This is a genomic window from Paenibacillus terrae (assembly GCF_005217525.1).
GTDB lineage: Bacteria > Bacillota > Bacilli > Paenibacillales > Paenibacillaceae > Paenibacillus > Paenibacillus terrae_C.
On the sequence record NZ_PNXQ01000012.1, the window covers coordinates 499,936 to 547,196 of the forward strand.

The 47,261-nt window shown below is 47.0% G+C and carries 43 protein-coding genes, 3 tRNA genes, 1 pseudogene and 1 riboswitch; of the genes and pseudogenes, 28 read left to right on the forward strand and 19 right to left on the reverse strand.

Annotation, left to right across the window (positions count from 1 at the left end; all coding sequences use genetic code 11):
- The 8 genes and pseudogenes from C1I60_RS25600 to C1I60_RS12400 form a co-directional block, all read left to right on the forward strand.
- A pseudogene (locus tag C1I60_RS25600) lies at positions 1-574 on the forward strand (2-aminoethylphosphonate--pyruvate transaminase); the annotation flags it as partial.
- Positions 564-1,385, forward strand: coding sequence for a phosphonoacetaldehyde hydrolase (gene phnX / locus C1I60_RS12370; protein ID WP_137061973.1), 822 nt, complete (start codon positions 564-566; stop codon positions 1,383-1,385). The pseudogene C1I60_RS25600 and the gene phnX, both read left to right, overlap by 11 nt.
- Positions 1,366-2,745 (forward strand): aspartate aminotransferase family protein, encoded by a 1,380-nt coding sequence (locus tag C1I60_RS12375; protein ID WP_137061974.1) that lies wholly within the window; start codon positions 1,366-1,368, stop codon positions 2,743-2,745. The genes phnX and C1I60_RS12375 overlap by 20 nt, the downstream gene beginning before the upstream one ends.
- A gap of 128 nt (positions 2,746-2,873) precedes the next feature.
- Positions 2,874-4,241, forward strand: a complete 1,368-nt coding sequence (locus C1I60_RS12380; protein WP_170970788.1) for an extracellular solute-binding protein — start codon at positions 2,874-2,876, stop codon at positions 4,239-4,241.
- An 81-nt stretch (positions 4,242-4,322) separates the two neighbouring features.
- Positions 4,323-5,261, forward strand: a complete 939-nt coding sequence (locus C1I60_RS12385) for a carbohydrate ABC transporter permease (protein ID WP_137061976.1) — start codon at positions 4,323-4,325, stop codon at positions 5,259-5,261.
- A 10-nt stretch (positions 5,262-5,271) separates the two neighbouring features.
- The gene (locus C1I60_RS12390; protein ID WP_052646828.1) at positions 5,272-6,102 is read left to right on the forward strand and encodes a carbohydrate ABC transporter permease; all 831 of its coding nucleotides are present in this window, start codon (positions 5,272-5,274) and stop codon (positions 6,100-6,102) included.
- Positions 6,099-7,214 (forward strand): ABC transporter ATP-binding protein, encoded by a 1,116-nt coding sequence (locus C1I60_RS12395; RefSeq protein WP_137061977.1) that lies wholly within the window; start codon positions 6,099-6,101, stop codon positions 7,212-7,214. The genes C1I60_RS12390 and C1I60_RS12395 overlap by 4 nt, the downstream gene beginning before the upstream one ends.
- Before the next feature lie 24 nt (positions 7,215-7,238).
- Positions 7,239-8,042, forward strand: coding sequence for a histidinol-phosphatase HisJ family protein (locus C1I60_RS12400; RefSeq protein ID WP_137061978.1), 804 nt, complete (start codon positions 7,239-7,241; stop codon positions 8,040-8,042).
- Between the two features lie 173 nt (positions 8,043-8,215).
- Here the strand turns inward: C1I60_RS12400 and C1I60_RS12405 are convergent, their stop codons facing one another.
- The 6 genes from C1I60_RS12405 to C1I60_RS26315 form a co-directional block, all read right to left on the reverse strand.
- Positions 8,216-9,706: an oligosaccharide flippase family protein gene (locus tag C1I60_RS12405; RefSeq protein WP_252361691.1), complete on the reverse strand. Its 1,491-nt coding sequence runs from the start codon at positions 9,704-9,706 to the stop codon at positions 8,216-8,218.
- 88 nt (positions 9,707-9,794) lie between these two features.
- On the reverse strand, positions 9,795-10,919 hold the full coding sequence (locus C1I60_RS12410) for an amidase domain-containing protein (RefSeq protein WP_137061979.1): 1,125 nt from the start codon (positions 10,917-10,919) through the stop codon (positions 9,795-9,797).
- A 2-nt stretch (positions 10,920-10,921) separates the two neighbouring features.
- Positions 10,922-11,629, reverse strand: a complete 708-nt coding sequence (locus C1I60_RS12415; RefSeq protein ID WP_252361692.1) for a class F sortase — start codon at positions 11,627-11,629, stop codon at positions 10,922-10,924.
- Positions 11,630-11,679: 50 nt separating this feature from the next.
- The gene (locus tag C1I60_RS12420; RefSeq protein ID WP_137061980.1) at positions 11,680-11,988 is read right to left on the reverse strand and encodes a hypothetical protein; all 309 of its coding nucleotides are present in this window, start codon (positions 11,986-11,988) and stop codon (positions 11,680-11,682) included.
- A gap of 113 nt (positions 11,989-12,101) precedes the next feature.
- Positions 12,102-12,893: a polysaccharide deacetylase family protein gene (locus tag C1I60_RS12425; RefSeq protein ID WP_137061981.1), complete on the reverse strand. Its 792-nt coding sequence runs from the start codon at positions 12,891-12,893 to the stop codon at positions 12,102-12,104.
- Positions 12,894-13,114: 221 nt separating this feature from the next.
- Complete coding sequence (locus C1I60_RS26315) at positions 13,115-13,435, reverse strand: hypothetical protein (protein WP_137061982.1); 321 nt, start codon at positions 13,433-13,435, stop codon at positions 13,115-13,117.
- A 190-nt stretch (positions 13,436-13,625) separates the two neighbouring features.
- Here C1I60_RS26315 and C1I60_RS12435 point away from each other — a divergent pair, with 190 nt between their 5' ends.
- The 6 genes from C1I60_RS12435 (at position 13,626) to C1I60_RS12460 (ending at position 20,352) form a co-directional block, all read left to right on the forward strand.
- The gene (locus C1I60_RS12435) at positions 13,626-14,591 is read left to right on the forward strand and encodes a carbohydrate ABC transporter permease (protein ID WP_137061983.1); all 966 of its coding nucleotides are present in this window, start codon (positions 13,626-13,628) and stop codon (positions 14,589-14,591) included.
- Complete coding sequence (locus C1I60_RS12440) at positions 14,588-15,409, forward strand: carbohydrate ABC transporter permease (protein WP_137061984.1); 822 nt, start codon at positions 14,588-14,590, stop codon at positions 15,407-15,409. Before C1I60_RS12435 ends, C1I60_RS12440 begins: the two co-directional genes overlap by 4 nt.
- Before the next feature lie 108 nt (positions 15,410-15,517).
- Positions 15,518-16,885 carry an ABC transporter substrate-binding protein gene (locus tag C1I60_RS12445; RefSeq protein WP_137061985.1) on the forward strand — a complete coding sequence of 456 codons (1,368 nt, stop codon included), beginning with the start codon at positions 15,518-15,520 and terminating at the stop codon, positions 16,883-16,885.
- Between the two features lie 269 nt (positions 16,886-17,154).
- On the forward strand, positions 17,155-17,739 hold the full coding sequence (locus tag C1I60_RS12450) for a TetR/AcrR family transcriptional regulator (protein ID WP_137061986.1): 585 nt from the start codon (positions 17,155-17,157) through the stop codon (positions 17,737-17,739).
- 23 nt (positions 17,740-17,762) lie between these two features.
- Positions 17,763-19,127: an HlyD family secretion protein gene (locus tag C1I60_RS12455; RefSeq protein ID WP_137061987.1), complete on the forward strand. Its 1,365-nt coding sequence runs from the start codon at positions 17,763-17,765 to the stop codon at positions 19,125-19,127.
- Position 19,128: 1 nt separating this feature from the next.
- Positions 19,129-20,352, forward strand: a complete 1,224-nt coding sequence (locus C1I60_RS12460) for an ABC transporter permease (RefSeq protein ID WP_137061988.1) — start codon at positions 19,129-19,131, stop codon at positions 20,350-20,352.
- A gap of 89 nt (positions 20,353-20,441) precedes the next feature.
- Here the strand turns inward: C1I60_RS12460 and C1I60_RS24475 are convergent, their stop codons facing one another.
- The 3 genes from C1I60_RS24475 to C1I60_RS12470 are packed head-to-tail and all read right to left on the reverse strand — an operon-like array spanning position 20,442 to position 23,667.
- Entirely contained in the window at positions 20,442-20,585 is a 144-nt protein-coding gene (locus tag C1I60_RS24475) for a hypothetical protein (protein WP_170970790.1), read from the reverse strand.
- 3 nt (positions 20,586-20,588) lie between these two features.
- On the reverse strand, positions 20,589-22,469 hold the full coding sequence (locus tag C1I60_RS12465; RefSeq protein WP_137061989.1) for a glycine betaine ABC transporter substrate-binding protein: 1,881 nt from the start codon (positions 22,467-22,469) through the stop codon (positions 20,589-20,591).
- Positions 22,444-23,667, reverse strand: coding sequence for a quaternary amine ABC transporter ATP-binding protein (locus C1I60_RS12470; RefSeq protein WP_137061990.1), 1,224 nt, complete (start codon positions 23,665-23,667; stop codon positions 22,444-22,446). Before C1I60_RS12470 ends, C1I60_RS12465 begins: the two co-directional genes overlap by 26 nt.
- Before the next feature lie 516 nt (positions 23,668-24,183).
- Between C1I60_RS12470 and C1I60_RS12475 the strand changes: the two genes are divergently transcribed.
- A complete protein-coding gene (locus tag C1I60_RS12475; protein WP_137061991.1) occupies positions 24,184-24,747 on the forward strand; it encodes a GbsR/MarR family transcriptional regulator in 564 nt (187 codons plus the stop codon).
- A gap of 155 nt (positions 24,748-24,902) precedes the next feature.
- Positions 24,903-26,390, forward strand: a complete 1,488-nt coding sequence (locus C1I60_RS12480; RefSeq protein ID WP_137061992.1) for a carboxylesterase/lipase family protein — start codon at positions 24,903-24,905, stop codon at positions 26,388-26,390.
- 118 nt (positions 26,391-26,508) lie between these two features.
- Here C1I60_RS12480 and C1I60_RS12485 read toward each other — a convergent pair whose 3' ends face one another.
- The 6 genes from C1I60_RS12485 to C1I60_RS12510 all read right to left on the reverse strand — a co-directional run bounded on the left by C1I60_RS12485 (position 26,509) and on the right by C1I60_RS12510 (position 33,560).
- Positions 26,509-28,551, reverse strand: a complete 2,043-nt coding sequence (locus C1I60_RS12485) for a methyl-accepting chemotaxis protein (protein WP_137061993.1) — start codon at positions 28,549-28,551, stop codon at positions 26,509-26,511.
- A 238-nt stretch (positions 28,552-28,789) separates the two neighbouring features.
- Positions 28,790-29,740, reverse strand: a complete 951-nt coding sequence (locus C1I60_RS12490) for a DMT family transporter (protein WP_137061994.1) — start codon at positions 29,738-29,740, stop codon at positions 28,790-28,792.
- A gap of 170 nt (positions 29,741-29,910) precedes the next feature.
- A riboswitch (FMN riboswitch) is annotated at positions 29,911-30,055 on the reverse strand.
- 122 nt (positions 30,056-30,177) lie between these two features.
- Positions 30,178-30,873, reverse strand: coding sequence for an ABC transporter permease (locus tag C1I60_RS12495; protein ID WP_137061995.1), 696 nt, complete (start codon positions 30,871-30,873; stop codon positions 30,178-30,180).
- Positions 30,866-31,789: an ABC transporter ATP-binding protein gene (locus C1I60_RS12500; protein ID WP_137061996.1), complete on the reverse strand. Its 924-nt coding sequence runs from the start codon at positions 31,787-31,789 to the stop codon at positions 30,866-30,868. The genes C1I60_RS12495 and C1I60_RS12500 overlap by 8 nt, the downstream gene beginning before the upstream one ends.
- A 117-nt stretch (positions 31,790-31,906) precedes the next feature.
- Positions 31,907-32,851, reverse strand: a complete 945-nt coding sequence (locus C1I60_RS12505; RefSeq protein ID WP_137061997.1) for a sensor histidine kinase — start codon at positions 32,849-32,851, stop codon at positions 31,907-31,909.
- Position 32,852: 1 nt separating this feature from the next.
- Positions 32,853-33,560 (reverse strand): response regulator transcription factor, encoded by a 708-nt coding sequence (locus C1I60_RS12510; RefSeq protein WP_137061998.1) that lies wholly within the window; start codon positions 33,558-33,560, stop codon positions 32,853-32,855.
- 338 nt (positions 33,561-33,898) lie between these two features.
- On the opposite strand from C1I60_RS12510, the gene C1I60_RS12515 reads away from it, so the two are divergent.
- On the forward strand, positions 33,899-34,411 hold the full coding sequence (locus C1I60_RS12515; protein ID WP_137061999.1) for a DUF6933 domain-containing protein: 513 nt from the start codon (positions 33,899-33,901) through the stop codon (positions 34,409-34,411).
- Between the two features lie 423 nt (positions 34,412-34,834).
- Positions 34,835-36,466, forward strand: a complete 1,632-nt coding sequence (locus tag C1I60_RS12520; RefSeq protein ID WP_137062000.1) for a formate--tetrahydrofolate ligase — start codon at positions 34,835-34,837, stop codon at positions 36,464-36,466.
- Positions 36,467-36,514: 48 nt separating this feature from the next.
- On the opposite strand, the gene C1I60_RS12525 is transcribed toward C1I60_RS12520, so the two are convergent.
- Positions 36,515-36,850 (reverse strand): Crp/Fnr family transcriptional regulator, encoded by a 336-nt coding sequence (locus C1I60_RS12525; RefSeq protein WP_137062001.1) that lies wholly within the window; start codon positions 36,848-36,850, stop codon positions 36,515-36,517.
- A gap of 117 nt (positions 36,851-36,967) precedes the next feature.
- Between C1I60_RS12525 and C1I60_RS12530 the strand changes: the two genes are divergently transcribed.
- The 6 genes from C1I60_RS12530 (at position 36,968) to C1I60_RS12555 (ending at position 43,935) form a co-directional block, all read left to right on the forward strand.
- A complete protein-coding gene (locus C1I60_RS12530) occupies positions 36,968-37,720 on the forward strand; it encodes an HAD-IIB family hydrolase (protein WP_137062002.1) in 753 nt (250 codons plus the stop codon).
- A 98-nt stretch (positions 37,721-37,818) separates the two neighbouring features.
- Positions 37,819-39,141 carry an outer membrane lipoprotein-sorting protein gene (locus tag C1I60_RS12535; protein WP_137062003.1) on the forward strand — a complete coding sequence of 441 codons (1,323 nt, stop codon included), beginning with the start codon at positions 37,819-37,821 and terminating at the stop codon, positions 39,139-39,141.
- A 261-nt stretch (positions 39,142-39,402) separates the two neighbouring features.
- The gene (gene alr, locus C1I60_RS12540; protein ID WP_137062265.1) at positions 39,403-40,599 is read left to right on the forward strand and encodes an alanine racemase; all 1,197 of its coding nucleotides are present in this window, start codon (positions 39,403-39,405) and stop codon (positions 40,597-40,599) included.
- A 294-nt stretch (positions 40,600-40,893) separates the two neighbouring features.
- The gene (locus tag C1I60_RS12545) at positions 40,894-41,175 is read left to right on the forward strand and encodes a CopG family ribbon-helix-helix protein (RefSeq protein WP_007429334.1); all 282 of its coding nucleotides are present in this window, start codon (positions 40,894-40,896) and stop codon (positions 41,173-41,175) included.
- A 6-nt stretch (positions 41,176-41,181) separates the two neighbouring features.
- Positions 41,182-41,532 (forward strand): type II toxin-antitoxin system PemK/MazF family toxin, encoded by a 351-nt coding sequence (locus C1I60_RS12550; RefSeq protein ID WP_007429335.1) that lies wholly within the window; start codon positions 41,182-41,184, stop codon positions 41,530-41,532.
- A 180-nt stretch (positions 41,533-41,712) separates the two neighbouring features.
- A complete protein-coding gene (locus C1I60_RS12555) occupies positions 41,713-43,935 on the forward strand; it encodes a Tex family protein (protein ID WP_137062004.1) in 2,223 nt (740 codons plus the stop codon).
- A 103-nt stretch (positions 43,936-44,038) separates the two neighbouring features.
- On the opposite strand, the gene cmpA is transcribed toward C1I60_RS12555, so the two are convergent.
- Positions 44,039-44,173, reverse strand: coding sequence for a cortex morphogenetic protein CmpA (gene cmpA / locus C1I60_RS12560; RefSeq protein ID WP_007429337.1), 135 nt, complete (start codon positions 44,171-44,173; stop codon positions 44,039-44,041).
- A gap of 161 nt (positions 44,174-44,334) precedes the next feature.
- On the opposite strand from cmpA, the gene C1I60_RS12565 reads away from it, so the two are divergent.
- The 3 genes from C1I60_RS12565 to C1I60_RS12575 all read left to right on the forward strand — a co-directional run bounded on the left by C1I60_RS12565 (position 44,335) and on the right by C1I60_RS12575 (position 45,057).
- The gene (locus C1I60_RS12565; protein ID WP_137062005.1) at positions 44,335-44,847 is read left to right on the forward strand and encodes a SprT family protein; all 513 of its coding nucleotides are present in this window, start codon (positions 44,335-44,337) and stop codon (positions 44,845-44,847) included.
- A 44-nt stretch (positions 44,848-44,891) separates the two neighbouring features.
- Positions 44,892-44,967 (forward strand) — tRNA-Asn (locus tag C1I60_RS12570).
- Position 44,968: 1 nt separating this feature from the next.
- Positions 44,969-45,057, forward strand: a tRNA-Ser gene (locus C1I60_RS12575).
- Between the two features lie 130 nt (positions 45,058-45,187).
- On the opposite strand, the gene C1I60_RS12580 is transcribed toward C1I60_RS12575, so the two are convergent.
- Positions 45,188-46,060, reverse strand: a complete 873-nt coding sequence (locus tag C1I60_RS12580) for a Cof-type HAD-IIB family hydrolase (protein WP_137062006.1) — start codon at positions 46,058-46,060, stop codon at positions 45,188-45,190.
- Between the two features lie 47 nt (positions 46,061-46,107).
- Positions 46,108-46,866: a DeoR/GlpR family DNA-binding transcription regulator gene (locus C1I60_RS12585; protein WP_137062007.1), complete on the reverse strand. Its 759-nt coding sequence runs from the start codon at positions 46,864-46,866 to the stop codon at positions 46,108-46,110.
- Positions 46,867-47,110: 244 nt separating this feature from the next.
- Here C1I60_RS12585 and C1I60_RS12590 point away from each other — a divergent pair.
- Positions 47,111-47,182 (forward strand) — tRNA-Glu (locus C1I60_RS12590).
- Positions 47,183-47,261: the final 79 nt, after the last annotated feature.

Genomic DNA, 47,261 nt, shown 5'->3' on the forward strand with positions numbered 1-47,261 from the left:
CGAGGAGTTGCAAATCGACTTTATAATAAGCAGTTCAAATAAATGCATTCAGGGCGTTCCAGGCTTTAGCTTTATTCTATGTAAAAGGGATGAGCTCATAAAATGCAAAGGAAGAGCGCGGTCGTTATCGCTTGATTTGTATGACCAGTGGGAGACGATGGAGAAGGATACTGGCAAATGGCGCTTTACTTCGCCAACGCATGTCGTGCACGCGTTTGCGCAGGCGCTAAAGGAGCTAGATGAAGAGGGCGGCGTGGAAGCCCGTCATACGCGATATCGGACCAACCAGCAAATCGTCTTGGAAGGGTTGACTCAAGCTGGCTTTACGGCCTACTTGCCAAGGGAGCTACAGTCTCCCATTATTACAACCTTCTTGTATCCAACACATATCCCTTTTGCATTTGAACATTTTTATAACTTCTTGAAGTCGGCTGGTTTTGTCATTTACCCTGGCAAATTAACAGATGCTAATGTATTTCGAATCGGGAATATAGGGGATGTGCATGCCAAGGATATGGAGCGATTAAGTGAGCAAATATTACGTTATGTTGGAGTGACCAAATATGAAAATTGAAGGCATTATTTTAGATTGGGCAGGGACGACAGTTGATTATGGCTGCTTTGCACCAGTGCAGGTATTTATGGATATTTTCAAGGAAATGGGCATCCCATTAACAATGGAAGAGGTTCGGGTTCCAATGGGGCAACTGAAGCGGGAACATATTCGATCGTTGCTACAAATGCCAAGAATAAAAGCTTCTTTTCAGGTGAAATTTGGCCGTAGTTATACGGAGGCGGATATTGACGAGCTGCATGATCGATTTGAACCTAGACTGCTGTCTATTCTCCCGCAATATGGAAAGCCAAATCCACATGTTGTAGAGACTGTACATCAATTGAGACAGCAAGGCTTAAAAATTGGAGCAACGACAGGCTATACTTCGACTATGCTTTCCATAGTGGTGAAAGCAGCGAAGAAATATGGCTATGAACCCGATCATTGGGTAACTCCTGACCAAGTTATGGATAAAGGCAGACCTTATCCGTATATGATCTATGAGAATATGAAACAGCTTGGCCTGTGTCATCATGCTCAAGTGGTTAAGGTCGGAGATACGATTTCTGACATTCAAGAGGCGAATAGTGCTGGTGTATGGGCGATTGGCATTGTGAAAGGCAGCTCTATGCTTGGTCTTACGGAAGCTGAGGTAGAGCATTTGTCTCCAGAGGAAGAACGTCAGATTATTGCTGGTGTGCGTAAGAACTATATGGAAGCAGGAGCGCATGGCGTTATTGATGACATATCCCAATTGCCTCTAATGATTGAGCAAATCAATGAACGATTGATGAATAAGGAGCTGCCTTATGCCAATCCGCATCAATAGTCGTATAGAAGGAGATATCAATGGAACGGATGAACGTCAAGCTTGGCAAGATGAGCATCTAAGTGAAGAGACGCTTGCTGTCTTGGACCAGGATAGCAAGCTCTTTCTTCATCAGTCGATGTCCACGCCATGTTTAAATGCCATTGTAAGTGCAGAGGGAATATACATTGAGGATGTGGATGGACGCAGAGTAATGGACTTTCATGGAAATAGCGTTCATCAGGTGGGTTACAAAAATGAGCATGTAATGAATGCCATCATTAAACAGATGCAGCAGCTGCCATTTCTGCCCCGCCGTTATACGAGCCAGGTTGCGATTGATCTTGCACAGAAGCTGACCGAGCTTGCACCGGGAGATTTGAACAAGGTGCTCTTTGCACCCGGAGGTACAAGTGCTATTGGAATAGCACTAAAGCTTGCACGCAGAGCAACTGGTAAGCACAAAACCATTTCGACGTGGGATTCCTTTCATGGCGCAAGCCTGGATGCAATATCGGTTGGTGGCGAAGCTGTATTCAGGAGTGGGATTGGACCGTTGATGACTGGAACAGAGCATATGATGCCTTATAACAGCTATCGTTCAATCTTTGGTGAAGGAGAAACGGCTGCTGCCAAAAATCTGGACTACCTATCCTATATGTTGGAACGAGAAGTTGATGTGTGCGCTGTCATGCTTGAGCCTATTCGAAGCACGGATGTACAGATTCCTAGCGTTGCCTATATGCAACGGCTTCGTCAAATCTGCGATGATTATGGCGTGTTGCTCATATTGGATGAAATACCGACGGCATTAGGTCGTACAGGCAAAATGTTCGTTCACGAGCATTATGATATTGTTCCAGATATCGTTGTCATTGGTAAAGGTTTTGGAGGCGGGATTTTTCCGATGGCGGGCATCGTGGCGAGAGAGCATTTGGATATTGCGGGCGATATTTCACTTGGACATTATACCCATGAGAAAAGCGCTGTAGGCTGTGCGGCAGCTTTGGCTACCATTGAATACATCGAAAAGGAAAACCTGCTTGACCATGCGCAAAGTATGGAGCAATGGCTGCTTTTTCATCTTGGGGAGTTGCAGAAGAAGTATGCCGTAATAGGTGATGTTCGGGTTAAAGGCATGCTTGCGGCAATAGAACTCGTATCTGATCGCGAGACAAAAGAGAAGGAAGTGACAGGCGCTGAGAAAGTTCTCTATGAATGCTTGTCCCGAGGACTAAGCTTCAAGGTATCCAGCGGAAATGTCATTACGCTTGTCCCCCCACTAATTACCAGTATTACACAAATGGAGGAAGCTATTTTGATTTTGGATCAATCGCTGGAGCAAGTGTTCACAAAAGGAAAACAGATTAATAACTCTTAAAACAACATAAATACAATTAAAAATAAAATAAAACAAATAATTGATGTGTAATTGATACGGTTTTTACAATTCTCCGTTATAGTTTAGTTATGCCAGTGATAGCTGGAAAACGAGGAGGGTTTAGAAGCATGAAGAGGCTTGCACTTGGATTAGTTAGTATAATTACAAGTATTACATTGTTAGCGGGATGTAGTACAGGCTCAAATTCTGGTTCGGTTACAGAGTCTTCTAGCAATGATGGGAATATGAAAGAGGTCGTGATCTCCGTTCGCGAGAACACATGGGGAGCGCGTAAGGACAATTTTATAGAAGCAGAAAAGCGTTTGAACGAAGAATTGAAGTCGAAAAATGTGCAGATCAAAATAGACTGGTGGCCTGGCGTTGGCGATGATGAGCTGATTTTGCAAGCGCAAGCCAAAAAAGTAGCAGATGTGTTTATTAACTCCAGCGTAGATATTGGGTGGCAGTTGAACGCCGGTCTAATCCGCGATGTGGATTGGGTTGGGACATCAGATGTGTTCAAAAACATGCCAAAATCCTACGATAACATTATGAAGTACCAAAACCACTATTATGGCGTTATTCAGGATATGGACGCTTCTCCCGTATTCATTAGTCGAAAGGCACTGGAAGGCTTGGGCTGGACAGACGCGCAAATCGATGAGCTGAAGGCTCGCGTTGATGCCGGCAGTTTTACATTCGGTGAGCTTGTTGATCTTGCAGATGCGGCTGTTAAGCAAAAGCGTGTTAAGGTAGGCTTTGGAGTTGAGGATACCCGATTTGAGGGCTGGAATTATACATTCGGCAACTTCAATTATAATGCGGAACAGAACAAGATGGTGCTGTCGCCAAATACGCAGAAGGTCTATGAGTTTTGGTATGACGCACTTCAGCGCGGCGTAGTCACGGAGGGGATTGCTGATATTGATACGGACAAGGCTGCGGAGTTGTTCATTAAAGGCCAGTTATTCGCTGAATTTGCCCGTACTGAATTTTATCAAGTCATGCGTAAGCAACTTGGCATGGATGATGACTTGGCTGGCTATGAAAAATGGTTTAAGGAAAATGCCATCTGGATTCCGGTACCGTCAGTTCAGCAGGGAGGAAAGCCTGTATCCTATAGCAATCCCGCGATGATCTATGTAGGAGCTAATGTGGATGATGAAAAGATGCCTTATGTTCAAAGGCTGATTGAGCATGTGCTGGATGCAGATTTGCAGATTAATCATACGCTTAAGAGCGGCAAGCTGCCTGTAACGGCGGCAGCACAGGAGGATCCGCGCTTCCAAAAAATGAGCTTCTACAAAGATCATGCTTATTTAATCAATTTTACGAAAACTCGCCCGGCTCAAATGGATTATGCGGTCTATATGAAATCTTTTACGCTTGGAATTGATGCTATTCTGACAAAAGGTCAAACAGCATCTCAAGCCTATGAGCTATTCAAAAAGGATGTACAACAAAATGTACCAGCGGACAGTCTCATTGTAGAATAACGATGATACAGAAAAGGTGCTCTGCTTGCATGAGCACCTTTTCTGTATATTTTCTTTATAGGAAGCAGGTGCAGATTCATTATGGAGATCCCAGTGGCTTTGGCCAAGACGGCTTACAAGAAGCCTTTTACCAAGAAAGTGTACCCATATTTATTCATTATGCCCTTTGCTCTTCTGGTGCTAGTCTTTTTTATTCTTCCGGCTATTGCGACCATTATCATGTCCTTCACGGATTTGAATGCATCAATGAAAATCAACTTTGTTGGTTTGGACAATTTCAAGCGAATATTTTCCGATTACAGCATGCCTCAAATTTTATGGAACACCTTCATATTTGCAGTTATTACGCTCGTGTTCTCTTTGTTCTTTGGTTTATTTATATCGATTGCGACCCAGTACTTCTTAAAAGGTAAATTTACGGCAGTCATTTATCGTGTCCTATGGTTAATTCCGAGCATCATTCCTGCTGTTGTATATGTTACGTTCTGGAAATATTTATTTGATCCTACGGATGAGGGGTTTATCAATAAGGTTCTGCTCTTATTCCAGCCAGATGGCGATCCCATTTCGTGGTTTACGAAAATCGCTATGGCTGTCGTGATCATTGCTACCATTGTATCTACAACTTCAGGCGGCATGATTCTGTTATCGGCTGCAATTAGCTCCATACCTGAAGATTTGTATAAGGCTGCCAAAGTAGATGGAGCAAGTGAAAAATCGGTCATCACTAAAATTATCCTTCCTTCATTAAAATGGCCGCTAATGTATATTACGATATCCGACCTTATCGGTTTTGTGTCCTCCTATTTCTTCATCTTACTACTGACCAATGGCGGGCCTATGCGAGATACGACAACGTTATCTTTATATGCGTATCAGCAGGCCTTTAATTTAAAATATTATGGCTACGGTGCCGCTCTTTCTCTTGTGGTAGTTCTGATCTCGCTTATTTTGACACTATGGCTGCTGAGGCTGTTTGATTTCGATGAAATGATCAAGCCATCACGCATTGAAGATTAGGAGGGCCAAGATGTCGACAACTACTGTAAAAAAGCTGCTCGTGCACACATATCTGCTGTTATTCACCATGCCTATCGTTGGAATGATTATATGGTATTTTCTCTCGGCAACCTTTAATAGCACGACGGGCCAATTCTCACTGGAGAACTTCAATTTTGTCAAAGAACCTGTCGAGTATGCGGGGGTAAACCTACCGGCGATTTGGCCTATTGTTCTAAATACATTAGTCTATTCGTTTCTTATTGTGGTGATTGAAATTTTTATTGCCGTACCTGCCGCATATGCATTCTCCAGGCTTGATTTCAAAGGAAAGCTGGGCGCAATGAAGTTCCTGTTCCTGATGCGCTCATTTCCAGGCATTACGCTCATTATCGCTACCTTTTTCATCCTTGTTCAAATGAATCTGGTGAACACGTACTTAGGCGTTATTCTTGTTGCGATATCAGGATCATTGCCAGGCAGAGTGTATATTATGAAAGGTTTCTTCGACGAGGTACCGTGGGATTTGGAATGGGCGGCTATGGTCGATGGATGTACGAGATTTAGAGCCCTCATGAAGGTGCTCGTTCCGTATGTATTGCCAGGCATCGGGGCGATTGCAGTGTTCGCCTTCTTAGGCGCCTACGGCGAATGGTTTCTATTCAAGCTTTTCATATTTGATGACAATATGCTGACGCTGGCTGGCTATCTGTCTCGTCTGGTAACGAAGGAAAATGTCATTATGAACTATGGATTGATCACGGCGATTGGTTTGTTTTACACGATTCCGCTAGTTGTGTTCTATATCTTTACTCAAAAAGTATTCCTGAAGGTCAATTTGGGAGGAGCAAAGCAGGTATGATTTCTCTTGTAAATATCGTAAAAAACTATGATGGTAAGCAAAACGAAAGCCGTGCAGTTGACGGGTTGAATCTTGAAATTGAAAAAGGTGAATTTGTTGCGCTGCTAGGTCCTTCAGGCTGCGGGAAAACGACTACACTTATGATGCTGGCTGGGTTACTGAAGCCAACTTCCGGGGAAATTTATTTTAAGGATAAGCTTGTCAATCATGTGGATCCGAAGGATCGCAATATTGGTATGGTGTTCCAGTCCTATGCGCTTTATCCTCATTTGACGGTTCGTGACAACATCGCGTTTCCGCTTCGCGAGCGGAAAATGTCTAAGAAGGATGCGTACGAGCGTGCTCTGCAAACGAGTAAAATTTTGCAAATCGATCATCTGCTCGATCGCAAGCCTTCGCAGCTATCAGGCGGCCAGCAGCAGCGTGTCGCCATGGCGCGAGCATTGTCCAAGGACCCGGAAATTTTACTACTGGATGAGCCGATGTCCAATTTGGATGCGCGATTAAAATTGGATGTACGAGATGAAATTCGGAAAATCCAACGCAAATTAGGAGTAACGACGATTATTGTCACGCATGACCAAGAGGAAGCTTTAGCCATCTCTGATCGGGTAGCTATTCTGAACGGCGGAAAAATTCAGCAATACGCACCCCCGAATGAACTATTCCATCATCCGTCTAACCTGTTCGTCGCAAGCTTTCTAGGCAATCCGCCTATGAATTTGATTGACGGAACAGTGGAGCTGAGAGAGAACCGGCAGTGGGTGAAGACGAAACTGTTCGAATTGGAGATCCCTCCGGCGCGCAGGATTGAGGAGCAGCACATAGGGAAAGCGGTTAAGCTGGGCGTACGTCCTCATGATTTGTTCATTCCGGAGCAGCCCCATGAAGCATCTATTATGCTAGAAATTGATCTTATTGAGCATTTAGGTAATGGGCAATTGGTTAAAATGACGGATCCAGCTGGACAGTCCGATATTATGATTCGTTTACTGACCGATAACGAGAAACTGCTAAAGGAGCGCGAGACGGTCTGGATCGGCATTAGGCCAAATAAATTCCATCTTTTCGATATGACAGACGAAGGGCGTAATCTTTTGCAGTTTCAATAGAAATAGAAATAGAAGGAGTAAAGGATGACAATACCCAATCTCTTAATCGATCAGCATGTGCATTCCTCCTATTCGCCTGACTCCAACTCAACGCTGGAGGAGCTTGTGCGATATGCGCTCGCACTGGGGAAGCCTGCTATCGTTACGACAGACCATTTAGAGTATGATTGCAAATATTTCAAGCAGGATGTTCATATTGATTGGAAGAGCTACCATAGAGAAGTGGAAGAGCTATTACTGTGTTATCCTATAGAGATTCGCAAAGGCATCGAGGTTGGCTTTCGAAGCGACTATAAAGACGTCATAAACGAATATTTGGCTCAGCGCGAGTTTGACGTCATTTTGCTTTCTGCGCATAATGATGGTTACCTTGATTTTTCCGAAAAGGCTTATCATGATCTGCCTATGCAGAAAAGGCTTAAACACTATTTTATGCAGGTAAGAGAGGCTGTCGACCAGATGGATAATTATGATATCGTTGCCCATTTGGATTATGTTACGAGATATACGACTTATCCAGTTGATGAAGAAGATATTGTGGCTTGCAAACCTGTTTTGTATGATATTTTGAAGCTAATCATCGAGAAGGGAAAGGTGCTTGAGCTGAATACGACAGGACTATATCGACAAGGCTGGATTCACCCTCATACGTATATTCTCGACATGTATGTGAATTTAGGCGGCAGAGCGGTATCCATTGGTTCGGATGCACATCAAGTAGGGGATGTTGAGCAAGGCTTTGTGGAAGCGATAGAGCTGCTGCATGGCCTAGGCATTCAAGAGGTTGTGCAATTTAAGAGAAGAGCGCCGTATTTGGTGTCCATATAGTAATGACAACCACTGTCAATGTTAATGGCAGTGGTTGTTGTTAGGATGGACAGAAGAAAGAGCATAAACCGAATTTAATTGATGGCCTGAAAGAAGTGAAGGTGTGCAAGTGTAAAGGATTCAAAAATCCTGTAATTGGGTTACTGTGGAAAGGGGCTAAGGGGAGGCCTTCCCTACTCTTCGAAAACACTCTTTAATCGTACTTTCAAGTACAGAGTACACCAGAAGCAGTAATGTAATACCTCCACAATCATATGAACTGTTTCTGGCAAACCCAATGAGGATAACGCTTTGGAACACAGCGTACCAACGATAAGAATGGCTTCAAAAACGAAAATGTCCACCAACAGCACCAAGGCTGTACGGGATTTGGCTCGTTGGAAGAGCTTTAGCGTTTTGAAATTCCAGCCTGTAGCGATCAGCTCCAGTGTTATGATTCCCAGGGACATGCCGGTATACCCGAGCTCGGGAATAGCAAGTATGGAGTAAAGAAGGATGAAATTAGAAAGTACACCTGCGCAAAGACCAATAAAGGGAGTTTTCTTTCGATTTTGTGCCCATAACACGCTGGTTGTGATTTCCCGCAATCCGACGAGTAGGGGTAACATAGCCAACGATTTAATGGGGATTTCGGCATTTTGTATACCAAAAACAAACAGGGAGATTTCTGAGGCATATTCAAAAATGAAAAAACCTGAGGCTAATCCCCAGACCCATGCTACCTGAATGGCGGTATGGCTTTTTTTGTAGAATGAGTTATATTTCTTATTTTGCCAGTCTGCGGTTATTTTCATCGTGAGCGTATGTGTTAATGCACCTGTAATCAAAGTAGGCATATAAGCGACGACCAGGGCGATACCCGTGACAATACCGAACATCTCCGCTGCTTCTTTGGAAGAAACCCCGGCAACCTGTAATCGTTGGGGGATAATGATCGCATCCATAAAGTCGGAAGCAGGGATAAGCAAGCGTGTAAGCGCAATAGCAAAGGAAGCTTGTACCACTAAAGGTAAATCTGCTCGACTTGATGGGGGGGATAAAGCTACAGAGGGACGGTTGTACATGAAAAAAGCAGTAAGCACAGCAAAGGCTAACAACGCGCCTGTAAAAGTTCCCAGTACCGCTCCGCCTACAGCAAACTCGATGCCGGATTGAATAAATAGTGGCACTAGCCACATTAAAGTACCGATCCTGGCGGTTTGTTCTATGATTTCCGAAAGGGCAATTGTGGTGTATCTTTCAAGCCCTTGCAAATATCCGCGCAGCAAACTTAGCAAGGGAACGGCCAATATAGCAGGGGAGAGGCAGCGAATTACAAAATCGAGCTGTGGATAGCCGAGCAAATTAGCGATCGGCTTTGATAGCCAAAAGGTTAAGATACTGCATGCCAATCCTGTGAGAATCAGGAATACAGAAAAAATTTTGAACAACCGCCAGCCTCTTGCTGTATGCTTAGCTGTAAACATACCCAAAGCTGTTGGCAATCCCCCTGAAATAATCATCAGTATTAGGCTATAGAAGGAATAGGCTAGCTGATACAGGCCCATTCCTTCAGCTCCAACAAGTCGCGTCATAAATACTTTTCCAACCAAACCGATGGCTTTTACGACAATCATCGCATTAGCCCTCACCATGGTCTGTTTTAATATAAGAGGTAATTTCAAATCATTTTCCACCCCAATTAGAAGCTGTCCATTTTATTCCTATGACAGCAACCTCCGGGATATGAACAAGTCTTAAGGGTCATGATGCTTAATCTTGTATATGAATCAACAAATATTTGGTATTTTTATCCCACCCCAAGTCGAAGGGGACTCTAAAACGGTCTGCGGTGTGGGAGTTGACTAAGGGATAGCCACTCTGATCAAATCCGACTACAACCGAGAAGTGGTCTACGTCTCCTTGTAATACGTAAGCAATTAAATCACCTGGAAGCAACTGGGGCTTGTTAAGATGCTGCTGTCGTTTATTGACCGATTGGACAATATCGGAGAAGCTTCCTTGTTCTATAATCCTTCCATAGCCGGAGCGTATCAGAAAATTTTTAAATGCGTCCGTTTGAACCCAGGCTTGGCTTCCACCGTTGCGATACAAGTAATGCCACCCTGATCTCATAGGCAGGCCTCCGCCTTCCTCCTTGTCTCCGATAACTTGGGAGGAGAAGTTGGTGCAATCGCCGCCTTTGGAGTTATAATCCAGGTATTTTTGATTATATCGCTGACCATTACCTGCTCCCCATGTCGTCCCTGCATATTTGTTCGCATAGTCAACGGCGCGGGCCCTGTTGTATTTATGATTAACCCTTTCTGGTGTTACCGGATCTTTATGGGGAGTAAAAAATAAGTCGGATTGTTCAATCTTCTTTGAATTTTCTTCCAGAGGATCTGAATACCATTCACGTTCCACGTACCAACGATTATCTTTTTTTCTCAGTGTAATGCCATGACGTGTTCCAATTCCAAAATCATGCCGACCGGGATAGCTATCGATATACTCATAACTCAATTTCAAGGATTGAACAAGTGACACCTTTGCCGTATCACCCAACACCTCGGCACGGGCTATCCGAATGGAGCTTTCCGCATTCACGAATTTCATTTTACGATGCTTGGCCCATTCTTGAATATATTCCGCTCTGTTCATTTCATGAAGGTACGCGTAGTTGCTTCGTTTATCTGTTAACAAGTAATGGTCCTCGATATGCGTTTTATCCTGATCCATCAACAACCGGGTACGGTCATCAAACAGTTCTTGAAGAAAGGGGATAACGTTATCTTGTTTAGCTGGTTCGGCTTGTGCACGAAATAAAGAAAAGCTGTAAGCGGGGATCAATATTAAGATCATGCACAGCAGTTGCAATTTTGCCATCCTAAGCACATTTATTCATTCTCCTTGAAAATGGTTGAATTGATTTTGGAAGCGTCCTTGTCTTGAACGGTAAGATTCTCACATGCTGAATTCATGTGTGCCAATTTGGTGTAAACTACCAACCTTCCCTCGTGTTCTTTCCTGCTTCGGCTATAGCGCCCTGCACAGGTAATCAAGTTCAAACGGTGCTCTTCTGTCGAGCCAAAAATGGTCTGAATCGGTGCTTCGGAGGTTAAGTAAAATTTTACGGACTCGACAACAAACTGAATCTTACAGCCGTCAGCGCCAGTCACATACACAAAATCCCCTTTTTTCAGTTTTTTAAGAGGATAAAAAACCGCCGGTCCCGTGTATGTATCAACATGTCCGTCCATAATTGCATTACCTGCCGCTCCTGGCAGTACACCGGTAGATAAATAGCCTACTCGATCCGTGTTACCCGGAACGCCCATTTGACCATTTTCTAAATAGGTTACCGGTTCTATAATCGAATGAATTCGAACCGCAGGAATATCGATTTTATGTGGAACAATCCCTGGAAAAGGTTTATTTTTAACTTGTAAGGGCTTCGTCGTTTTAATTTGTTGAATTTCAGGCTTAGCCGGGGTGTGGCTGGAGTTAGCATGGGAGCTACCTTGAGGTTCAGCCGAAGATGAACAGCTCGTACTACCCAGCAAAATCAATAGCACAATAATACGAATAATCCACTTATTGTTCATATGAAGAAAGAGAGAGGGCCTACAAGCTAACCCTCTCCTTTTAACCCTCCCTAATTCATTTGCTCGCTTGCGCCACCAAATCCGGTTTTTGGTAATTTAGTAGCCTTTGCTTTCATACTTTTCGCATGAATGCTTTTTCCTCCGATCATTTTGGCAGGAGCAGCCTCACGTGCATGCAGCTTGTGAACTTTCTCATGTTTGCTCTTGGCATGCAGCTTGTGTTCATGTTTTGCATGAGCCTTAACCTTATGCTGGTGCATTTTGTGTTCATGCTTTTCCGTTGCGGGTGCTGCAGATACCATCGATCCTACTGACAGAAGTACAGCCAGGGATGCTACAGTCAATATTGCTTTTTTCATTGTATTGCCTCCTTTGGATAATTGGTAATTCATCAATATAGTTTCCGTACGAAGAAGGTTTTATGTAGCCAATGATTTCAAAGGAAAGGATTGGCTTGGAATTTTTCGACTCTTCACTTATTGACCTCAATCAGTCCTTCGGGAGTCCTACGATTGGCGAGCAGTTCGGATACGGTGACAAAGGTAAACCCTCTTTTTTTCAGCTCAGGTAAAATGATTTTGAGGGCTTCAACGGTTTGTGTACTTTTATATACATAATCGTGCATGAGGACGATGTCGCCGTTGCGGGCATTACGAAGCACCTTATTGACGATTCGGTGTACACCGGGCTTTCGCCAATCCAGGGTGTCCTGATGCCAGGACCATAAAATCATTTTCTGTCCTTTTTCTTTGGATAGATTCACGAGTGTGTCGGTGTATGAACCGCCGGGTGGACGAAAAAGATGGGTTCCTGAGCCGGTGGCTTGAACGATGCTCGCCTGGCCCTGGTCTATCTCGGAAAGAGCCTTTTTACGGGAAATATGCTGAAAGGATGGATGATGGAACGTATGGTTTCCAATCTCATGGCCTTCTCTCCGTTCCCGCTTCACAATGTCAGGGAGTTTTACTACGCGGCTGCCAACGACAAAAAAAGTCGCCTTGGCGTCATATTGCTTGAGCAAATCCAGAATGGCGGGTGTTTTGCTTTCATCCGGTCCGTCGTCGAATGTGAGGGCAATCACCTTGCGATGAGTAGGAACCTCCCAAATAATGTCCCCTCGTTCTTCATAGTAGGCTCTTCCCTTTGTAGGAGCAGGGGAGACGTACGATGCGGCTTGTGCAGTATTGGTATAGGGTGTGGGGCATAGGGTGGCACAGAACAAGGAAACAGCGATACTTGCAGACAGTACTCGGTTATATTTCATCAGGCTTCTTCTCCGTTCTGACGTTTTCTCACATTAGCTTGCCAAGATGGAACGTATACCATTCCTCGTCTCCGAAAATTACCTTCTACAAATAAATTCACTCCTGTTCCTGTCCAAAATGTAAAATAAAAACGTAAAACCTCCAGCTTCGTAATATGCCGAAGGTTCGGCTGTTCACGAAGCTGGAGGTTTTTTTGTTTAGAGACGAAATGGATCGTGCATTAGCTCAGCAGTGTTACCACCAGCAGATTGTACAGCACCAGCGGCAGAATGACGTCTCTGTAGGCGTAGGAACGATAGGGGGTGGGGGTGCCTGGGGAGGGCGTGTGGTGCGGCTGAGGAACGCTCAAATACAAGTGATCCGCGTCGATGTGGACAATCCTACCTTCATACACATGATGATCCATGGTTTGAATCCGGACGGTGTGATTGACGTAAGGATCCAACTGGTGATGCAGATGATCGCGGACTCTTTTGAGTTCTGTCTGAAATTCCGGTCTGGCCTGATATAAGGTTTGCGGATTGACAGTGTTGTACGGCATTCGCCTCTGACCTCCATACTCATAGAATGATGTATCGTATGCAGAAGCCTATGCCATTGTGCGGGTACCCTGAGACAGGTTTTACAAAGGGTTGAAACATTAACATTCTGCTCCAGCCCGCTTGATGTTCCCATTACATCAAAACGATACACTTACTGAGGTTGGTTTGAAAAGAAAGGGGCGCTCCGTTTTGGGTGAGCTTAACAAATCTATGGGACTCGGAACGAGGAGCCAGCAACAGACTTCGTCTAAGGCCCGCGTACGTACGGGTTCGCTAAAAATTCAGAGACTGCGCGAAAACGCGCTGGCGTATACGTTTTTGGCTCCATCGCTCATTTTGTTTGCTGTATTTATGTTTTACCCGATGATCAAGTCGGTTTATCTCAGCTTGCACTCCACAGATCCCGCAGGAAATGTTGCAGCTTATGTTGGGTTAGACAACTTTGCTACGCTTTTCAGCTCGGGTCAATTCCTGCAAGGAATCAAGGTTACGCTCCTGTTTGCACTGCTGACGGTGCCTGTAGGCATTTTACTGGCGCTGGTGCTGGCTGCACTCACACATAGCAAGCTGCGGGGGATGCGTATCTTCCAGTTCGCTTTTTCGCTGCCGATGGTGCTGTCGGTCGGCTCATCTGCGGTCATTTGGAAATTTCTTTTTCATCCGACGCTGGGGATGTTTAACTACGTGCTTTCCCTACTACATATCAATCCGGTTCCGTGGCTGACCAGCCCGGATTGGGCATTGTTCTCCGTAGCGATCATGACCATCTGGATGAATCTAGGTTTTAATTACATTATTTTATCAAGCGGACTTCAAGGGATTCCAGATGACATGTATGAGAGTGCCAAAATGGACGGGGCAGGCCCGCTGGTGACGTTCTGGCGTATTTCCATGCCGCTGCTGTCGCCAACGATCTTCTTTGTAACTGTAGTATCCATCATTGGAGCTTTCCAGTCTTTTGCTCAAATTAACATTTTGACCAAGGGCGGTCCGGTGAACAGTACGAATGTGTTCGTGTATTCCATTTATCAGGAAGCCTTCGTTAATTTCCGATTCGGAACGGGCAGCGCACAGGCGATTGTACTGTTTATCGTTATCCTGCTGCTTACGATGATCCAGTTCAAATGGGTGGAAAGAAAGGTGCATTACCAATGAAACGACATCTTAATTCAACACTCGTGTATGTGTTGCTTACGATTGCGGCTGCTTTGATTTTATATCCGGTCATTTATACGTTTTTTATGGCTGTCATGTCGCCGGAGGAAGCGAGCGCCTATCCGCCGAGCTTTTTCCCGCATTCCTTTCATATGGCCAATTTTACCGACGTATTTGAAATCGTTCCGATTGCAGCGTTCATCGGCAACACCTTTCTCATTTCAGGCTTAACCATGATCGGTCAGTTGATTACAGCCAGCTTGGCGGCCTATGCCTTTGCCAAAATGGAATTCAAGGGGAAGAACTTCATTTTCAGCATGTTTGTCGCAACGATGATGATTCCTTGGGAAGTGACCATTATTCCAAACTACCTGACCGTACGTAGCTGGAATTGGCTTGATACTTATCAAGGGCTGACGGTTCCGTTTCTGGCAACGGCATTCGGAACGTTCCTGCTGCGACAATTTTTTCTCCAGCTTCCCAAGGAATTGTTCGAGGCGGCTCGTATGGACGGGTGTGGACATGTTCGTTACTTCCTGTTCCATGTGCTTCCGCTATCGCGTCCGGCGCTCGGAACACTGGCTGTATATTCGTTCCTGAACATGTACAATTCGTACCTGTGGCCGTTGTTGATCACGAATAGCGAGAATATGCGTACGGTACAGATCGGAATTTCCATGCTCGAATTTCAGGAATCCACCTCATGGAACCTCGTGTTCGCGGGTACAGCAATGGTCATTTTACCGTCTCTGCTTCTGCTGATCTTTGGCCTGAAGCAGTTGGTACGCGGAATGGCAGCGGGTGCACTTAAAGGTTGATGCTGGAATAAATTTCCTTTCGGCAAGTAGCAACATCTGCGCAAGCAGCCTATATAAAGCTTGATCAATATTCATGAATCATTTAACCAAAGGGAGAGAAGAGAGATTATGAGATTTTTTCGTCTGAAAAGTGCTTTGACCTTGCTCATTCTGACTGCAATGGTTGTTGCAGCAGGTTGTAGCAATAACACGGCGGATGAGAAGCCAAGCAACGGTAGCGATGCGGGAGCAGCAGCAGGTTCTCCAGTGAAGCTGACGTGGTGGCATTCTATGTCCGGTAACGGCGAAAAAGCGATCAAGCAAATCGCCGCTGATTTTAACGCCAGCCACAAGGACATTCAGGTAGAGCCAGTATACCAAGGCAAATATGATGACAGCTTGAACAAGCTGAAAGCGTCGCTTGGCTCCAACAGCGGCCCGGACATCATTCAGGTGTATGAAATCGGAAGCAAATTCATGATCGACTCCAAGATGATCACTCCTGTACAACAATTTATTGATGCAGACAAGTTCGATCTGTCGCAGCTTGAGCCGAATATTACACGGTATTACACCATTGACGGTAAACTGAATGCAATGCCATTCAATACGTCGAATCCGATCTTGTACTATAACAAGGATGCCTTTAAGGCGGCGGGACTTGATCCGGCTAATCCTCCGAAAACCTATGATGAATTCGAGAAGGCTGCCAAAGCCTTGAGCAAGGACGGAAAATCCGGTGCATCCATCGCCATCTATGGCTGGTTTATGGAGCAGTTGTTTGCTAATCAGAATGCGGATTATGTGAATAATGGCAACGGACGCAATCAGGCGGCAACGGAATCGCTGCTGAATTCGGATGCAGGTGTGAAAACCCTGACTTGGTGGAAGAAAATGATCGACGAAAAGGTTGTATCCAATCTGGGACGTAACTCCGATGATACTGCCAAAGCTTTTTCCGCAGGGCAAATTGCCATGACACTGGATTCCACCGCTTCACTGCGTAATATTGTGGAGCAGGTTGGCGATAAATTCGAGGTAGGCACTGGCTTTCTGCCAAGAGCGAACGAAGCGAAAGAAGGCGGCGTGGTTGTAGGCGGCGCGAGCTTGTACATCATGAACAACAAGCCTGAAGCCCAGCAAAAGGCAGCATGGGAGTTCATTAAATTCGTAGCTTCCCCGGCTGTACAGGCACAATGGAGTGTGAATACGGGGTACTTCCCGATCACCAAAGCAGCTTATGACGAGCAGGTTCTCAAGGACAATATGGTGAAATACCCGCAATTCCAAACCGCTGTTGACCAATTGCACGCATCGGCGCAATCGATGGCTACACAAGGCGCAGTGATGGGCGTATTCCCGGAAGCGCGTCAAATCGTAGAGGGCGCAATTGAGGCCGTCTTGAGCGGACAGCAGCAGCCAAAACAGGCATTGGATCAAGCCGCACAAGAGATTACAGGCAAAATTGCGCAATACAATCAAACGGTAAAAAAATAATCGTCCTTCCCTTAAAACCGCCTGGTAAACTTAATACGCGCCCCCTTTACCAGCCGGTTTTATAAAATAACAGACCGAATAAGTGACCCCCTCACTTGTTCGGTCTGTTTTTTGTATGTCCGCATCCTCCTGTTTTTAGAACGTCCGTTTAGACGGACTGTCTAAAATTGTTTATTTTGTACATTTCCTATTGCTGGATAACTAAAAGTGGGCTTATAATGAATACATAATTTTTGTACTGGACGGTCAGTTCAAAAAAAGGAGGAAACATGAAAAACCAGACGAAGGAAATTATTTTTAATGGTGCGCTCAAGGCTTTTTCCGAGCGTGGCTTCAATGAAACCAATATGGAGGAAATCGCCAAGGTATGCGGTATTGCTAAAGGGACTCTGTATTACAACTTCAAAAATAAACAAGATCTGTACATTTATATTTTGAAGATGGGGATGGAGCGCTTTGTTCAGGATATCCGTGAAGCGATGGCTCAGGTTCCTATGGATCAGGTAGAACTTAGGGTTCTTAAGCTGATCCAAGTACATATTGATTTTATTGGGAGAGAGCCAGACTTTTGCCGTCTATTGGTTAGTAAGGGATGGGTTTCGCAGGAACAGCATTTTAATATCAGGCAGGTATTGGCTGACTATTTTGATTTTATGGAAGCGGAGATTGATTCCGGTAAGCTTTACGGGAAAATTTCGAGTAAGCTGGATGCGAAAACGACGGCAAACTGCTTATTTGGTATTTACATTTTTGCACCGATGCGGTCGATGGTTTGGGGCGAAACCATGAATCTGCAGGAGGTTCGCGAAAGTATTGAAGTATTTGTATGTAACGCGCTGGGTATGCAACATTAATAGACAGATGGAGTGATGAGAACATGAAAGCTAAAAAATATACGATCTATGCCGTACTTATCGTTTTAATTGCTGTAGGAATTTATGCTTTGACTGCTTTTCAAAAGGGTGGCAGCAGCTTGTCTGCGGATGAGTCTTCTTCCATTCCGACAGCTTATGTAGAATCAGACACGCTCAATGCCAGCTTTAAGTTGGCGGGACGTATTGATCAGATGCTTGTGAATGAGGGCGACAAGGTGAAAAAAGGACAGGTGTTAGCACATCTGGAAAGTCGTGAGCTGGAGGACAAGGTGAAACAGGCACAGGCGGCATTGCTGGCAGCCCAGAGTAATGTGTCCAAAGCGAAGGCTGGCGTATTGCAGGCCCAAGCGGGGGTGGGGCAGGCACAGGCTACCGTGAGTGCAGCTCAGGCCAAAAAGAGCCAGGGCACCGCAGCAGTCGGCGTGACTGCACAGTCTTCATCCAGCCAGATCGAACAGGCACAAGCGGCTTCGGCTGCCGCAAAAGCGAAGCTGGATGCCCTCAAGAGCGGCGCAAGACCGCAAGAGCTGGAGCAAGCACAAGTGAGTGTGAAGGCTGCCAAGGAAACGCTGGATTTGACCACTAAAAATCTGGAGCGTGCCAAAAAGCTTCAAGAAGCCGGGGCAGCAACCCAAGCCTCACTGGATCAAGCGACGCTAGACCATCAACAGGCGGAAGCCAAGTACAATTCAGCATCTCAGCAACTGAATATGGTACGCGAGGGAAGCCGCAAGGAAGAAATTACGGCGGCTGAAGCACAATACCGTCAGGCATTGGCTGCGGTGAAGGAAGCACAGGCAGGAGCGGGCAAGGTTACTTTACAGCAGGAGGATGTCAAAGCCGCACAGGCTTCGGTAGAACAGGCGCAATCCGCTGTGAAGGCGGCGCAATCCACGGTAGAGCAGGCACAGTCGGCGGTTGCAGGTGCCAACGCACAAGTAGCTCAGGCGGAAGCTGCCCTTCAGGAAGCTCAGACCTACTTGAGCTACACCACGCTACGTGCATCTGAGGATGGCATTGTAAAATCCAAATCGCTCAGCTTGGGCGAAATGGCCAGTGCAGGCTTCCCGGTCTATACGATTGAAACTTCGACGCAGCGTTGGGCTAAATTCTATGTGCCGGAAACGTCCTTGAATGGTCTCCAGGCAGGGGACACTGTGCAAGTTAAACTGCTGTCGGGCGGCAAGGAGCTGAAAGGTAAAGTTATTTTGCTGGAATCGGCTGCCGACTTTGCTATTCAAAAACCGAGTCAAAGCTCCGGTGATAAGGATGTACGTTCCTTTGGCGTTAAAGTAGCATTGCCCGATCTTGCGGCTTCGGTTCCGACAGGCTCCACGGTTCTGTTTACAGGCAAAGGGGCGCAGTAATATGCAGGATCAACAGGAAAGACTTCGTATCCGCGATGTGTTTCGTGAAGAATGGCTGAGCATCTTCCGGGATCGACGCTTTATGGCTATTCTGCTGATTACGCCGATTGTGTATACCATCTTGTTCGGCTTCCTGTATTCTCATCAGCGGATTACCGAGATGCCTGTCACGGTGTATGACGGAGACAATTCGCAGCTCAGTCGTCAGATCATTCAGGCATTCGATGCGACAGATTCATTTGCCGTTACACGGCAGGCCTCCAATCAGGAGGATGTTGTCCGTCAGGTAGAAACCGGGGAAGCCAAGGTAGGCATCGTCATTCCGGACAATTTTACCACCCGGCTTAAGCATGGGGAGAACCCGCCTGTGCTGACCCTGATAGACGGCAGTAACATGATGTATTCCAACAGCGCAAGCCGGATCGCAAATCAGGTCATCAGTAGCGTGAGCGCCGGGGTTTCGGTCAATTCCATGAAGCAAAAGGGAATGAACGCTGATCAGGCGGCGTCAACGCTGAGTACCATCCCGTTCCGGTCCAGAGTGCTGTTCAACCCGGTATATGATTACAAGCTATTCATGCCTCTCGGGGTCATTTCTGCGGCTCTCCAGCAGTGTTTGCTGCTCGGTATTGCTTTGTCCTGTACGCGGGATAAGGAGGCAGGGACTTGGGGGAGATTTGCCGCATGGAAAAATACCCCTTGGCGACTCGCTATTGCCAAGCTGACACCGTATTATGTGGCGGGAGCTTTCAATGTGCTGACTGTATTCAGTATTAGCGCCCTAAGCTTTGATATTCCGTTCAGGGGGCAGGTGCTGCCGCTGATTCTGGTGTCGCTGGCCTTTAACTTTGCCTTGTGCGGTTTAGGGTTCCTGTTCAGTCTCTTTTCCAAGACCAGAGTGGATGCGACCCAGACCCTCATGCTGATTGCCGTTCCTTCCTTTATGCTGTCAGGCTACACGTGGCCGCTGGAAGCGATGCCCGGCTTCTTGCGGGGGGTTGCCGAAATATTGCCACTGACGTATTTTCTGGATGCTGTACGGAATATCACCCTCAAAGGACTGGATATCACGTTCGTCTTCAAGGATACGATTGCTTTGGGCGTAATAGGCTGTGTGAGTCTGCTGGTGTCCTTCGCAATCTATCCGCTATTCTTTAGACAGCGTCAGACGGCAGACCAACATAATGATGTATCTTCTCAAGAGGGAGTTACACTAAAAGGATAAAAGGCTAAGAGTAACTTAATACGCATATTAAAAAGCAGATCAGGTTTTTTACTCCTGATCTGCTTTTTGTTTTTAAGTGCTATATCGTATTAGCCTAATTTGTGTTTCAATACATATTTCAATACATTCGTACTGGCAGGCGCATCCTGTTTCAAGCCTTTGCGGGCAATCGTATGAATTTCTTTCTTATCACCAAGCAGCCCCTGAGCTTTTAGCAGCCTCCAGTCAGACAAGTCTTATTCCTTCATAGCTTTGGCAGTCAGCTTCATGAGACCGGCACCGGGGTCGGTACCTACAATACGGTAGCCTACCTCCTTGCCAAAGTCCCCAGCAGCGGCAGAAGCCGGAGCGGCTCCGTTGCCTTGCAAATCCGTAATAGATTTGACATTCATATAAGCTGGAACGACCAACCCCGTTTTGACACCCGTCATATTAGCGCCCAGATCATCAAGCTTATCCTTGTATTTAGCCCAGTAATCCGCATGTGTCAGTGGCAGCCATGCCGCTGGAGAAGCATCCACATCACCACTGGCGACACCCGTCCACATTGGACCTGCTTCAACTTGCAACGCGGTTACTTTGTAGCCCAATTTGTTTTCCAAAATATATTTCAGCAAATTCGTGCTGGCAATTTCAGAATCCCAAGCCACATAACTGAGCTTGAAGGTGTCACCATTAACAGGCTGTAGTCCTTGGGTCCATTCCTGCACCTTATCGGCATGCTTCTCAGCCCAATCCTTGGCAGCTTGCTCAGGACTGATTCCGCCTTGAATAGCAACCATCATTTCACCCATATCTTCCGGTGTCCATTTGAACCGTTTCAGAAACTCGTAAGCGATAGGGGCGTCCTGTTGCAGCCCTTTACGGGCAATCGTATGAATACCCTCGGCCTCGCCATAAGATTTTTTAGGATCTTCCAAATATTTGAGATCATACTTATTGAACATCCAGTGCGGCGTCCAACCTGTAATAATGATCGGTTTTTTCGCTTTTATGGCTTTGTCCAGTGTTGCGGTCATGGCTGCACCGGAACCTTCTACCAGCTTCCAGTCGGACAAATTGTAGTCCTTTAACGCCTTGGCAGTTGATTTCATAATCCCTGCCCCGGCATCAATTCCGATAATCTTGTATCCGACTTCTTCGCCAACCGGGTTGGCAGCAGCGTTTCCTTTGCCAGATGCAGAAGGATTCGATCCAACCAAATATTGCGATGCGCCAGCGATCAGAATGACAGCCGTAACCGCAGCGGTAATCCATACCTTCTGCTTGGTGGATACGCGGCTTTTGCCTCTTTTCGCTGGTTTGAACAGGTTCTGCGTGAAGCGGTCAAGCACGATAGCCAGAACAACGACAGCCAATCCGGCTTCAAAACCTTTACCAATTTGCAGCTGTGTCACGGCACGGTATACAACGGCACCGATTCCTTCTGCACCGATCATGGAAGCAATAACGACCATAGACAGTGAGAGCATAATTGTCTGGTTAATACCAGCCATCAAGGTTGGCATCGCCAGCGGAAGCTGTACTTTGAATAGCTTTTGCGCCGAGGTTGAACCGAATGCATCAGAGGCTTCGACCAATTCACCCGACACTTGCATAATCCCTAAATTCGTCATACGAATGGTTGGCGGGATTGCGAAAATAACAGATGCGATAACGCCTGGTACAACACCAAGGCTGAAAAAGGTAACCGCAGGCAGCAAATATACGAACGCAGGCATCGTCTGCATGAAATCAAGCAAAGGCGTAATAATGCGTGACGCCGTTTTGCTGTATGCACACCAGATTCCGATTGGAATCCCGATGACAATGGATACGAGTGCGGACGTAATGACCAGTCCGAGCGTATTCATCGTTTCGCTCCAATAGCCCAGGTTGTCAATCAGCAGGAAGCCGATGACGGTAAACAGCGTAAGCTGAACCCGACCGATCATAAACGCGATAATCCCGATGATCACGATGAACACCAGAGGGTGCGGAAGCATGAACAGGCCAGAGAAAAAGCCTACAACAGCTTCAATTACAGAAGAAATAACATTAAACAATCCGGCCAGATGAATACCCATCCAGTCTACAATGGTTTGAATCCACTCAGCGATTGGCAGTTTCGGTATCAAGGGCATTCACCTCCTTCATGGTGGTTACATCTCCACCAAGTGCGCCCAGCAAAGCTCCACGGACGATAACACCTAATAGCTTCTGTTTGTCATCGACCACAGCCAGAGGGACCTTGGACGAGCTTGTAATTTCGAACAAGTCATTAATGACGGTTTCAGCAGCAACCTGCGGTCCGTCTGTCATGAGAATATCTTCAATTTTCAAATTATTGCGAAGCGCATGGACAGCATCTTCAGCATTGATAACGCCCAAAAGTTTCTTGGTACGATCAATGACGAATAGATTGGAAATCCCCCGTTCCCGCATCAATTCGAGAGCAACACGTGGACCGCGATCCATTGTGATCGTTTCTGGACGAAGCATAACATGGGCAGCCGTCAATACCTTGGACAAATCCACATCCTCGACGAAGCGGGCTACATAAGAGTTAGCCGGTTGGATCATAATTTCTTCCGGTGTACCGATCTGCACGACCGATCCGTCCCGCATCAATGCAATCCGGTCACCGATCCGCAGCGCTTCATCCAGGTCATGGGTGATAAACACAATCGTTTTCTTCATTTTATCTTGAAGCTCCAGCAGCTCATCCTGCATGTCACGGCGAATGAGGGGGTCCAGTGCGCTGAATGCTTCATCCATGAGAAGCACTTCAGGGTCATTAGCCAACGCACGTGCCAGACCGACACGCTGCTGCATACCGCCACTCAGTTCATCGGGCATTTTATCGCCCCAGTTTTTAAGACCAACCAGTTCCAGCGCTTGCTGTGCTTTTTCCTTACGTTTCGTTTTTTCTACCTTTTGTATTTCAAGGCCGTATTCTACATTTTCCAATACAGTCCGATGTGGGAACAGGGCGAATTTTTGAAAAACCATGCTGATGGTTTTACGGCGAACTTCGCGGAGTTGTTCTTTGTTCATCTTACGGAGATCCTTGCCGTGAACCAGAATTTCACCGGAGGTAGGCTCAATCAAGCGATTTAGCATTCGCACTAAAGTGGACTTGCCACTGCCCGAAAGACCCATAATAACGAAAATTTCACCTTGCTTAATTTCCATGTTGGCCTTATTAACACCAACGGTAATTTGTTTTTCTTTGGCCAGCCTTTCCTTGCCCCAGCCTTGCTCCAGGAGCGGAACACCTTGCTCTGCGTGAGGACCAAAGAGTTTGCTGACATTTTTGACTTCCAAAATCGTCATACATACACCTCTTCTTTCTATACTTTGCTTGGTATTAACCCCATATTGCATTAAGGATCGAGTATAAAAATCAATATTTTGAACATCCTGAACGGTTAATGACAAAATTAATTGTAACAGAAGCATTGCTTACATTTCAAACAAAAAAACTGTTCGTAAAGTACGTACGGAAAAAACTGTACATACTTTCCTTTCATATGCTCCTTCGTTCTTTAGAATGCTCAAACAACCGAAACTTTACAACCGATAGCTCTTTTTTTAAAATAGACAATGAAATATAACCATAAGCAAAAGATTTATGTATATCCATAATTTTAAAAGTTTACTATCATTAGCAATTTTGCGAATTATGATTTTGAACGACCCATGCTGTTGTAATATAGACAGAAGCATTGTTCTTGAAACATTTCATTTTCAATTGAAAGATTTCATGCGTTGCGTCAAAGCCAACGGTTACGGGTAAAAGTCGTTCATACATTTTTAGGAGAATTGCTCTAAAATTAGGGGGTTGCAAGCATGAGCTTGTACCAGTTAGGTGATGAGCAGCAGGCTTCGCTGCAAAAAATTCGCAAACGTGTCATAGAAGCTATAGGTAAAAATATGGACTTGTATGGGATCACCTTGTCAGCGGGGCATTTGTACGGTTTGCTTTTTTTTGCGGATAAACCGATGACGCTGGACGAAATGGGCCGTGAAATGGAAATGAGCAAAACGAGCATGAGTACCGGTGTCCGAACGTTGTTGGATCTGAAAATGGTCAACAAGGTGTGGGGCAAAGGCTCGCGTAAGGATTTGTATGAAGTGGAATATGACTGGCATCAAACGTTCACAGATTTCTTTGCTATTAAATGGAGAAAAGCGGTTGAAACGAATTTGCTGGTGCTGCGCAAGGCCATTGAGGAGCTGGACAGATTGCTGGAGCAGGGCGGGGAATATGAGGAGTTTAAGGCTGTTCTCCAGCAGGATCGTTTGAAAATGAAGCAGGCTGTTGCCTATTACAAGTGGCTGGACCGACTGATTGATTCGATGGAAAACGAAGAAATATATAAGCTGATCCCGAAGGAAGAGGTTCGTGATTAATCGCTTATCCTCTTTTCTTTCCATAAAAATGCCGGAGCGTAAAAAGCGTTCCCGGCGTTTTTTTGTGTTTGGCTTTGTAAACTTTGGATCTGTTTTGTTCGATTTTGGTTTGGCCCTGCACAAAGGGTATAATAGAGTAAAAGGAGGCTACATATATGGAGAGGGAGAGTATTACAGTACATACCCGCCTGGGTCAGCTTCGTGGAGAAACGGTGAATGGATATCATGTATGGAAAGGCATCCCATATGCACAGCCTCCTGTGGGAAAACTGCGTTTTCACGCGCCTCAGCCTTTGAGGCCTTGGGAAGAGGTACGGGATGCGACAAGCTTTGGGCCGATCTGTCCGCAGCCTAAGCCATCTGCTGAGAGTATGACCGGGAATCTGGTTGAACCGCCTGAGCAGTCGGAGGATTGCTTGTACCTGAACGTCTGGACGCCTGCTTCGGAGGCACCTGCAAAGGGACGACCCGTGATGGTGTGGATTCACGGCGGAGCCTTTGTAACCGGGTCGGGAATTATTCCATTATATGATGGGGCACGGATGGCGGAAAATGGCGATGTTGTCGTCGTTACGCTCAATTATCGACTCGGGCCGTTGGGCTTTTTGCACCTGACTCCACGGGGAGGCGGACTGACCTCTAATGCGGGGCTGCTGGATCAGATTGCTGCTTTGGAATGGGTCAGGGACCATATCGCCGCATTTGGCGGTAACCCGAACGAGGTGACGGTGTTCGGTGAATCAGCGGGAGCTATGAGCATTGCTGCGTTATTGGCTATGCCGGCCGCAGAGGGCCTGTTCCAGCGTGCTATTTTACAGAGCGGAGCATCGCAGGTGCTGCCGACTTCACAGGCGGAGCAAGTCACGGCTGCATATCTCCAGCAGTTGGGGGTGGACACCCTGCATCCGGAACGATTGTTTACACTGCCGACGGAGGCGCTCATGCTTGCCATGGCCAAGACGCATGAAATGATCGGCCCGGGACTGGCAATGCTCTATCAACCTGTTGTGGACGGGGTGACCTTGCCTGACGTACCTTTATCTGCGATTGCCAAAGGATCAGCTAAGCAGGTATCCGTTCTGATCGGAACCAATTTGCACGAGGGTGCCTACTTTATTCGCAAGGAATCCCATCTGATGAACAAGTCAATGGCGAGTCAGGCATTGGAAATGATGACGGGCATGCCAGATGTTGGCGAGTTGATGGAACCTTTTCCTGTTACGATTGAGGGGCAAGCGCAGATGCTGACCGATCTGTTTTTCTGGCGGCCTGCGCTGGCCCTGGCGGTTGCACAAGCCGTGTATGCCCCGGTGTGGATGTACCGTTTTGACTGGACGCTGCCGGGGCATTCTGTATTCGGACAAGCGGTTCATGGCGCGGAAATTGCATTTGTTTTTGATAATCTGGAGCTGCTGGGCAAGCTCGGATTAGACGTTCATTCGCCTATGCGGACACTGGCTCACAATATGCAGCAGGCATGGGTTGCTTTTGCACGGGATGGAAAGCCTGTGCTGCCGGAAGAGGAGTGGCCCATGTACGACAGGGAAACGCGGGCTACGGCCATTTTTTATCAGGACATCTCGGTGCAGCATGACCCGAAAGGGGAAAGACGCCGTCGGTTGACCGGACAAATGAGCATCTGAGCCAAGGACAAGGATTGGGATACCACCCAACAGCTAACATACTAAAAGCCTTCGCCCGTATTTTTGTATACGGACGAAGGCCTTTTTAGACTGAACAGATACAGATGTATCGCAGGAACTAAATCTTGAAACGCTTCACCAGCTCTTGCAAATCCTGCGCCATATTGGACAGCTCCTGAGAGGAAGAAGCGATTTCTTCCATCGCCGCCATTTGCTCCTGTACGGCTGCGGAAGTCGTCTGTGAGCTATCCGCCGAATTGCGGGACAGGCTTGCCAGATGGGTAACAGTTGCCGAAACTTCCTCTGTACTGGCCGAAATTTGTTCAGCGGCTGCGGACACGCTTTGGATCTGTTCCACAATATGAGATGTGGAGCGTTCAATATTCGTGAAGGCACCTTCTGCATCTTGGCTAATACGCAGCCCCTCACCCACCTGGTTACGGACATTACCGTTCATCGTAGCCGTGGAGCGCTGGATCAAATCCAGCATCTGTGTAATGATCTGGCTGATGGAATCTGCGCTTTCCTTGGATTGCTCCGACAGCTTACGGACCTCCACGGCTACCACAGCGAATCCACGCCCGGCTTCGCCTGCTCTGGAGGCTTCAATCGACGCGTTCAGCGACAGCAGGTTGGTCTGCTTGGCAATGGCAGCAATCGCGCTATTCATCTGCTTCGCATCGTCAGAGAGCTGTGACAGCTCATCCATCAGGCTGGCGGTTTGGGTCACAGCTTCCAGAATACGGTCCATCTGTGTGCGTACGCTGCCGATCATTTGGCTGCCTTTGGCTACGTCATGCTCAGTCTGTCCTGCCGAATCTACAATGGAGCTTGCCGATTCCGCAATGGTGCTGACACCCTTGGCCATTTCCTCAACGGCATTGGCTGTTTGTTCGGATGCCTCTGCACTGGTGGTCGCATTTTCTGCGGATTCCATAACTGTTTCCGCTACATGCTGCACGGATTCCGTCGTTTGCTCTGTACTTTCCTTAATCATCAGAGAAGAGGATGCGAGTCGTGATGACGTCTGGTTGACCTCGGAAACCATCGTATGCAGTGCATGTGTCATCTGGTCAAAATTTTGCGCCAGCTCACTGAATTCATCCTTGCCGGACAGATTGACCCGTGCGGTGAGGTTACCGTCACGGACGATACGTGTTCCTGCTTGGAGCTTTCGCAGCGGGATCAGGAAAGAGCGAATCATCAGGATAATAACAACAGCAGCAGCCAGCACGGATATAGCGATAACGATCAGGCTTTGTTTCAAAATGGGAGCTACCGAATCGCTAAAATCCTCCTGATCTGCCAAGGCGATAATGTTCCATCCCGTGAGAGGATCAACAAGTGTAAATGCTTGCATATCTCTGTTCATAAATCGAATTTCTTTCGTTGCGGATGCTAATTGAACTTCCCCTTCTTTTAGCTTGTTAATAACGGGGAGTCCCTCAATGGAGTCTCCCGGTTTTTTTCCCGTATTCTTAAAAGCTACTCCTGCACCCGTTACAACTGTACTGTTCTCATCAACCACAAACAGTCCGCCACGATTGCCGATCGTAATATTTTTTAAGCTTTGGCTTAGTCTTTCCAGACTCAAGTTCATTGCTATAGCTCCTTGACCATCTGGTAAGGTTCTGGACAGCATGACCACTAAATTACCTGAGGAAACACTGACTGCCGGATTGTTAATGTAAGTTTCCCCTTTTAACTTCATCGCATTTGTATACCATTGTTGATCACGGGGATCATAATCCGTTGATTCTTTCTTTGGTGAACGGACATATTCCCCTTTGGTATTACCGAGAATTACCGTATCCAGCTCAGGATGAGCTTTCAGGATCACATCAAATTTAGCCTGAATTTCTTCATTCTTGGAGATCAGGGTATTGGATTGAACTTCAGTAGTTAATACTTCTAAATCTTTTATTAAAGGTGTTACATATTGATTAATGTTGCTGCGAAATAAAAACAGGTTAAAATCAATTGAACTTGCCATTTGCTGGCGAAGCTGTGTTTCGGCACTCTGATACGAAAAGTACCCAATTAGAATACTTGGAATCAATAGGACTGCCAAAAAAGATACAATCAATTTTGTCCGCATTAAATAAAACTGTTCGAGAAGCCTGCTCCACCATGGAACTGTTTGTTTTGCTTTATTAGTCATAGTTGTTACTCCTCTGTGTCTAATGATCACTACATTGTTTTATTCGACAAAAAACGATAAATTTTATAGATGTAATCTCTGGGAAACGAGGAATAGTTGCATGTTTAGGACGTTTTTATCTAAAAATAGTTCTAAAGTAGTATATTGAATATTAATACTTATACATAAAAAGCCAAATCGGAGATGCAAAAGCATCTTCTCGATTTGGCTTGGGTGAGGGATAAAATGGACATTGAACCTATTCGTTTTTTTGCTGACGAGAAATCATAAAGAGTGTAATCCAGATAAGCATAAAGCCAGTCAATTGCGCTACCGTAACGATCTGCTGGAAAGCGATCCAGTTAATTACAACGCCGACCATCGGGAAGCTTAGTTCTGCCATCGTGGCATAAGACGCCTTGGTCGTACTGAGGCCCTTGTAATACAGTAACAGGCTGAGAAGACCGGGGAGCAGCGCCTGCAGCAACAGGTTGATAATCACGGCTGCGCCCGCCCATGTGCCAGCAGGCATATTCCAAGGTGCATGCTCCACAGAGGTGAGAACGATCAGCAGAGGTAGAGCCATCATGAAGCGCAGGGAGGTCACCGTCTCATATTTCATCGAACGAAGCAAGTAGCTTCCCATCACTGTCGAACCGCCCCACAGGACCGCAGCTCCAAGTGCAAGCAGGCTGCCGACGTGGACGAAATCATGAACATGTCCAAAAGGGAGCGACCAGCCGAAGGTAAGAAGATACGTCCCAAACAGAGCCACGACAATTAATATTCCAAAATTACGCGGCAGCATTTCCTTCAATATAATGCGGGCCAGAATAATAGCGACCAACGGTTGAAGCTTTTGGAGCAGTAGCACAGCGTTAAGATCACCGTTGCTGAGTGCCATTGTGAAAATCACGCTGGCTAGAGCCGAGCCGCCCCACGAGACGAACAAAATAGCCAAAATCTGACGAAGCCGTACCGCTTTAAGCTCCTCGCGATGCTTCCACAGCACTGGTGCCAGGGCGATAAAGAGCAGCACATGCTCCATCAGCACAATTTGTGTAGAGGTAAATGATTTGAGCAAAATAATACGAAACAGCGGGTCCGCGCCCCACAAGGCCGCTCCAATCGCGACTAGCCAAAAACCGCTTTTCATGTGGGAGCTACGATCAAAACCTTTGGATGTTAGTACAGTTGATGATTGACTCATACTCAATTAGCTCCTTGCGAATACAGGACCGGTGGCACAAAAACCCCCGTCCATGGCGATAGGCCATGCAAGACGGGGGCTGATCAAATAAACTTGCCGCTTTATGCAAGTTAAGAAGTTGCTGCAAAACCAAGAATGCAGCATTCATCCACTTGACGGCATGTTCATGCTTCGATCTTCTTCCATCCGGACTTTACCGTCGGCTTTGGCATCTCACCAAATCAGTCCGTATCTTGTTGCCAGATACAGAGTCGCGGGCTTAGCTCCATGAGCCATACCGCCGGTTGGGAATCACACCCTACCCCGAAGATCCTTATTCCGTTTTTTAATTTCTCCTATAGGATATACCTGTTTTAGAATGAAGTCCAGTGAAAAATATGTGTACATCGAGCAAGGTTTTTCATATATTTCTTGAAAGCGTTTTACAAAATTACATATTACGAGGTAATATCCTTATATTCGATGCGGTGGATGGCCGCATAAGCTACAAGCATTCCCAGCACGGCAAAGCCGATCTGCACAAGCGCAAAGGAGCCGAGTGTAGCACCATTATTATTCGAGAAAAGCAGGGCTACGATCAGGATCGAGGTCACAATTGTGGTGGGTACTGAGTATTTTCGCATTCCCATGTACAGCGGAACCAGCCCCATAAAGCTTGCTGCAACCGCATTGATCAGTGTCCGCACTGATTGTTGTCCTAGTATGGCGAGGCTAAGCTTATCCGGTACAATAACGACGAACTGATTTAATAGATGAATGGCTGCCGTAATGATGATTTCCGATAAAATAATGGACAGGAACGTAAACAGCAACACGACCAAGAGTTTGGCGACCATCAGCTTTTTGCGGTCAATCGGGTACATGAACAAGATATTAATCGACTTGGACTTAAATTCGCTCACAATAAAGCGGCACAGCAGGACGGAGGCAAAAATAATAAATGTGGCTCTGACCATATAGTCCAGGAGGTCCAAAAGCTCAGCGTACCGTGTAAATTCGGGCACCCCTTCACTTTGGCTGTCCAGCGCAATAATGATGAATAGGCCCAAAATACATGCGTTGGCGATCAACGCCGAACGGATATATCCCCCCAAATTAAACTTTTTCAGCTCCAATTGCATCAGTTTAAGCATGGCGTTCACCTCCATGTAACAGCCGCACAAAGTAGTCTTCCAGCGTACTGTTTTTTTGGTGGATGGAATCCACCTCTACCTCATTTAAAATGAGCGTTCTCGTAATTTGCTTCTGCGGTACACTGGTATCGTAAATGCGTATATGTTGATCATTCAGCACCCGGATATTTGTCAGATTCAGGTGATGGGAGAGGACGTAGGCCGCTTTTTTGCAGTCATTGGTCGTAAATTCGATGTATTCTGTATTGGTTTCCCGCACCTGTTCCATCGACACTTCCTCAATCAGTCGACCGTGATTAATCACACCCACCGTATCGGCAATTTGCTCAATTTCCACTAAAATGTGGCTGGATACAAGGATCGTCATACCATATTCCTTGCATAGCATGTGGAACAATTGGCGGATTTCCTTGATCCCCACTGGGTCCAGCCCATTAATGGGTTCGTCCAAAATCAGCAGCTCCGGCTTGGTCGCAATCGCTCGGGCGATCCCGAGACGCTGCTTCATCCCCAGTGAAAAATCCTTTACCGGCTTGTCATCTGCGTTTCGCAGGTTGACCAGCTCCAGTGCATCCCGAACAGCCTGCTTGTTATAATAGCCCATGTATTCACAATGAAGTTCGAGATTTTGTCGGGCGGTCAGCCTGTCATAAAAAATCGGATATTCAATAATCGAGCCCATCCGTCCGAGCAGGTGGTATGACTTTGGCGTTAATTTTTCACCGAACAATTCAATCTCACCTGAGGTGGGCTTGAGCAGGTTCGTAATCATTTTCATAATCGTCGTCTTCCCCGCCCCATTAGGACCGAGAAAGCCATAAGTTTCCCCCTGACGCACATTCATGCTGACCCCCGTTACAATTTCGTTGCCCTTCAGTGCTTTGGTCAGTTGATGCGTCCTTAATATGTAAGTCATGGGTGTTCTCCCTTCGTATACTGTTGATAATTCAAGCATAAAGGGCGAAATGTTCATTTTTCTTTCCCGATTCTTACAAATTTATTAAGTTGAGCATTTTGCATAATGCTGAGTTCATTAATAGTTGATTTTTTTCAATGTAAAAGAGAAGACTGTCCGCTCATAAGGTATGCTGCTCAAATGAATCTCTCCGTTCATCGTCTCAACCAGACGTTTGGCAATCGTAAGACCCAGTCCGCTACCCTGTATCGCCTTATTGCGGGAATCCTCAAGCGTGTACATACGTTCAAAAACCTTGTCCTGCTCAGGCTCCTGTATGCCTTGCCCCCGGTCCCATACCTCTATACGCACCGTGTCCTGCTGTTCCGTTAGAGTCAGTCCCAGTGTCCGACCATCGGCACCGTAGCGAATCGCATTCGAGATCAGATTGTTCAGCACCCGCCCAATCGCTCCTTCGTTCCCCAAGGCATGAATGGGGTGCTCCGGGATATCAATATGCACAGCAAACCCCTGCGCGGTCAGCAGATCATAAAACTCCAAAATGCTGCGTCTGCACAGCTCTCCCACCTCCAGCCGGGTCAACGGAATGTCCGTATCATTAGCCTCCAGCTTCGCCAAGCTAAAAAAGCCTCCGATCAGCTCAATTGCTTCGCTCGTCTTCTGATGAATCCTGGATAGCAGCTTTGCACGTTCTTCCGGCAAAATATGCGGATCGGCATCCAGCATCTCGGCATACCCGAGCACCACCGTCAGCGGGGTCTTGAGATCGTGGGAAATGTTTGAAATCATTTTGCGCATGGCGATTTGGCTTCGGTTGTAATCCACAGACACTCTCAAATTCAAGTCCAGCAAACGGTTAATTTCCGTCATGAGACGTTGCAACTCAGTGTCACCCGTGACATATAGCAGCTTTTCCGCATGATTAACAGTTACAATTCGTTCCAGTGCGTTTCGGATAGCCTTTATTTTGCGCTTTTGGGCCACACGCTCCCGCCAGAGCCATACAATAACGACGGACAGGATGAGGACGACGATCCATTCAGAAATGCTCTCGATGTTCATATCACCCGTTCTCCCATTTGTAGCCAATGCCCCATAAGGTCTTAATATGAACAGGGTGGGAGGGGTCTTCTTCGATTTTCTCACGCAAGCGGCGAATATGGACGTTAATCACGTTTTCGTCACCCATATAATCCTCTTTCCAGATAAACCCGTATAATTGCGCTTTAGTAAATACACGGTTCGGATGAGTTACAAATAGCTTTAGAATATCAGATTCCTTGGCTGTTAACTGAATTTGGATTCCGTTGCGGGTGACCATAAAATGATCAAAATCAATGCGCAGATTTCCGTAGGTCAGGACTTGTGCTTTCGGCTGTTCCTCCTGTTGTTGCTGGCGTGCATAGGTAGTGGCTCTGCGGATTGCTGACTGTATACGTGCCGTCATTTCCAGCATCGAAAAAGGCTTGGCGACATAATCATCTGCCCCGAAACCTAGTCCAAGCGCTTTATCCACATCGCTATCCTTGGCAGACATAATCAGAATCGGCACAGCGCTATGGGTACGAATTCGGCGGATGACCTCCATACCATCCAGCTTGGGCATCATCAGATCCACCAGCACGAGATCGTAGGTATGACGTTCAAAGGCAAGAAGCCCTTCTTCCCCATCGTAGGCGGTGGTTAATGTGTAGCCTTCTTTGGTAAGCGCTTTGTGCAGCATTTCGGCGATGGCTGTATCGTCTTCAATGAGAAGTATGCGTGGGTTCATAGGTGTGGAACACCCCTAATTTTTAGATTAAGCTCGTGTGACGAACTGTACCTGAATTATATAGAGCAGTGGAGAGGATTTCCATGAAAAATATCAAACGAATTTAAACGGGCAAATATTCTCAACTTAAATGCACTGAAGTAGATTTTTTTCTCCATCCCCAGCATAAGATGTAATCAAATTACTGGAAATTCACCGTCTTCCTATATTATACTGAAAGAGTTTACAATCTGATGTTTGGTATACGATGTTATGATTATCGGGACTTGCCTTATCCGAGATTTGGACATGATCGAAACATGAGCTACGGCACAGGACCGTCATAAAGGAGAGCAACGATGTTTGTCATACGGGGAACACAAAAGCTGCTGAAGGAATGGGAAGTAGAACCAATTCAAGTTGATATTTATCCGCCTTTGAATAGTTGGCATGCTAATTTGTTTTTGCTGAATCGGAAAAAAAATATTGTGTTTATGCATGATGCATCCCGCTTGAGTGTTACACTGTTCGGAATCAAAAAGGCGCAGTACAAAAACCTGCCAACTCTTTTTGTCCAAGCCCTGAAGGAACTCATGATCAGTGAGGGGTTTGATGAGCAAATTGTAGAGGCATACACACAGGAAGGCTCGCAGATGCTGCCTGCTACAACCAATAATCGCAGTGTTGTGGGGACGCTGAATGAGATTATTTTCGTCATGAAGGAACTGGATATGGAGCATGGAATCGATCTGGAGAAAAACCAATGGAATAACCGAATTGTCCTCAAATCGATACAATACCAGTATCCTATTGATGCTTTTAAAGAGGCCTTGGAGAAGCATTATAAACAAGAAAATGTTCGAGAGTCTTGAGATCCTTAAAGATTAAATTAAGAAACAAAAGCGGAATGATCCAGGTTTAGAGGGATTGGAAATCCAGCTTTGTATTTTGCTTCATTTATAATCGCTTACATATTAATGATCTGCTGTCCCAAGGCTATGGTCCTGCGACGAAGAAATCCCAGGCTGTCTTGATTTCTACAGAATTTATTGCTGAAAATTATGCTGCCAACTTTGTCGGTTAGTTTCTGAACTGGTCGTTAAACAGGACGTGCCAAAAGGGTATCTACCAAAGTCCATATGGGCGGGGGATGCTCTTTTTTTACAACTCACAGAACAGAAATGCTTGCGATGAAATGGATCACAGCGCAAAAAGCGCCACACTTTGGTAAAATAAAACGATACAGTGTTTGACACCATCGGTCAGACTTAAAAACAGGAGGTACATAACGAAGGATGAAGCGGATTATTGAAGTAGCCAAAGAAGCAGGAATCGAAGAAGAGCATCTGGAGACGTATGGAAAATTTAAAGCGAAGCTGAATCCGTCCCTATGGGAGCAGGTGAAGGACCGTCCGAACGGAAAGCTGGTGCTGGTCACAGCAATGAATCCGACTCCTGCGGGGGAAGGAAAAACGCTAACCACCATTGGACTGTCGCAGGCGCTGAATGCGTTGGGGCACAAGACCATAGCTGCGCTGCGTGAGCCGTCACTTGGCCCCTGCTTTGGCATGAAAGGGGGAGCAACCGGGGGAGGAAAGGCCCAGATTGTTCCGGCCGAGGATATTAACCTGCATTTTACGGGCGATATTCACGCGATTTCGGCTGCGCATAATTTGCTGGCAGCGATGATTGACAATCATTTGTTTCATGGCAATGCTTTGCGCTTGAAGCCGGAACGAATCATGTGGAAACGGGCTGTAGATATGAATGACCGGAGTTTGCGAAGTATAGTAACCGGCTTGGGAACAGGTAATGGAGCAGTGAGAGAGAGCGGATTTCTGATTACCTCGGCCTCGGAAGTGATGGCGGTATTGTGCCTGAGCGAGAATATTGACGACCTTAAAGTACGATTGGGCCGGATGGTCATCGGATATAATGAAGCGGGCGAAACGGTAACGGCGGAGGATTTGCAAGCAGTGGAAGGTATGGCTGTGCTGCTTCGGGATGCGTTAAAGCCGAATCTGGTGCAAACGCTGGAGGGAACACCCGTCATTGTGCATGGTGGTCCTTTTGCTAATATTGCGCACGGATGCAGCAGTCTGATCGGTACGAAGCTGGCATTGAAGCTAGGGGAGGTTGTCGTGACGGAGGCCGGATTCGGGGCTGAGCTGGGGGCGGAAAAGTTTTTTGATATCAAATGCCGTCAGTCCGGTTTGGAGCCGGATGCGGCTGTGTTGGTTGTAACCGCCAAAGCGCTGAAATATAACGGTGGTGTAGCTAAAAATGAGCTGGACGCGGAAAATCTGGAGCAATTACAGCTTGGATTAGCCAATATGAATCGGCATGTACGGAATTTGCAAAAATTTGGCGTGCCTGTACTGGTAGCGATCAACCATTTTGTAACAGACAGCGAAGCCGAATTGGAACTGATTTTCGCGGAGTGTGGCAAGCTGGGTGTACCCGCAGAGCTATCGCAGGTGTGGGCACAGGGAAGCCAAGGGGGAGAAAAGCTGGCCCAAAGTCTGCTACATCTGCTTCAAGAGGACAAAGCTCATTTTGCACCATTGTATGATCATACGCTTGATTTGCAAGAGAAAATTAGTGTCATTGCGAAGGAGCTTTATGGTGCGGCAGAGGTAGTATATACTCCAGCAGCTAAACGGGCCTTGTCCGGCATGGAGCAGCTTGGCTTCGGGCAACTGCCTGTATGCATGGCCAAAACGCCGTATTCTTTTTCAGATCAGCCGTCTCTGCTAGGGGCACCGGAGGGCTTCACGATCCACGTGTCCAGAGTGTCATTGTCCGCAGGAGCAGGCTTTGTGGTCGTGGAAACGGGCAATACAATGACCATGCCCGGTCTACCCAAATCTCCGGCAGCCGAGCATATGTCGTTGGAGCCGGATGGGAGTATTCAGGGCTTGATGTAGGTATTATAGCATCACAACATAAAGGACTGGCGGAAGACCGTCAGTCCTTTATTCATATCGCAGTCCATTTGACAGCTCGTCCAAACGCTCCCAATCCAAAACCGTGATTTTTTTCTGTTCTTTACGCAGGATGTTGTCGTCAGATAGCTTTTGAATGACACGGTTGACATGTCGGGCAGTTGTGCCAATCAGCGAAGCTATTTCAGGTATATGCGGTGTATGAATTTCTTTTCCAAACTCATTCTGAAGTTGTGTTGTTAATAGATAGCTGGCCAAACGCTCTTCTACAGAAGCTAATAGATTTATTCGTGAAGCGGTTGTACAGGTCAGGAGCTTATAAGAGAGATGCCTTAATAGCTCATTATTAAATCTGTGATTCTGCATTAGATTGGTTTCAATGAAACGTTTGTTGATAAACAGAAAAGAGGCTTGTTGAACAGCTTCTACCTGCGATTGTATGACAATGTTTTGAATAAGGGAAAAAGGAGGAGGCTGATCACAGTGAAATTTGTTTTTGATTTAGATGGAACCATTTGTTTTCACGGCAAGCCTTTGAGTGAAGCGATAGTGCAGGCTCTGGACGCGCTTGTAAAAAAAGGCCATGAAATCATCTTTGCATCCGCTAGACCGATCCGTGATTTGTTGCCTGTGTTGCCGCTTCATATGCAGTATTTTCCAATGGTTGGCGGGAATGGCGCGTTTGTTTCCAAGGATGGGAAAATCATTTCAACCATTCATTTTGACCCACACACAGCTGACAATATCATAAAGTTAATCAGGGAATTCGAGGCAGATTACTTAATCGATGGCGTTTGGGACTATGCTTATTCAGGAGATAGCGAGCATCCTATTCGGCGAAATGTGGACCCTGAGCAGCGAGCCCAAAATATACATTTAGATGAGCTGAATGAGATTGTAAAAGTGGTCATATTGCGTAGCCTTCATACGCAGCAAATCTTAGAAGAGCTTCAGCAGCTACCCGTCATTACGTATAGACATGGGCAAGAAGATATTATAGATATCAGTCCTAAAGGCGTGAATAAATGGACAGGCCTGCAAAAGTTAGGTATAGAACCGCAGCAATTTATTGCATTTGGCAATGATGCCAACGATGTGGAAATGTTCAAGCATGCCCGCCATTCCGTATGTGTGGGAGAGCATGCAGACCTTTCACAGTTGGCCACAGAAAAGGTTAGTCACGAAGAAGAGCTAATCATTACAAAAGTAATCGAGTTGATGGAGGAAATGCAATAGATACGTTTAAGCTTGTCATGCCAGTCTGCATAAATCGAACAAGTCCTTCATAGACATGTACTAATTCATTTAAAACATGTGCTGAAGGGGTTGATGATATGCGCCGGATTTCATGGATGCTTGCCATGGTCATGTGTGTAACGCTGCTGCTGGCCGGGTGCGGCAAGAAGAGCGCGGACGATGTGGTTAAAGATTTGAGTGACGTGGTGAGTGACCTGAACAGCTACCACGGTACAGCTTTGATGACGCTGCATACCGGCGACACGCCGCAGGAGTACAAGGTGGACATTTCCTACCGCAAGCCCTCCTATTACCGAATTGCCATGACGAACGAGAAAAAGGATGTTACTCAGATCGTGTTGCGAAATGATGAGGGTGTATTCGTATTGACGCCCAGTCTGAATAAGAGCTTCCGCTTTAAAAGCGATTGGCCGAACAACCAGGGCCAGGTATATTTGTATGAAACGCTGGTTCGCAGTATTATCGGGGATGCTTCACGTCAACTGGCTTCGGATGATAAATCTTATGTATTCGATGTAGCGGCAAACTACAACAGCCACGCGCTGGTAAGGCAAAAAATATGGCTGTCCAAAAATAACTATGCACCCACTCAGGTACAGGTATCTGATGCGAACGCCAAGGTAGTTGTGGATCTTAAATTCGATCAATTTGCGTTTGATACGAAGTTCGACAAGGACTCTTTTGATATGGAACGCAATATGGCTTCTGGAAAAACAGGCAAGGGAAATGAAGGAACGCCTTCAGCCGGAGCAGTGGATTCCAGCGGTCAGCTTGATCCTACAGGTACGATTGATGGCACGACTGGCGTAATCTCGGGCGAGCAAGGACAAGTGCAGGGAACAGCAGGAGAGAAGGCACAGCAGCCGTCAGGAGAAGCGTCCATGGATGGAGCTGCCGCAGGCGGTACGTTAAAACCGGATAGCGCGGACGCGACGGGCAGCACGGATACGGAGGCCAAGCCGGATACAGCGGGCAACACAGAGGCGCAACAGCAAACTCCGGGCGCATCTGATGCAGCAACAGGGACATCGGCAGGCACGGATGCTGCTGAAGCTGTGATGGGTGAGTTCGGCTTGATTGAACCGTCCTATACGCCGGCCGGGGTACAGATCAAGGATACGCCGGAACTGGAGGATAATGGTACACATGCGGTGATGCTCCGGTATAGTGGAACGTATAACTATACGATTGTGGAGGCGCGTCCGAAAGATCGGGCGGTATCGCTGGCCGCGGGTGAACTGGTCGATATTGGAGGAAGCTTCGCCGTTCTGACAGGTAGCGAGCAGCAGACGATGACCTGGATGAATGACGGTATAGAGTTCCGAATTACCAGTGCTGACCTGCCTGTGAGCGAAATGATACAAATTGCCGCTTCTATACAGGATCAATCGGGTAAATAAAGCTTTATAGACGGATGCAGACGATTTAGAGTGTATTTTGCTCTGCTTCCGTCCGTATCCGTCTTTTATTCATTCGAGGTCTGGGGGGTGCACCTCTCGCTTGGGAGCCATATTCTTTGCGGAGGATGCTGGCAAACGCCATCTGCCATTGACAGCCACGTTTCAGAACATTACCATTAATCTTTGGAAGTAAGGACTTTGTCCATTCCGAATGGTAAAAGGTTATGTTACAGGCTAACAATTGAAGAAGGTGACTGGATTTTGCAAGCACAATACAGATCGACCCGGGCCGAAATCAACCTGGATCACCTTGGCGCCAACTATAAGGCTTTTCGTAAGGCACTACCAGTGGATAAGCTGCTGCTGGCTTGTGTCAAGGCTAATGCCTACGGACACGGTGCCGTGGAAATATCCAAGGAATTGGAATGCCTTGGTGCGGATTACTTGAGCGTCGCTTTTCTGGACGAGGCTCTGGAGCTTCGGCAGGCGGGGATCAGACTGCCTATCCTTGTACTCGGCTATACCCTGCCCGAAGCTGTGCAGACGGCTTGGGAGCATGATATTACACTGACCGTGTTCAGTGAAGAAGTGCTGGAGAGTATTCGCAGACTGGACCGTAAAGGAAGCGAACGCAAGCTGAAGGTGCACATCAAAATAGACAGCGGCATGGGAAGATTGGGCCTGCTGCCTGGAGAAGAGGCGGTTGCTTTTGTCCGGCAGACTCACCAGTTGGAGCAAGTGCTGTTGGAAGGCATGTACACCCATTTTGCCCGCGCGGATGAAGAAGACAAAAGCTATACACTGCAACAGTATAATCGGTTTCAGGGCGTGGCGGAGGCGCTAAGGGAACAAGGCATCACCATTCCCATTATACATACGGGCAACAGCGCGACCACCATTGATACCCCTGCGCTTTCTCCCAATATGGTGCGGATTGGCATCAGTATCTACGGCCTGTATCCATCCGATGAGGTTAACCGCCAAGCCATTGAGCTACTGCCTGTATTGTCATTGAAGACGGCAGTGGTTTATACCAAGACGCTCCCTCCCGGCTGGGGGGTTAGCTATGGCACCCGTTACGTGACCTCCGACGAAGAGCGGATTGGCACACTGCCGATTGGCTACGCGGATGGATACTCCCGTATGCTGAGTGGGAACATCGAAGTGTTGATACGCGGCCGCCGCGTCCCGGTGCTCGGCACCATTTGCATGGACCAGTGTATGGTATCCTTACAATCTTTCGCAGAGGATGCGGAAGAAATTCAAATCGGCGAAGAGGTTGTTCTCATCGGCCAGCAGTCCGGCGAAACGATTGCGGCGGATGAGCTGGCATCCAAGCTGGGTACCATCCACTATGAGGTGATCTGCATGATCGCACACAGGGTGCCGCGTGTATATACACGGGGAGATATCCCTGTCGTTCGAGTGAATTCGCTTCTTCCAACCCGCTGGGATTAATTTCATAACGCAAATTACCGGATATAAGCAGGAGTTTTCGCAGAACGTCCCGAAATATGTACAAAGGAAAGAAAAGAGCGCTGTAACTGTCAAAACGACGCATCAGGCTCCGCTGACACTTGTATTTCGGGGATCAAACGCCTGTACGAAAACGAACTGCGTAGTTTATAATGGAATACAGCATAGATGATATACGAATATCATATACATTCTCTTGTATTCCGTTTGAATAAATTACCGGGAATAACGTTATAATGGTACAATGGCGACAAGGTTTTGGGGGTGGAAGAGAAGTTGGCCAATTTGCAGAACACCAAAAGAATAATGATCAGTTTGCCGGATCATCTCTTGCAGGAAGTGGACGGGATCGTAGCTATGGAAAATTCCAACCGCAGTGAATTTATCAGGCAGGCCATGAAGCTGTATGTGGGCGAACGTAAGAAACGTTACATTCGTGAAGCCATGCAGCGTGGTTATATGGAGATGGCTAAAATTAACTTGACCATGGCCTCCGAAGCCTTTCATGCGGAGGAAGATGCAAACAGCACCTTGGGCCGTACAGTTAGCGGGGTGTAATCCATATTGATCGTAAAGCGCGGCGACGTTTTTTTTGCAGACCTTTCACCCGTAGTCGGTTCCGAGCAAGGTGGCGTCAGACCTGTGCTGATCATTCAAAATGATATCGGCAACCGGTTCAGTCCCACCGTGATCGTGGCAGCCATCACCGCCCAGATTCAAAAGGCGAAGCTGCCCACACACGTGGAAATCGACGCGGCAACGCATGGCTTTGATCGCGATTCTGTCGTTCTTCTGGAGCAAATTCGGACGATCGACAAGCAAAGGCTTACCGACAAAATCACCCATTTGGATGAAGAAACCATGCGCAAAGTGAGCGATTCGCTACAAATCAGTCTTGGCTTGATTGATTTTTAGCATTTTGGAACGACGAGTGAAACGGGAAAAGGGCAGCGCGTGGGCGCTGTCCTTTTGCGTGTCCGATGAAAAATGCAGGCTGGGCCTGGCTTCATCGTTACGTGCTGGCGCTTTGATTCTTTTTTTGTGATAATGAAAGATATGATGTAAGACAAGAGTTGCAAGGAAGAAGGGATAGCTTTGTCTAACGAGGAAACGAAGACGGAAATCCGGCAGGAGCCGAACGAAGCAGAACGCCAGGAGCGGATTGTCAAACAAGTGGCGAGAGAGCTGTCGCTGGCACTCAAGCAAATCCGTACGACGATCAGTTTGCTGGATGAAGGGAATACGATTCCTTTTATCGCACGATACCGTAAGGAAATGACTGGGGAACTGGATGAAAATCAGCTGCGTGAAATTGAAGATCGTGTGCTGTATTTACGTAATTTGGAGGACCGCAAGGTAGAGGTCATTCGCATTATTGATGAGCAGGGCAAGCTGACAGAAGACCTTCAAGCTGCCATCACTGCCGCGGTTAAGCTTCAGGAAGTGGAGGACCTGTACCGTCCATATCGGCAAAAGCGCAAAACTCGCGCGAGTGTGGCGAAGGAACGGGGACTGGAGCCGCTGTCCATCTGGATCTGGAATCAGCCGAAGCAGGGCGATGCTCTGAAAGAAGCTGAGTCCTATGTGAATGCAGAACTGGGAGTGGACAGCGCTGAGGCGGCAATACAAGGAGCCTTGGACATTTTAGCGGAAAATATAGCCGACGACGCGGCTATTCGCCAATGGGTACGTCGATATACGCTAGACCATGGCATGTTGACCTCCGAAGCGAAGGATGCAGAGCAAGAGTCTGTCTACGAGAACTACTACAGCTATCGTGAGCTGGCTAAGAAAATGCCGCCTCATCGTATTTTGGCGATTAATCGCGGAGAGCGTGAAGGCATTCTCAAGGTCGGACTGGAGGTAGCGTCCGATCCGATTCACAATTACGTCGCAGGTCAAGTGATTAAAGGCTCATCCGCCGTGGAAGAGCTGCTGCGCAACGTCATTGAGGATGCATATAAAAGGCTCATCGCACCCTCTATTGAGCGTGAGGTGCGCGCTGAAATGACAGAGAAGGGTGAGCAGCAGGCCATCTCTATCTTTGCTGGCAATTTGCGCAGCCTGCTGTTACAGGCTCCGATCAAGGGCCGCCGTGTACTTGGTGTCGATCCGGCGTACCGGACAGGCTGCAAGCTGGCGGTTGTAGATGATACGGGCAAGCTGCTGGAAGTGGCGGTGACGTACCCGACACCGCCGAACAACAAGAAGCGTGAGGCTGCCGAGAAGTTCAAGCAGCTTATCGCCCAATACAGCATTGAGCTGATCGTCATCGGTAACGGAACGGCTTCGCGTGAAACAGAGCAATTCGTGGCAGAAGTTATTGCTGACATTGGTGACAGTAGCTTGGCGTACCTGATCGTCAATGAGGCAGGCGCAAGTGTTTATTCCGCCTCCAAGCTGGCGCAGGAGGAGTTCCCGGATCTGGACGTGGCTGAGCGCAGCGCGGCATCCATTGCACGTCGTGTGCAGGACCCGCTGGCTGAGTTGGTCAAGATTGAGCCGAAGGCCATTGGTGTAGGCCAGTACCAGCATGATGTGTCACAGAAGCATTTGGATGAAAGCTTGAAGGATGTTGTAGAATCGGCAGTTAACCATGTCGGTGTGGATGTGAATACCGCTTCCTCGGCATTGCTGTCCTATGTAGCGGGCATTAACGCGACGATTGCCAAAAATATCGTGAAATACCGTGAGGAAAACGGCAAATTCAACAACCGTCGTCAGTTGCAAAAGGTACCGCGTCTTGGCGCGAAAACCTACGAGCAATCGGTTGGCTTTATCCGTATACCGGGTGGAGAAAATCCGCTGGACCGCACACCGATTCACCCTGAATCGTACGCTGTCGTAGACCGCCTGTTGGCTGAACTGGGCATCAGCGCCCACGATCTGGGCACCAAGGCTGCGACGGAAGCGCTGAACGTGTCTAACATTGACGAACTGGCCACGAAGCTGGAAGTTGGCGTGCCGACATTGAAGGATATTCTGGACAGCCTCCAGCGTCCGGGCCGCGACCCGCGTGACGAGTTGCCGTTGCCTGTATTCCGCAAGGATGTGCTCAAGATCGAGGATCTGGCACCGGGCATGGAGCTTCAGGGAACCGTCCGCAATGTGATTGATTTCGGTGCGTTCGTCGATATTGGCATCAAGAGTGACGGATTGGTTCATATTTCGCAGCTACGCAGCGGCTTCGTCAAGCATCCGATGGATGTCGTATCCGTTGGTGATAACGTAACCGTGTGGGTGTTGAATGTAGACTTGAAAAAAGGCAGAGTTGGTCTGACGATGAAAGCTCCGGCAGAAGCGCAATCGCAGGCATAATACTCTACAAATCCGTATAACCGCCTTATTAGGGTATAACAAAAGCCGGAATTTCCGAACCACTTCGGAGACTCCGGCTTTCATTTTTTACTGCCCTGAACTTCTACCCATTGTTGGCATCAAACTCTACACCCGGTGCTTTATGATAAAAAAACCAACAGTCATTCAACAGTTTGATCTGGCGCCGGTCCTTTTTGTAAAAGGCCCGCATAAGCTGGTTGCTGAGCCATTGAGGCAAGCCAATCTCCTCCTCTGCGTTACATCTGTATGTTTAGCATATGGGGGGGGGGCCTAAAGTGTGCTTATCAATTGGATGGCTTATGAATTGAGGGTTAGACTTTGGACGCTATTTTGTAATATGCTTGGCAGGATGGGAGCAAAGGAGGGGATTGGGTAAGGATGGAGTTCAAGTCCATAAGCAATTCCATGAACCATTCCATGAGCGATGAAGAGCTTCAGGAATGGGTGGAGCACATTTCAATGGAGAGTTTTGGCGTACCGTTCCGCCATCGTGCCAGCTTTAATTCGCGTCTGTCTTCCACAGGCGGTCGATATTTTATGAAAAGCCATCATATTGAGATTAATCCGCATCAGCTTGCAGCCTACGGGCGGTCCGAGGTGGAAAAAATTATTAAGCATGAGCTGTGCCATTATCATTTGCATTTGCGCGGGATGGGCTACCAGCACCGAGATGCGGATTTCAAAGCATGGTTGGCCCGTGTAGGAGGGAGCAGGCATTGCCAAACTCTTCCGGGGAGAGCGGAACGGAAGCCGTTGCCTTATCGCTACAAGCTGGTGTGCGCCTCCTGTAGTCAGGAATACTTGCGGAAGCGTAAAATGAACCCCCAGCGTTACCGCTGCGGCAAATGTGGAGGTAAACTTCGTCTGCTGGCACTTGACGGCACCCCCTGAATCATGGTAAATTAAATGTACTGTATGATCATTTACAGCAATGTTCCCTGATAGCTCAGTTGGTAGAGCACTCGACTGTTAATCGAGTTGTCACAGGTTCGAGTCCTGTTCGGGGAGCCATGGAGAGGTACCCAAGTGGCTATAAGGGGACCCTCTGCTAAGGGGTTAGGCTGCGAAAGCGGTGCGAGGGTTCGAATCCCTCTCTCTCCGTTGGTTTTTCAAGTCAGAAAAAGGACGCTTGTATGCATCGGATGATGCTTGCGAGCGTCTTTTTTTGTCTATATTCGATTCTGAAAATAACGATGATCTGAAAAGTGGCACAGCATGTGAATTTTTTTGTTTACAAGGTCGGCTTTGGAAGTTGATCTAGTATATTTAGAAGAGTATGAGCTACGCCATTCTCTACATTGGTCAGGGTAACTTCAGAGCAGACGGCCTTAATGTCGTCATGTGCATTGCCCATAGCGATGCCTTTACCTACCATCGTTAACATGGAAATATCGTTATAGCTATCTCCTACCGCTGCGGCTTCCTTCATGGGAATACTCAGATAATCTGCCAGATAACGCAGTGCGTTTCCTTTGGAAGCATCCTTATGCTCGACTTCGAAGTTACGGTCTGAGGAAATGACCATGTTCAGGCCGGGGAAATCCCGGTAACGCTCACGACCTCGGTTTAGCTTGTCTTGATCAAAGGAGAAGCACAGCACGTTATAAATCTCTACATCCAGCGGAATGTCTTCATACGAGGGGATACGGGTATGCCCGGTCTGTTCATATTGTTTTTCGGCTGCATGTAACAAAGTATTCAGTGAAATATCTGGATTGGCACTTAACAGGCGATCCATTTCAACAGCCAGCAGCTGATGTCCGTTTTGTGGAGAATAAATGGCGCGGTCTGTCATGACCTCATAATAAAAATCGTTCTGGCGCAGCCAGCTCAGCACTTCAAACGTTTCACTCCGATCCATAGGCGTAGAGGTTAGCTGGCGACGCTGTGCATCGTGTACGGTTGCGCCGTTTGCCCCGATGACGGGAGCCACAAGTCCTGCTTCCTCCAGCTTGATCCAGGCATCATAAGCGGCTCTGCCCGTGGCAATGGTCACCTGAATGCCTTGCAGCTGTGCCTTGCGGATCGCGTCTGCGTTCACCTTGCTTATTTTTGCTTCCTCGTTTAGCAGCGTTCCATCCAAATCAATCGCAAATAGTTTCATTTCTCCATCTCCTATCTTATTCTCTATGTCTCATGTAACTTCTTCCTTTACGGAACAATAACTTCGACATCATGACGGCGAAAAACATCCAGCATGGCCGGGTCTGGTAAGCGGTCGGTGATAACGACATCAACCTCGTATAAATCGGCAAAGCGGTAAGGAAGGTTTTTACCAAATTTGGAATGATCCGCAAGAATGATCACCTGGTCGGCCTGTTTCATCATTTGGTGCTTGAGCATACCGTCCTCTTCATGATTAATGCTCAGCCCATGGACAGAAATGCCCCCGATCCCAACAAAAGCTTTGTCTACAAAATAGCGGGACAGGGCTGCGATGGCGGAAGAGCCGTAGACAAAACGGTGCTCCTTTTGCAAGCGTCCGCCGAGCAAATGAATGGAAACGCCGTCCTTTTCGGAAAGAACATCAGCCTGATTGATCGAATTGGTAATGACCGAGCATTCTTGTACTTGGAGTCTTTCGGCACATGCCTGCACAGTGGTGGAGGAGTCGAGAATGATGCGATTCCCGTCCCGAACCATATTGGCAGCTATTTGACCGATAATTTGCTTTTCTGCGGATACAGTGAGCAGTCTCTCTTTATAGTTTCTGGTTAATTCATGATCCAGTGTGGGCAGAAGTGCACCGCCACGAGTTCGAATAATCTTCTGGTGCTCCTCTAGCTTTACTAAATCCCGGCGGGCCGTATCTCGTGATACATTAAAAAATTCGCAAATATTATCCACCGAAATACGCTTGTGAAGCTGTAGGTAATCCACAATTTTTAGCATCCGCTCTTCTTGATACATACAATGCTCCTCGTGTTCAAAATGATTTCGGTATTATGTAAGTGATTATAAGTAAAATTAAGTTATTTTGCAATGTAATCTCTTTTTATGCTTCTAATAACGTGAAATAAGTGAATTTTCGTAAGTGGAAATGCGTTTTATTTTTCGGTAAACAACTTGTTTTGAATTTTTTTAAAATAAGTATTGTCAATCATTCTGCTATTTGATATACTCTTTCTTGTCGCCAAGTTGGTGTATAAAATGCGGCCCGTTGGTCAAGCGGTTAAGACACCTCCCTTTCACGGAGGTAACAGGGGTTCGATTCCCCTACGGGTCATTGTTGTCTTTATGGACTACATGTTACATGCTTAAGAGAAATTCCTGAAGTCTGATGGCGGACATCTTGGATGAACAGC

Bases quoted from the DNA above. Each gene is read 5' to 3' on its own strand.
- C1I60_RS12440 (WP_137061984.1), top strand. From the start codon at position 14,588: ATGAAACGACATCTTAATTCAACACTCGTGTATGTGTTGCTTACGATT.
- C1I60_RS12470 (WP_137061990.1), bottom strand. From the start codon at position 23,667: ATGACGATTTTGGAAGTCAAAAATGTCAGCAAACTCTTTGGTCCTCAC.
- C1I60_RS12535 (WP_137062003.1), top strand. From the start codon at position 37,819: ATGCGCCGGATTTCATGGATGCTTGCCATGGTCATGTGTGTAACGCTG.
- C1I60_RS12455 (WP_137061987.1), top strand. From the start codon at position 17,763: ATGAAAGCTAAAAAATATACGATCTATGCCGTACTTATCGTTTTAATT.
- C1I60_RS12565 (WP_137062005.1), top strand. From the start codon at position 44,335: ATGGAGTTCAAGTCCATAAGCAATTCCATGAACCATTCCATGAGCGAT.
- C1I60_RS12520 (WP_137062000.1), top strand. From the start codon at position 34,835: ATGAAGCGGATTATTGAAGTAGCCAAAGAAGCAGGAATCGAAGAAGAG.
- phnX (WP_137061973.1), top strand. From the start codon at position 564: ATGAAAATTGAAGGCATTATTTTAGATTGGGCAGGGACGACAGTTGAT.
- C1I60_RS12480 (WP_137061992.1), top strand. From the start codon at position 24,903: ATGGAGAGGGAGAGTATTACAGTACATACCCGCCTGGGTCAGCTTCGT.
- C1I60_RS12475 (WP_137061991.1), top strand. From the start codon at position 24,184: ATGAGCTTGTACCAGTTAGGTGATGAGCAGCAGGCTTCGCTGCAAAAA.
- C1I60_RS12525 (WP_137062001.1), bottom strand. From the start codon at position 36,850: ATGCAGAATCACAGATTTAATAATGAGCTATTAAGGCATCTCTCTTAT.
- C1I60_RS12500 (WP_137061996.1), bottom strand. From the start codon at position 31,789: ATGACTTACATATTAAGGACGCATCAACTGACCAAAGCACTGAAGGGC.
- C1I60_RS12585 (WP_137062007.1), bottom strand. From the start codon at position 46,866: ATGTATCAAGAAGAGCGGATGCTAAAAATTGTGGATTACCTACAGCTT.
- C1I60_RS12510 (WP_137061998.1), bottom strand. From the start codon at position 33,560: ATGAACCCACGCATACTTCTCATTGAAGACGATACAGCCATCGCCGAA.
- C1I60_RS12505 (WP_137061997.1), bottom strand. From the start codon at position 32,851: ATGAACATCGAGAGCATTTCTGAATGGATCGTCGTCCTCATCCTGTCC.
- C1I60_RS12415 (WP_252361692.1), bottom strand. From the start codon at position 11,629: ATGAACAATAAGTGGATTATTCGTATTATTGTGCTATTGATTTTGCTG.
- C1I60_RS12385 (WP_137061976.1), top strand. From the start codon at position 4,323: ATGGAGATCCCAGTGGCTTTGGCCAAGACGGCTTACAAGAAGCCTTTT.
- C1I60_RS12375 (WP_137061974.1), top strand. From the start codon at position 1,366: ATGCCAATCCGCATCAATAGTCGTATAGAAGGAGATATCAATGGAACG.
- C1I60_RS12395 (WP_137061977.1), top strand. From the start codon at position 6,099: ATGATTTCTCTTGTAAATATCGTAAAAAACTATGATGGTAAGCAAAAC.
- C1I60_RS12390 (WP_052646828.1), top strand. From the start codon at position 5,272: ATGTCGACAACTACTGTAAAAAAGCTGCTCGTGCACACATATCTGCTG.
- C1I60_RS12495 (WP_137061995.1), bottom strand. From the start codon at position 30,873: ATGCTTAAACTGATGCAATTGGAGCTGAAAAAGTTTAATTTGGGGGGA.
- C1I60_RS12460 (WP_137061988.1), top strand. From the start codon at position 19,129: ATGCAGGATCAACAGGAAAGACTTCGTATCCGCGATGTGTTTCGTGAA.
- C1I60_RS12515 (WP_137061999.1), top strand. From the start codon at position 33,899: ATGTTTGTCATACGGGGAACACAAAAGCTGCTGAAGGAATGGGAAGTA.
- C1I60_RS12380 (WP_170970788.1), top strand. From the start codon at position 2,874: ATGAAGAGGCTTGCACTTGGATTAGTTAGTATAATTACAAGTATTACA.
- C1I60_RS12420 (WP_137061980.1), bottom strand. From the start codon at position 11,988: ATGAAAAAAGCAATATTGACTGTAGCATCCCTGGCTGTACTTCTGTCA.
- C1I60_RS12425 (WP_137061981.1), bottom strand. From the start codon at position 12,893: ATGAAATATAACCGAGTACTGTCTGCAAGTATCGCTGTTTCCTTGTTC.
- C1I60_RS12580 (WP_137062006.1), bottom strand. From the start codon at position 46,060: ATGAAACTATTTGCGATTGATTTGGATGGAACGCTGCTAAACGAGGAA.
- C1I60_RS26315 (WP_137061982.1), bottom strand. From the start codon at position 13,435: ATGCCGTACAACACTGTCAATCCGCAAACCTTATATCAGGCCAGACCG.
- C1I60_RS12400 (WP_137061978.1), top strand. From the start codon at position 7,239: ATGACAATACCCAATCTCTTAATCGATCAGCATGTGCATTCCTCCTAT.
- C1I60_RS12490 (WP_137061994.1), bottom strand. From the start codon at position 29,740: ATGAGTCAATCATCAACTGTACTAACATCCAAAGGTTTTGATCGTAGC.
- C1I60_RS12445 (WP_137061985.1), top strand. From the start codon at position 15,518: ATGAGATTTTTTCGTCTGAAAAGTGCTTTGACCTTGCTCATTCTGACT.
- C1I60_RS12485 (WP_137061993.1), bottom strand. From the start codon at position 28,551: ATGACTAATAAAGCAAAACAAACAGTTCCATGGTGGAGCAGGCTTCTC.
- C1I60_RS12450 (WP_137061986.1), top strand. From the start codon at position 17,155: ATGAAAAACCAGACGAAGGAAATTATTTTTAATGGTGCGCTCAAGGCT.